Source organism: Xenorhabdus ehlersii (assembly GCF_003610465.1).
Lineage (GTDB): Bacteria > Pseudomonadota > Gammaproteobacteria > Enterobacterales > Enterobacteriaceae > Xenorhabdus > Xenorhabdus ehlersii.
In genome coordinates this window covers 285057-342727 of sequence record NZ_RAQI01000002.1, presented here as the reverse complement: position 1 = coordinate 342727, position 57671 = coordinate 285057, and the positions used below count along the sequence as shown (strand labels likewise).

Annotated in this window: 50 protein-coding genes and 1 pseudogene (2 of these 51 cut by a window edge); 31 read left to right on the top strand and 20 right to left on the bottom strand. The window is 42.0% G+C overall.

Annotated features, from left to right (window positions below; translation table 11 throughout):
- The 6 genes in view from tssJ to BDE27_RS07460 are tightly spaced (at most 56 nt apart) and all read right to left on the bottom strand, a layout consistent with a single transcriptional unit that may run on beyond the window.
- Positions 1 to 263 carry the start of a type VI secretion system lipoprotein TssJ gene (gene tssJ, locus BDE27_RS07485; protein ID WP_244208718.1) on the bottom strand. It extends 316 nt beyond the left edge of the window, so 263 of the gene's 579 nt are visible here — the first part of the coding sequence; its start codon is at positions 261 to 263; its stop codon lies off the left edge, out of view.
- Positions 264 to 296: 33 nt separating this feature from the next.
- Positions 297 to 689: a DUF4150 domain-containing protein gene (locus BDE27_RS07480; RefSeq protein WP_099132269.1), complete on the bottom strand. Its 393-nt coding sequence runs from the start codon at positions 687 to 689 to the stop codon at positions 297 to 299.
- Positions 690 to 701: 12 nt separating this feature from the next.
- Positions 702 to 1322 (bottom strand): DUF3540 domain-containing protein, encoded by a 621-nt coding sequence (locus BDE27_RS07475; RefSeq protein WP_099132268.1) that lies wholly within the window; start codon positions 1320 to 1322, stop codon positions 702 to 704.
- The gene (locus tag BDE27_RS07470; RefSeq protein ID WP_099132267.1) at positions 1319 to 2404 is read right to left on the bottom strand and encodes a pentapeptide repeat-containing protein; all 1086 of its coding nucleotides are present in this window, start codon (positions 2402 to 2404) and stop codon (positions 1319 to 1321) included. Before BDE27_RS07470 ends, BDE27_RS07475 begins: the two co-directional genes overlap by 4 nt.
- On the bottom strand, positions 2401 to 4986 hold the full coding sequence (locus BDE27_RS07465; RefSeq protein WP_099132266.1) for a DUF2169 family type VI secretion system accessory protein: 2586 nt from the start codon (positions 4984 to 4986) through the stop codon (positions 2401 to 2403). Before BDE27_RS07465 ends, BDE27_RS07470 begins: the two co-directional genes overlap by 4 nt.
- Before the next feature lie 56 nt (positions 4987 to 5042).
- On the bottom strand, positions 5043 to 7253 hold the full coding sequence (locus tag BDE27_RS07460) for a type VI secretion system Vgr family protein (protein WP_099132265.1): 2211 nt from the start codon (positions 7251 to 7253) through the stop codon (positions 5043 to 5045).
- 1271 nt (positions 7254 to 8524) lie between these two features.
- Between BDE27_RS07460 and murJ the strand changes: the two genes are divergently transcribed.
- Positions 8525 to 10063, top strand: a complete 1539-nt coding sequence (murJ, locus tag BDE27_RS07450; protein ID WP_099132264.1) for a murein biosynthesis integral membrane protein MurJ — start codon at positions 8525 to 8527, stop codon at positions 10061 to 10063.
- A gap of 152 nt (positions 10064 to 10215) precedes the next feature.
- Here the strand turns inward: murJ and argS are convergent, their stop codons facing one another.
- Positions 10216 to 11946 carry an arginine--tRNA ligase gene (gene argS / locus BDE27_RS07445; RefSeq protein ID WP_099132263.1) on the bottom strand — a complete coding sequence of 577 codons (1731 nt, stop codon included), beginning with the start codon at positions 11944 to 11946 and terminating at the stop codon, positions 10216 to 10218.
- Positions 11947 to 12137: 191 nt separating this feature from the next.
- On the opposite strand from argS, the gene BDE27_RS07440 reads away from it, so the two are divergent.
- Positions 12138 to 12692 (top strand): VOC family protein, encoded by a 555-nt coding sequence (locus tag BDE27_RS07440; protein ID WP_099132262.1) that lies wholly within the window; start codon positions 12138 to 12140, stop codon positions 12690 to 12692.
- A 110-nt stretch (positions 12693 to 12802) separates the two neighbouring features.
- On the top strand, positions 12803 to 13555 hold the full coding sequence (cutC, locus tag BDE27_RS07435) for a copper homeostasis protein CutC (protein WP_099132261.1): 753 nt from the start codon (positions 12803 to 12805) through the stop codon (positions 13553 to 13555).
- A 102-nt stretch (positions 13556 to 13657) separates the two neighbouring features.
- Here cutC and cmoB read toward each other — a convergent pair whose 3' ends face one another.
- From cmoB to BDE27_RS07420, 3 genes are all read right to left on the bottom strand, one after another.
- Entirely contained in the window at positions 13658 to 14629 is a 972-nt protein-coding gene (gene cmoB, locus BDE27_RS07430; protein WP_099132260.1) for a tRNA 5-methoxyuridine(34)/uridine 5-oxyacetic acid(34) synthase CmoB, read from the bottom strand.
- Positions 14626 to 15411: a carboxy-S-adenosyl-L-methionine synthase CmoA gene (gene cmoA, locus BDE27_RS07425; RefSeq protein WP_099132259.1), complete on the bottom strand. Its 786-nt coding sequence runs from the start codon at positions 15409 to 15411 to the stop codon at positions 14626 to 14628. The genes cmoB and cmoA overlap by 4 nt, the downstream gene beginning before the upstream one ends.
- 208 nt (positions 15412 to 15619) lie before the next feature.
- Positions 15620 to 16018, bottom strand: a complete 399-nt coding sequence (locus BDE27_RS07420) for an MAPEG family protein (RefSeq protein WP_099132258.1) — start codon at positions 16016 to 16018, stop codon at positions 15620 to 15622.
- 361 nt (positions 16019 to 16379) lie between these two features.
- Between BDE27_RS07420 and BDE27_RS20170 the strand changes: the two genes are divergently transcribed.
- The 8 genes from BDE27_RS20170 to ruvB all read left to right on the top strand — a co-directional run bounded on the left by BDE27_RS20170 (position 16380) and on the right by ruvB (position 23411).
- Positions 16380 to 16511: a hypothetical protein gene (locus tag BDE27_RS20170; protein ID WP_255430612.1), complete on the top strand. Its 132-nt coding sequence runs from the start codon at positions 16380 to 16382 to the stop codon at positions 16509 to 16511.
- Positions 16512 to 16994: 483 nt separating this feature from the next.
- Positions 16995 to 17573 (top strand): hypothetical protein, encoded by a 579-nt coding sequence (locus BDE27_RS07415; protein ID WP_099132257.1) that lies wholly within the window; start codon positions 16995 to 16997, stop codon positions 17571 to 17573.
- A gap of 499 nt (positions 17574 to 18072) precedes the next feature.
- The gene (gene aspS / locus BDE27_RS07410; RefSeq protein WP_099132256.1) at positions 18073 to 19842 is read left to right on the top strand and encodes an aspartate--tRNA ligase; all 1770 of its coding nucleotides are present in this window, start codon (positions 18073 to 18075) and stop codon (positions 19840 to 19842) included.
- Positions 19842 to 20276, top strand: a complete 435-nt coding sequence (gene nudB, locus BDE27_RS07405) for a dihydroneopterin triphosphate diphosphatase (protein WP_099132255.1) — start codon at positions 19842 to 19844, stop codon at positions 20274 to 20276. The genes aspS and nudB overlap by 1 nt, the downstream gene beginning before the upstream one ends.
- A 30-nt stretch (positions 20277 to 20306) precedes the next feature.
- Entirely contained in the window at positions 20307 to 21050 is a 744-nt protein-coding gene (locus tag BDE27_RS07400; protein WP_099132254.1) for a YebC/PmpR family DNA-binding transcriptional regulator, read from the top strand.
- Positions 21051 to 21169: 119 nt separating this feature from the next.
- On the top strand, positions 21170 to 21691 hold the full coding sequence (gene ruvC, locus BDE27_RS07395; RefSeq protein WP_099132253.1) for a crossover junction endodeoxyribonuclease RuvC: 522 nt from the start codon (positions 21170 to 21172) through the stop codon (positions 21689 to 21691).
- A gap of 78 nt (positions 21692 to 21769) precedes the next feature.
- Positions 21770 to 22387, top strand: a complete 618-nt coding sequence (ruvA, locus tag BDE27_RS07390; RefSeq protein WP_099132252.1) for a Holliday junction branch migration protein RuvA — start codon at positions 21770 to 21772, stop codon at positions 22385 to 22387.
- Positions 22388 to 22403: 16 nt separating this feature from the next.
- Positions 22404 to 23411 (top strand): Holliday junction branch migration DNA helicase RuvB, encoded by a 1008-nt coding sequence (ruvB, locus tag BDE27_RS07385; protein WP_099132251.1) that lies wholly within the window; start codon positions 22404 to 22406, stop codon positions 23409 to 23411.
- A 233-nt stretch (positions 23412 to 23644) separates the two neighbouring features.
- On the opposite strand, the gene znuB is transcribed toward ruvB, so the two are convergent.
- Together znuB and znuC are read right to left on the bottom strand one after the other, a co-directional pair.
- Positions 23645 to 24430: a zinc ABC transporter permease subunit ZnuB gene (gene znuB, locus BDE27_RS07380; protein ID WP_099132250.1), complete on the bottom strand. Its 786-nt coding sequence runs from the start codon at positions 24428 to 24430 to the stop codon at positions 23645 to 23647.
- Positions 24427 to 25209: a zinc ABC transporter ATP-binding protein ZnuC gene (znuC, locus tag BDE27_RS07375; RefSeq protein WP_099132249.1), complete on the bottom strand. Its 783-nt coding sequence runs from the start codon at positions 25207 to 25209 to the stop codon at positions 24427 to 24429. The genes znuB and znuC overlap by 4 nt, the downstream gene beginning before the upstream one ends.
- A gap of 52 nt (positions 25210 to 25261) precedes the next feature.
- Between znuC and znuA the strand changes: the two genes are divergently transcribed.
- The 3 genes from znuA (at position 25262) to lpxM (ending at position 28647) form a co-directional block, all read left to right on the top strand.
- Positions 25262 to 26221 (top strand): zinc ABC transporter substrate-binding protein ZnuA, encoded by a 960-nt coding sequence (gene znuA, locus BDE27_RS07370; protein WP_099132318.1) that lies wholly within the window; start codon positions 25262 to 25264, stop codon positions 26219 to 26221.
- Positions 26222 to 26241: 20 nt separating this feature from the next.
- Entirely contained in the window at positions 26242 to 27555 is a 1314-nt protein-coding gene (gene mepM, locus BDE27_RS07365) for a murein DD-endopeptidase MepM (RefSeq protein WP_099132248.1), read from the top strand.
- Positions 27556 to 27678: 123 nt separating this feature from the next.
- A complete protein-coding gene (gene lpxM, locus BDE27_RS07360) occupies positions 27679 to 28647 on the top strand; it encodes a lauroyl-Kdo(2)-lipid IV(A) myristoyltransferase (RefSeq protein WP_099132247.1) in 969 nt (322 codons plus the stop codon).
- A 130-nt stretch (positions 28648 to 28777) separates the two neighbouring features.
- Here lpxM and BDE27_RS20590 read toward each other — a convergent pair.
- The 3 genes and pseudogenes from BDE27_RS20590 to BDE27_RS07345 all read right to left on the bottom strand — a co-directional run.
- Positions 28778 to 28975: pseudogene (locus tag BDE27_RS20590) on the bottom strand (IS1 family transposase); the annotation flags it as partial.
- 254 nt (positions 28976 to 29229) lie between these two features.
- Positions 29230 to 30672, bottom strand: a complete 1443-nt coding sequence (gene pyk / locus BDE27_RS07350; RefSeq protein WP_099132246.1) for a pyruvate kinase — start codon at positions 30670 to 30672, stop codon at positions 29230 to 29232.
- Positions 30673 to 30902: 230 nt separating this feature from the next.
- Entirely contained in the window at positions 30903 to 31751 is an 849-nt protein-coding gene (locus tag BDE27_RS07345) for a MurR/RpiR family transcriptional regulator (RefSeq protein ID WP_047770038.1), read from the bottom strand.
- A gap of 471 nt (positions 31752 to 32222) precedes the next feature.
- Between BDE27_RS07345 and zwf the strand changes: the two genes are divergently transcribed.
- From zwf to mdtI, 3 genes are all read left to right on the top strand, one after another.
- Positions 32223 to 33698 carry a glucose-6-phosphate dehydrogenase gene (gene zwf / locus BDE27_RS07340; protein WP_099132245.1) on the top strand — a complete coding sequence of 492 codons (1476 nt, stop codon included), beginning with the start codon at positions 32223 to 32225 and terminating at the stop codon, positions 33696 to 33698.
- A 659-nt stretch (positions 33699 to 34357) separates the two neighbouring features.
- Positions 34358 to 34783, top strand: coding sequence for a multidrug/spermidine efflux SMR transporter subunit MdtJ (gene mdtJ / locus BDE27_RS07335; protein WP_099132244.1), 426 nt, complete (start codon positions 34358 to 34360; stop codon positions 34781 to 34783).
- A gap of 1 nt (position 34784) precedes the next feature.
- Entirely contained in the window at positions 34785 to 35117 is a 333-nt protein-coding gene (mdtI, locus tag BDE27_RS07330; protein ID WP_099132243.1) for a multidrug/spermidine efflux SMR transporter subunit MdtI, read from the top strand.
- Between the two features lie 93 nt (positions 35118 to 35210).
- Here the strand turns inward: mdtI and BDE27_RS07325 are convergent, their stop codons facing one another.
- Entirely contained in the window at positions 35211 to 35555 is a 345-nt protein-coding gene (locus BDE27_RS07325; RefSeq protein ID WP_099132242.1) for a RidA family protein, read from the bottom strand.
- A 102-nt stretch (positions 35556 to 35657) separates the two neighbouring features.
- Here BDE27_RS07325 and yoaA point away from each other — a divergent pair, with 102 nt between their 5' ends.
- The 5 genes from yoaA to rnd all read left to right on the top strand — a co-directional run bounded on the left by yoaA (position 35658) and on the right by rnd (position 42454).
- Complete coding sequence (yoaA, locus tag BDE27_RS07320; protein WP_099132241.1) at positions 35658 to 37574, top strand: DNA repair helicase YoaA; 1917 nt, start codon at positions 35658 to 35660, stop codon at positions 37572 to 37574.
- Positions 37575 to 37654: 80 nt separating this feature from the next.
- Positions 37655 to 38350 (top strand): tRNA (adenosine(37)-N6)-threonylcarbamoyltransferase complex dimerization subunit type 1 TsaB, encoded by a 696-nt coding sequence (gene tsaB, locus BDE27_RS07315; protein ID WP_099132240.1) that lies wholly within the window; start codon positions 37655 to 37657, stop codon positions 38348 to 38350.
- Positions 38351 to 38470: 120 nt separating this feature from the next.
- The gene (locus BDE27_RS07310) at positions 38471 to 39055 is read left to right on the top strand and encodes a Slp family lipoprotein (protein WP_099132239.1); all 585 of its coding nucleotides are present in this window, start codon (positions 38471 to 38473) and stop codon (positions 39053 to 39055) included.
- 474 nt (positions 39056 to 39529) lie between these two features.
- On the top strand, positions 39530 to 41221 hold the full coding sequence (gene fadD / locus BDE27_RS07305; RefSeq protein ID WP_099132238.1) for a long-chain-fatty-acid--CoA ligase FadD: 1692 nt from the start codon (positions 39530 to 39532) through the stop codon (positions 41219 to 41221).
- Positions 41222 to 41323: 102 nt separating this feature from the next.
- A complete protein-coding gene (gene rnd, locus BDE27_RS07300) occupies positions 41324 to 42454 on the top strand; it encodes a ribonuclease D (RefSeq protein ID WP_099132237.1) in 1131 nt (376 codons plus the stop codon).
- Positions 42455 to 42635: 181 nt separating this feature from the next.
- Here rnd and minE read toward each other — a convergent pair whose 3' ends face one another.
- Genes minE through minC form a run of 3 tightly spaced genes read right to left on the bottom strand, consistent with a single transcriptional unit; the run spans position 42636 to position 44428 of the window.
- Positions 42636 to 42905, bottom strand: a complete 270-nt coding sequence (gene minE / locus BDE27_RS07295; protein ID WP_047770052.1) for a cell division topological specificity factor MinE — start codon at positions 42903 to 42905, stop codon at positions 42636 to 42638.
- 3 nt (positions 42906 to 42908) lie between these two features.
- Complete coding sequence (gene minD, locus BDE27_RS07290) at positions 42909 to 43721, bottom strand: septum site-determining protein MinD (protein ID WP_099132236.1); 813 nt, start codon at positions 43719 to 43721, stop codon at positions 42909 to 42911.
- A 23-nt stretch (positions 43722 to 43744) separates the two neighbouring features.
- A complete protein-coding gene (gene minC, locus BDE27_RS07285) occupies positions 43745 to 44428 on the bottom strand; it encodes a septum site-determining protein MinC (RefSeq protein WP_099132235.1) in 684 nt (227 codons plus the stop codon).
- 159 nt (positions 44429 to 44587) lie between these two features.
- Here minC and BDE27_RS07280 point away from each other — a divergent pair, with 159 nt between their 5' ends.
- The 5 genes from BDE27_RS07280 to BDE27_RS07260 all read left to right on the top strand — a co-directional run bounded on the left by BDE27_RS07280 (position 44588) and on the right by BDE27_RS07260 (position 48982).
- On the top strand, positions 44588 to 44869 hold the full coding sequence (locus BDE27_RS07280; RefSeq protein ID WP_099132234.1) for a YcgL domain-containing protein: 282 nt from the start codon (positions 44588 to 44590) through the stop codon (positions 44867 to 44869).
- 46 nt (positions 44870 to 44915) lie between these two features.
- On the top strand, positions 44916 to 46001 hold the full coding sequence (locus BDE27_RS07275; RefSeq protein WP_099132233.1) for a lytic murein transglycosylase: 1086 nt from the start codon (positions 44916 to 44918) through the stop codon (positions 45999 to 46001).
- Between the two features lie 37 nt (positions 46002 to 46038).
- Positions 46039 to 46695: a fumarylacetoacetate hydrolase family protein gene (locus BDE27_RS07270; RefSeq protein ID WP_099132232.1), complete on the top strand. Its 657-nt coding sequence runs from the start codon at positions 46039 to 46041 to the stop codon at positions 46693 to 46695.
- Between the two features lie 18 nt (positions 46696 to 46713).
- A complete protein-coding gene (locus BDE27_RS07265) occupies positions 46714 to 47151 on the top strand; it encodes a YcgN family cysteine cluster protein (protein ID WP_208638583.1) in 438 nt (145 codons plus the stop codon).
- A gap of 511 nt (positions 47152 to 47662) precedes the next feature.
- Positions 47663 to 48982: a phosphatidylinositol-specific phospholipase C gene (locus BDE27_RS07260; RefSeq protein ID WP_099132230.1), complete on the top strand. Its 1320-nt coding sequence runs from the start codon at positions 47663 to 47665 to the stop codon at positions 48980 to 48982.
- A 142-nt stretch (positions 48983 to 49124) separates the two neighbouring features.
- On the opposite strand, the gene BDE27_RS07255 is transcribed toward BDE27_RS07260, so the two are convergent.
- Positions 49125 to 50120: a 2-hydroxyacid dehydrogenase gene (locus BDE27_RS07255; RefSeq protein WP_099132229.1), complete on the bottom strand. Its 996-nt coding sequence runs from the start codon at positions 50118 to 50120 to the stop codon at positions 49125 to 49127.
- A gap of 228 nt (positions 50121 to 50348) precedes the next feature.
- Here BDE27_RS07255 and BDE27_RS07250 point away from each other — a divergent pair, with 228 nt between their 5' ends.
- From BDE27_RS07250 to BDE27_RS07235, 4 genes are all read left to right on the top strand, one after another.
- On the top strand, positions 50349 to 52973 hold the full coding sequence (locus BDE27_RS07250; RefSeq protein ID WP_099132228.1) for a YdbH family protein: 2625 nt from the start codon (positions 50349 to 50351) through the stop codon (positions 52971 to 52973).
- A gap of 35 nt (positions 52974 to 53008) precedes the next feature.
- The gene (locus tag BDE27_RS07245; protein ID WP_099132317.1) at positions 53009 to 53194 is read left to right on the top strand and encodes a YnbE family lipoprotein; all 186 of its coding nucleotides are present in this window, start codon (positions 53009 to 53011) and stop codon (positions 53192 to 53194) included.
- Positions 53195 to 53204: 10 nt separating this feature from the next.
- Positions 53205 to 53525 (top strand): YdbL family probable chaperone protein, encoded by a 321-nt coding sequence (locus tag BDE27_RS07240; RefSeq protein WP_099132227.1) that lies wholly within the window; start codon positions 53205 to 53207, stop codon positions 53523 to 53525.
- Positions 53526 to 53667: 142 nt separating this feature from the next.
- Positions 53668 to 57671, top strand: partial view of an inverse autotransporter beta domain-containing protein gene (locus tag BDE27_RS07235; protein WP_099132226.1) — the 5' portion only. It continues 517 nt past the right edge of the window; the window shows 4004 of its 4521 coding nt (coding positions 1-4004); the start codon lies at positions 53668 to 53670; its stop codon lies beyond the right edge, outside the window.

Genomic DNA, 57671 nt, shown 5'->3' with positions numbered 1-57671 from the left:
TGCAGGGAAAAAAAATCGGCAGACATAAACTCTTCATTCGATTTTAGTAAAAAGACATCTACCTTCACGGGTGCGGAATCATTTACATTAGATTCTGTATTGAAGATGAGTTTATAGGGCGGCAAATTTGCTTTTGATGAGCAACCCGTTATGGCTATCAATGCGGTGGTTATCGATACTATGGATAGGAAGCCACTTTTTGCCACTTTTTTACTGGGTGAAAGAAACATGGTCATCATGTTTGTTAAAGCATATTTAGGCATAATGCACTGTTAATAAATAAAAAAGTCAAAAAGTTAAGCGGCCGTGATAAGAACTTTTGTTTGGCTGGGTACAATGCGTGAACCCATGGCATTAGTCGAATTTTGCATAGTAGAACTGGAAATCCGGGTTGCCGGAGAGCCTTTGATCAAGACGGAATTGGCCCCCATTACATGGCGGGCATTACCCATTACGGTGCCGGCAGCTACACCACCATTGACGCCGGAATTATCTCCTGTTGTCATGGGTATGGTTGTTGCCAAATTATGGGCTGGACAACCCATAAATAAGATATTGGTGGCATTGCTTATACCGGTAGTGCCTTGTGCCATATTAGGATAAGGCACAGGTACAGGTGTAAACATTGGTGTCAGGCAAACATCGGGAACGGCTATATCCATTCCACCACCTTGAGTGTTAGCAAACATAGAGTCTTATCCTTAGCCGATATGAATTTGTTCAGCGTCGATTTTGGTCATGGCTTTTGCAGAGACAATAGCCTGTTGGGCATGTAATCGGGCATAATTTTCAGCCTGCATATCTAATTGACCTGCACGAACCTGCTCTGTTTGTGTGGTATGACGAAATAGACGATGACTCAGTTGTGTGACTGTTTTCCAAAGAGATTCGAACTGATTACCAACCAGACGAGTTATTGAGATCCATGCAGACAGGGATTCCCCGCTATATTGCATTTCATTGATATGACAATTCCCATTATTGGCTGTGATAGCGAATCCGTTGCTGTGCATACTTAGGTTCCCTTGTGAGGTGATTGTGAGATCACCTGGGACGCTGATTTCAGCAATGTGCTGTTGTTCTGTCCGTTCCAATATGGCTAATATCCAGAGTTGATTGTTGGTTTTCGTAATTAATACCGTATCCCCCATGCTGGGTGTCAATAAACAGCTGACAGCTTGTCGGCAATGCCAGCCACGGTTGTCATGGCTTTCCGCCATAAAACTACCATCTGGAAGAACGTTAACAATCTGGCCGGTCATCTGCTGTAATGGCTCAGTATTAAGGGTGAATGAGGAAAGTGCATAAGCGGGCTTCGTCATTTTGATTCTCCTGATGAAATCTTGTTATGTTGTGTATTCCACTCTTCAGCGGCAAATAGTTCAGGATCATTTTCCAGAATACCTTGGCGGTCAGAAAATAGTGTTCCAATTTGTTGAGCACGATGAAAAAGTGTTCTCATAAATTGAGCAGTGCGAAAATCACTGTTGTTGACGTTTGCATAGGAAAAATCCGTGTAAGGCATATTACAACCGGTGAATTGTGCATTCATTGCCTGTACTTTGTGCATGACTGCCAATGCCAGGTTACTGTGCCGAAAATCGGCAGATTCAAGGGATGCATCAATAAAAAGGGCTTGTTCGAACAAGCTGTTTTTGCAACGGGCTCGGGTTAAATCTGCTTCGGTAAATAATGCCTGGGTTGCATTGACATTTGATAGTAAGGCATCTTTTAAAATGGCACCTTTGAAATTGCAATTAGTCAGTATGGCGTGATTGAAATTGACGGATTCAAGCTGGCTATCCATAAATTGACACATTTTAAGGGTTTGTTTATGGAAATTTTGCTTACGCAGATCGCATTCAAAAAAAACGGTTTTATTAAATTCACTGGCAGAAAAATCGCTTGTTCGTAAATCCTGCCGAAAAAAAGTGACTAAAAGAAAATGACCGTGGCTAAATCTTGTTTGATCCATTGATGACGCAAGAAATGTGATTCGTTCAAAGTCACTGTGACTGAAATCAGCATATTGCAATGAACAAGATGCAAACTGGGTATTGTTCTGTTTTGTCGCTGTAAATTGGGTTTTTTCCAAAACAGATTGATGGAATACATTGTCTGTTAATGTGCTTTTATTAAAGATTGCGAGCCTCAGATTACACTGTTCAAAAGTGCACTGCTCAAGTATAGCCGAGTCGAAAATTGCTCTTTGTGCCTGGCACTCGGTAAAACAGGTTTCTTTTATTAAAGTACGAGAAAAATCAGCACCTGCAAAATCGACTTCTCTAAAAATTCCACCGGATAAGTCACATCCGGTCAGGGAAATATTCTGCAAACTGATTTTTTCAATGACCTCACCTTGCTTGATTTTGTCTGTTAATTCATCGGCTGTCAGTGAACTCATATCACATCCTTATCTCGTTTGGGCAAGGTCTTGGTACGCTTGATATAAGCATTTGTAATTGAGGTTGAATCGCTAATGATTGATTGGGACATATCAGCACGGAATAGATTGGCGCCCTGTAAGTCTGCATTATTGAAGTTACATTTCTGCATAAATGCGCTCATCAGGTTGGCATTATTCAGTAAGGCACCCCGGAAATCTGTCCTAATAAACAGGCTTTTTTCTGCATTAAGGTACTGCATATCAACCGACTGGCAGTTGGATTCACTGAGATCGGTGTTATTCAAGGTTGTGGCATAGAATTTTGCCTTGACCAAAGGCATTTGGCGCAAGTTACATTCTGTCAATGTTGCATGGCTGAAATCGGCTTGATTAAGCTCACTGTCCATAGCAAATGCGCAGGTCAGCAACTTGGCTGAATGAAATCGGATACCGTTTGCTTCAGTTTCCACCCATGAACAACTTTCCAGTTTTGCATAATCAAAAATTGCTTGTTTTAGCTTGCACTTAATAAATGAAACTTTATTCAGGTTTGTGTGATTAAACCTAAGAGCAGGGAGTTCCAGTTCTATAAATGTACAGTTTTTCCACTGTGAATATTGGAATTGGCAATGCGTAATAAATATTTTTTGCAGGAATAGTTCTGTAAATATGGCATTGTCAAAGTGACAATGGTCAAATCGAGTTTCTTGTAGTTGGGTTTCAGTGAAACTTGCGGAAGAAAAGTCACTCTGTTCACATTTAGCCAGCGACAGGCTGGCATGATCTAATTTGGCTCCACGTAATGAAGCGTTGCAAATTTCAGTCCTCGCCAGCATGGCTTCGTTGAAATTTGCTTCGTCCAGCTGGCAATGGTTTAAACATGCGCTTTCCAATAAGGTGCGAGTGAAATTAGCCCCCCGTAGATCCATGCCTGACAAATCCGCGCCAGTAAAATCCATGCCAGTGAAATTCCCCCCTTGCAGCATGATTTTTTGGACTCTTTTGCGAATGATCTGTGACAGGCTGCCTGTTAAGCGCAGGGCAGGGCTTTGTGCCTGTACTGAAGATAAATACATCGAGTGTACTGTTTGCTCGATTTGTGCCAGTTCTTTATCATTGAAGCCTATTGGGTTCTTTTGTAGCATATCCCGTATCTGATGCAGGTTTTCTGGCCCCCTGGGTGCTGACTTTGTCGTTAGTTTTTCAATATCAATGCCTTGTTCTTTGGCTAAAGCAATGGCGTTTTCTTTCTGTAATTCAGCCTCAGCCTTTTTTTCAGTGGCATATTGTTCTATTTTTTCCATGAATTCCGGTAACTCATCCAGTTTTGGAAAAGGAGGGGGTTGTTCTGTATCAACTGGCAGTATTGTATTGATATCGTAGCCATACTCAGACAAGCGTTCTTGTTGCTGTTCACGCAGGCGTTTTTCACGATTTTGCAAATTTTGTCGCAAGGGTGAGCTATTTTCTGGTTGTTCTGTATCTAGCCACGGGCCAATCATCTCTTCGGCGATAAGATCTTTTTCCCGAAAAGTGTATAGGGCGCCTTTTTCTTTATCCAACCGTTGTTCAAGGACATGCAGGTAATGTTCCTGCGGACGAGGATTATCGCTTAATTCCAGTGCCGATATCATTTGCAAGACATCCCTGGCATCATCTTCATTAATTTGTGCGTTGCCATGCCAAACCAGAACCATTTGTTCCAGGTGGGGAAAGAACCATACAGTTGTGTTGCGCATGACGACTTCTTCAAAAATCTCCTCATCAAGACGCAATCGTTTGATAAAGCAACGTGCATTCCATGTGGGCAAGATGCCTTCCTGAACAGGTTTTTCTGGATGCATATTCCAAATGCGCCACGCTGCTTTCTCTGGCAGTGTGGTATTTTCTTCCCACCATTGATCCTCGGGGGCGGCATTAAATATCCGCCAGTCAATGTCATTGGCAAAACCGGGAAATTCATTTTCCAACCAGGCTTTGTCGTATTTTTTTCCAATACGGGTAAAACGGCGTGGCCATATAAAATCTAAAGGGCAAAAACTTGCCGGAATGGGAACTTCCTGTTGTGATGTCAATTGCCGCTGTGACATTAAGCGATGATGCAGGGCTTCAACATTGGGCAGTCGATGAATTTTTAGTCTGTTATCCAGTTCTTCTGGGGTGAAACCGATTCCGTGTGGGTTTTCGTCACAACCTTCCCCTCCAAACGCTCGACTCCAATCTAATCGCATTTGCGCAAAAGATTGGGGTTTTGAAGGAAAATCATCAATCCAATAGCGATCACCGAAAGCAACTAATGTCTTGTCCAACTGCCCAATCTGAATACGCGCAGCACAGGTGGTTTTATCAGCCTGATGGTGGGTATAGGCATATCCTGTGGCCAAAAATTCAGCACAAGGTTTCGGCATAGCGAGATCGATAACGCCATTACAGGTTTGCAACTCATTTTCTGCAAGTTGCCAAAGCTCTATTTCCGGGCGTAAGCGTGGAGTCGATCCCATATCTGCCAGTGCCATAATGGAAATTCCGAGGTGGTTTCTTTGCAACCAACGATAAGGTCGATAAAGTACACTCAGGCGCAACGGTTTGATGATTTTCATAACAACCCTGGAAGTATTGACAATTATTCATGGGGATAGTTATTAGAAGATAGTCATTAGTTAAGGATATGTAAGCTGCTATTTGAAATATTGGTATTTGAGTTTTCAATTGAAATCGTTGAGTCGTCCAATGCCAGCTCCGCTTTATCTATAGCTACACTTGTTTGGCTGTTGGAAAATATTGTCTTATTGAATTCATTGACATTAAATGATTGGTTCATCGTTTTCATACTCGCCGAAAAGAGGCCGGTACTGTATGATTGTTCGATCGCACTCAGTGAGAGCGCTGTCGTGGATATAGAGGCAATACTAGCTGAAAACACAGAGTTCGGGGAATCTATTACCACATTGGTATCGCTTTTTATCGTAATAAGGTTGGGGCTTGAGATTGCCGTCACTCCTGTAATGTTCTGCACCCAATTCCCATCAATTTTTGCGTTTAAATTCCCCTTAAGTGTGTAAGTATCGCCACCATTAATCTCGGTTTTTCGTCCATTTTTGATGGTTTCTTGCTGACCGTTGTTGATCGTTAATGTATCTTTGCCTTGAATGGATGTTTCATGGTTTGCCTTATAGGTGAAGTTAGCATTTCCAGTCACTGTGTCTTTTTGCTGTTTTTTTATTTCAGTCGTACGGCTTCCATCAATAGTGACTTTTTTATCTTTTTCCACCGAGATATTCATGTTCCGTTCTGCATGCAGATCAAATAATTCCTTATCCGGTTCATCATCTAAAAAGAGATAATTTGCCTGATCATGCTTACCTCCCTTGGTATTCGACATAATACCGACACGGGTTTCATATTTAGGTAGCTCCCATGGAGGCATATTCTCATTGTTATAAGTGCTGCCAATAACTAAAGGTTTATCAGGATCACCATTGACGAAACTGATAACCACTTCTTCGCCCACACGAGGGACACATATACTGCCATAACGCCAGCCAGCCCAATGGCTCGCAACACGTACCCAGCAAGAGCGGGTATCATCTTTTTTGCGATCCTTATCCCAACGGAATTTCACTTTTATACGGCCGTATTTGTCAGTCCATATTTGTTTATCTTTGGGGCCGGTAACGACGGCGGTTTCAAGACCAGTCACTTTTGGCCACGGCGTCATTGTCAGCGGTTTCCAATGAGTGCTGGCAGGAATTGCCTCAAATTGAATCGTGTTTTTGTTTTTATCTGCGTCTGAATTAAGAAGGTCACTAGTGAGTGCGTTAAAGATATTGTCAGTAACGATATCAGAAGCACCGTCAGGAGAACTGGCTATGTAAGGTTTTTCATAAAGAAAGTAATGTGCGCCTATAATTAAATAGTCACCATGATCATCGCCTTTGATGTCATTGGGTAGAGATAGTGTGAAAATATGTCCCGGAGCTATTCCCAGCACATTTCCTTTGCTATTAATCAGCTCACTTTTTGCTTCAGCAGCTTGCTGGCGAACTCGGGCATAAAATTGCCCTTGTTCATTTTCTACATAGCGCCCGGGCCAAATGAATATTTCTGTATTATCAATAGAGCTGATTGGGGTCTGGGTAGCTGTATATAGTTCAGCCCGTGGTTTACGGAAGTCGTAGTCATCAAGGCTGTAAGTATTTGGTATAGTGATACTGGAGACATTCCAATTGTAGATATATTCTTTGATGTGTGTTTTCGGTGAATCACCCTTGTTGATATAGTAAATATTTTTATATCCAGGCATTGGCTCATGTGATTGAGGCGCGTCAACCAGGATCATGGTATGGTTTCCCATTTCATGTTTGAAATAATAGTAAATTCCTTCATGTTCCATCAGGCGATGGATAAAATCGAAATCAGTTTCATTATGCTTGACGCAATATTCCCATGTGCGATATTTTTCAACAAGCTGATTTTCAAATAGAATATTAGTTTTATTGAGTACTTCGGCGATAATATCGGGTACAGTATTATCTTGCCATATACTATAACCAATACTTTGTTTTAATTCCCATAATTTAGGTCTGACGGTGGCCGTATATAAATAAAGCCTGTCATCATATTTATAGAATGGGGCATAGGATATTTTTTCTATATAACCACTTAAGTATCTTGTTTGTGCTGATTTATTCTTTATTTCTACAGTTAGTATCGTCTTATGTAGCGATATTGGATCTGATAACCTCTTTTCGCTCAATAATTCAATCTCAAACTGGTAGGCCTCAGATAACCTTTCTATCCCTCTAAGGGATTTGAAATATAAAGTATTATCAGATGATGAGGTATGTGCGATAAACTGTCTTTCCATAAGGATATCCTTGCTTTTGGTTAAAGCTACCGCATATTCCTTGCAGGGTTAAGGAACATACAAAAGTGGGAATGTAGGGCGATAGTTTCTCTGATATGAGTTTAAGCATAATGTTTGGTATTTGCAATCTATAGGTGCTCCCTTATTTATGAAATATATAGTTTTATTTTTTTGTTGAATTTCATTATTCTAGTTATTTATGTTTATGTTTATGTTTATGTTTATGTTTATGTTTATGTTTATGTTTATGTTTATGTTTATGTTTATGTTTGTGTTTGTGTTTATGTTTATGTTTATGTTTATGTTTATATTATATAAAAAGTTTTAAAATACACGGTTTGTTTTTTTCTATAATTACTTAAATGTTTAGACTGAGACTCATTTTTGAGATATTGAAATACATAATTTATATTCAATAGATTAAAGTGGTTATTCTAACCTTGAACATTCTTTCGGAAAGAATGTTTTTTTGAGCTGGTTAATGTAATTTCCGTCATAAAAAATTCTTTGATAATTAGATAGTAAAGTAAACATAAAGTTTAGAGTAATTAATCAATAAATTCATTTTTTATGTGGATTAGAAAGTCGTTTTATGATGATATCTATTTTCTCTACGATATATGACAGTTTGGGGATGTAGTTAATATGTTAATTATCATCATATTATACAGAGGTTTGTTTTTTAGTATGAGGCTATAATAGATGATCTATGCTAAAATTTTTCTAATAATTATTTTGGTAAGTAAAGAAAAGGCGGATAAATAATGGGATTACTATGGAGCTATAGGAAAATATAAAAATAAATCTTTTAAGCCATTACTATTCCCTGATTCTGGAAAATACCCTCATAATACAATTCATTATAATGTCCCCTTGCCTGGCTTTTTAAATACTATAACGCCTATAATTGATATAAAAACTAATCAAGATGTAATGCTGATTGAAGATGCAAGTTGGATTAATATAGGTAAAGAATATACTGGGATGGCGGTTGAGTAATTTTATATGTTAATCATGGATGAACACCAAAACATAAAATTAATTAATGGGATATAAATGAAGATTTTTGGCAACATTTAATGCGCAAAAAAGTAACACCTTGTAAAGCCATCTGGTTGTAGGTTGCATATAGGTTGAGGTTGTTTGCCATTCTCCCCAGCTTTGAAATGAATAGAAATTATTAATATTCCACAATATTAGCTTGATTTTTTTGGCCTAATTGCTTTACATCTTTTATATTCGTTTCATAAAAATCAATCTTAGAAAATACCATGAATTTACTGAAATCACTGGCCGCGGTCAGCTCAATGACGATGTTTTCCCGCGTTCTGGGCTTTATTCGTGATGCCATCATTGCTCGTATATTTGGTGCGGGTGTGGCGACAGATGCCTTTTTCGTTGCCTTCAAACTCCCTAACTTACTGCGCCGTATTTTTGCTGAGGGCGCTTTTTCACAAGCGTTTGTTCCTATACTTTCTGAGTATAAAAATCAGCAGGGGGATGAAGCGACACGCACCTTTATTACTTATATATCAGGGATGTTGACGCTGATTTTGGCGATAGTCACAGTGATAGGGGTGATGGCCGCGCCCTGGATCATCTATGTTACGGCACCGGGTTTTACAGATACACCGGATAAGTTCACTTTAACCCGTGATCTACTCAGAATTACCTTCCCTTACATTTTCTTGATATCTCTGGCTTCGTTAGCGGGAGCGGTTCTCAATACGTGGAATCGCTTTTCTGTGCCCGCTTTTACACCAACATTGCTTAATATCAGCATGATCATCTTTTCGCTGTTTGTAGCACCTTACTGTAACCCACCTGTGATGGCATTAGGTTGGGCAGTGATCGCCGGTGGTATTTTGCAATTGGCTTACCAGCTTCCGCACCTGAAAAAAATAGGTATGCTGGTGTTGCCACGAATTTCTTTTTTTGACAGTGGTGTATGGCGTGTTATTCGTCAGATGGGGCCTGCTATTTTGGGGGTTTCAGTCAGTCAAATTTCATTGATCATTAATACCATTTTTGCCTCATTTCTTGTTTCTGGCTCGGTTTCGTGGATGTATTACGCCGATCGTTTAATGGAATTACCTTCGGGAGTGCTGGGAGTGGCGTTAGGCACGATCCTTCTGCCTTCACTGGCAAAAAGTTTTTCCAATGGGGATCACCTAGAATATAGAAGGTTAATGGATTGGGGATTGCGCCTTTGCTTTTTGTTGGCTTTACCTTGCGCGGTGGCGTTGGGTATTCTGGCAGAGCCTTTAACTGTGTCACTCTTTCAATACGGCAATTTTTCTGCCTTCGATGCAGAAATGACACAACGCGCATTAATTGCGTACTGCTTTGGCTTGATGGGATTGATTGTGGTTAAAGTTCTCGCTCCTGGTTTTTACTCTCGTCAGGATATTAAAACCCCAGTTAAGATTGCGATTGCAACCCTGATTTTGACTCAGTTAATGAACCTTGCTTTTATTGGCCCATTAAAACATGCGGGATTGGCGCTTTCTATCGGTTTGGCTGCCTGTTTCAATGCCAGTATGCTTTATTGGCAATTGCGTAAGCGTGAGATTTTTAAACCGCTGGCTGGCTGGGGTCTCTTCCTATTGAAGTTGGCGATGGCAATCGTAGTCATGGTTGGGGTATTACTGACAATATTGTGGTTTATGCCTGCCTGGGATCAGGGCAATATGGCATTGCGTCTGTTACGGTTGATGGGGGTTGTGATTGCGGGTGCAGGTAGTTATTTTGCTGCTCTGGCTTTGATGGGGTTCCGATTGAAGGATTTTGCCCTGCGAGGATCGATGTAACTAACTGGTCAATTAGTTAATTACATTTTCATTAAACGACTGTTTAATGATTTATACCGCTCAATGAATGATTGGGCGGTATCATTACCGATGTTTTTTAGCCCTGATTAAAAACTGGCATGACTAAATCATGCCAGTTTGGGACAAGGTGATTACATCCGTTCTACCGTCTCGATACCTAAAGTATCAAGACCTTGCTTCAAGGTTTTTGCCGTCAGCAAAGCCAGTTTCAGGCGGCTCTGGCGCACCTCTTCGCTATCCGCATTCAGGATTGGACAATGTTCGTAAAAACCAGAGAACAGGCCAGCCAGATCATAGAGGTAAGCACACATTACGTGAGGAGTGCCTTCACGGGCAACAGTTGTGATTGTTTCTTCAAATTGCAACAGGCGTGTCGCCAGGGTTTGTTCACGTTCTTCGTTCAGAAGAATAGGGTGGGTCAGGCTGCTTTCATCGATTTCTGCGCGTTTGAAGATAGAATTTACGCGGGTATATGCATATTGCATATAAGGTGCGGTATTACCTTCAAAGGCGAGCATGTTATCCCAGTCAAATACATAGTCGGTAGTTCGGTTTTTGGAAAGATCCGCATATTTCACCGCACCAATACCTACCGCGTTGACAACTTTTTTCAGTTCGTCTTCCGGCATATCTGGATTTTTCTCGCGGATGAGAGTGTCTGCACGTTCAATGGCCTCGTCCAACAAATCAGACAGCCTTACAGTACCACCTGCACGGGTTTTGAATGGCTTACCATCTTTACCCAACATCATGCCAAACATATGGTGTTCGAGTGACATGGACTCAGGAATATAACCTGCCTTACGAACTATTGCCCAGGCCTGCATCAGATGTTGGTGTTGGCGTGAATCGATGTAATAAAGAACACGGTCAGCATGCAAGACTTCATGACGGTACTTGGCACAAGCGATATCCGTGGTGGTATAAAGATAGCCCCCATCCTTTTTCTGGATGATAACACCCATTGGCTCGCCTTCTTTGTTCTTATACTCATCAAAGTAAACCACGATAGCACCATCACTCTCAACGGCAAGCCCACGTTGTTTCAGGTCGGCAACAACGCCAGGCAGCATATCGTTATACAGGCTTTCACCCATAACATCTTTTTTTGTCAGAGTCACATTCAGGCGATTATAGGTTTCCTGATTCTGTGACATGGTGATATCAACCAGTTTGTGCCACATGGTACGACAATATTCATCACCACCTTGCAGTTTTACTACGTAACTACGGGCACGAACAGCAAACTCTTCATCTTCGTCGTAAGTTTTCTTCGCTTCACGGTAGAAGGCTTCCAAATCGGCCAATGCCATATCACTGGCATCTTCGTTCTGGATTTTTTCCAGATAGGCAATCAGCATCCCGAACTGAGTACCCCAGTCACCAACATGGTTGGCTCGGATGATTTTGTGACCTAAAAACTCAAGGGTACGTGCTGCGGCATCGCCAATAATCGTGGAACGAATGTGTCCAATGTGCATTTGTTTTGCCACATTCGGTGCAGAATAGTCGACAACGATGGTTTGCGGTGCTACCGGAGTGATACCCAGTTTTTCATCTTTCAGCGCAGTTTCGATATTGGCAGCAACCCATGTTTTATCCAGAAAGATATTGATAAAACCAGGGCCTGCAATCTCAACTTTGCTGGCAATTCCTTGCAGATCCAGCAAACTGACGACTTTTTCTGCCAATTGTCGGGGTGGCATTCCCACTTTTTTCGCTGCCGCCATGACACCATTTGCCTGGTAGTCACCAAACTGAGCTTTTGCAGATTGACGAACGTGAGCTTCACTGTCGGCTGGAGCACCAGCAGCAATCAGCGCATGGCTGATTTTTTCTGAAAGAATGGCCTGAATATTCACCGAGTTACCTTAAATTACGCACAAAAGCCCTGCATTTGAACTGTGCAAATACTTTCAAGCGTGTGGGTTAGACAAAATAACAGGTTTTATACCATATTCAGCATCCTGCATGCTACCATCAGCCGCCGCTTGCGGTATGACTTTTTGTTTTCAGCTCGCCTTTCAGGCGATAGTTTTTTGCTGGGGGAAAGATGACACACTTTTCAACAATTTCTGAATTACAGGATTTGGTGACTGATTTATATCAGTTTGAGCAAAAGTTAAAGCAGTTTGGTGAATATCTTGGCTTGGAACTTACGCAATATGCAGCGGATCATATTTCCCTGCGTTGTAATGATATTTCAATCGCTGATCGCTGGCGTCAAGGTTTTCTGCAATGTGGTCAATTGTTGTCTGAAAGCTGGATCAATGGCCGGCCAATCAGCTTATTTGAGTTAAGCCAGCCAATCACCTTACTTGGCTGGCAAATTGATTGTGTCGAGTTACCTTATCCGGGTAAAAAGCAATATTTGCACGAAGGTTGGGAGCATGTCGAATTTGTCCTGCCTGTGCCACCAGAACAACTGATACACGAAGCCTATAAATTACTGCCTTATCCGCTACCCATTGTTTTTATCACAAAAGAGAGTCATCCAAAAGGGGATAATGAAAGGTTACCAAACCCAACGTTAGCGGTGACGAAGGGTGAAATTACAATCAAATTTCACCCTTTTTCTCTCAAAGAGATCATCAAAAGTGAGTTGTAAATGAATAGTGTTCTTTTTGTGATCTTTATCGTAGTGCTGCAATTCAGTGTGGCGATAGGCTCGTTGTAGTGCGCCATATTTGAATGAACTATTTCGAGGGAGAGCTTTGAATGATAAAACTAGAAATTTGCTGTTATAGCATAAGCTGTGCTTTGGTTGCACAACAGACGGGCGCAGATCGCATTGAATTGTGTGCAAGTCCGTCGGAAGGCGGGGTAACACCGAGTTTCGGGACATTGCAGCACGCATTACAGCGTTTATCAATTCCTGTGCATCCCATTGTACGGCCAAGAGGGGGAGACTTCTGTTACAGCAATACCGATTTCGAAGTGATGAAAAATGATGTTGCTCGTATCCGTGATATGGGATTTCCTGGTATCGTTTTTGGTGTGTTAAACGAAGAAGGTCATATCGATCGGCTTCGCATGAGGCAATTGATGTCATTATCAGGGAATATGGAAGTCACTTTTCATCGTGCCTTTGATATGTGTTTCAATCCACATGTTGCGTTGGAGCAACTGACAGAGCTCGGTGTGCAGCGTATTTTAACTTCGGGCCAGCAACAAAGTGCTGAGTTAGGATTACCTTTGTTAAAAGAATTGTTACAGGCCAGCCAGGGGCCGATTATTATGCCTGGGGCGGGTGTCAGAATGAGTAATATCTGTAAATTTCTGGAAATTGGAATAACAGAAGTTCACAGTTCAGCAGGTAAGATCGTGCCTTCTGCCATGAAATATCGAAAAGCAGGCGTGACAATGAGTTCTGACGACAGTGGTGTAGATGAATATGCTTACCATTGTGTTGATGGGCAGTTAGTTGAGTCGATGAAGGGAGTGATTAGTTTGGTTCAACGGACAAACTAAAATACTCTGTATGTGTTTCATCTGAATCCCCAGTGACATCATTGACTATGTAACTGGGGTAATCAGCCAGCAAAAAGCAACCTAAAAGATAAAAAAGAAAGATTATGGTTTGCGGGCAATAAGGACAGCCCGCAGTGGTGCTGGGTAGCCTTCTATCGTTTTACTATGATCGTTTGGCTCAAGAAAATCGATCAGCGATTCAGTCTTCATCCATTCTGTCCGGCGTTGTTCATCCAGTGTTGTGACCGCCTGATCAACGATTCGGACATCAATAAAACCACATTTTTCTAACCAAACTTTTAGCATCTTGGCAGACGGAATAAAGTAGACATTCCGCATTTGTGCATAACGTTCACCTGGAATAAGGCATTGATGTTCGTCACCTTCAATAACCAAGCTCTCCAAAACTAATTCACCGCAGGAAACTAACTGGTTTTTCAGTTGCCATAGATGATCGAGAGGTGAACGGCGATGATAAAGCACGCCCATTGAAAACACTGTATCAAAGGCTTGTAGTTCTGGTAATTGTTCAATGCCTAAAGGCAGAAGATGGGCGCGTTGGTCATTGCCCAGTAATTTTCTGATAGCTTCAAATTGGCATAGGAAAAGCTGGGTTGGGTCAATACCTACAACTAAATGAGCACCTTCACCCACCATCCGCCACATGTGGTAACCACTGCCACAGCCGACATCAAGAACGGTTCTGCCTTCTAAAGAAGAAATATGGGGAAGGACGCGATCCCATTTCCAGTCAGAACGCCACTCGGTATCAATCTCCACGCCGTACAGTGAAAAAGGTCCCTTACGCCACGGCATCAATAGCTTTAGGATATTTTGAATACGGGCTTTTTCACCGTTTGCTAGCTTTGGTTCATGGTTCGCAATGACACCATTTTTCAGATCAAGCTGGGTGGGGTTAATTTCAGGCAGGTTTTCCAGAATTTTTATCCATGAACTGAACTGACCATGCAATGAGGCTTGTTGCCAATGGCTTAATTGTGCAGGCAGGCATTCCAACCAGTGACTTAAGTGGTTTTTGGCGATTAATTGATAAAAGTTACTGAAATCAATCATTGTTCAGCTCCTTTTATTGCTAATAATGAGCCAAAGTTAAAACATTGGAACCAGACTTCAACGTGCTGGAATCCTGCTTGTTTGAGACGTGATTTGTGAGTTTCAACAGGATCTGTCCGCATGACATTTTCCAGCATACTGCGTTTTTGGCTGATCTCCAGTTCGCTGTAACCATTGGCTCGCTTGAAATCATAGTGCATGTTGAATAGCAACTCGCCAATCTGCTCATCTTCAAAATTGAATTTTTCCGAGAGCACCAAAACGCCTCCAGGTTTTAAACCGGCATAGATTTTATCCAGCATTTTCTGGCGATCATCAGGATGCAGGAATTGTAATGTGAAATTCAAAATGACCATTGATGCATTTTGAATGTCGGTATCAAGAATATCCTGTTCGATGACTTCAACGGGGATGTTGGCTTTGAAAGAGTCAATATGGCGGCGGCAGCGCTCGATCATTGCCGGTGAGTTATCGACGGCAATAATATGGCAACCCTCTGTATGGGGATTGACACTATTATTTTCGGCGCTAATAGCACGGCGGATTGATAACGTGGCTGCACCAAGGGAACAACCGAGATCATAAATTTGACTATTTGGCGTTACAAAACGTTCTGCCAGCATACCTATCATGGAAATGATATTGGAATAACCGGGAATTGAGCGTTTCACCATATCAGGAAAGACTTCTGCAACCCGTTCATCGAAATTCCAGTCACCTAAATTGGCAATTGGGGCAGAGAACAGGCTATCCCGTTGATTATGAGATTCTTGATTTGACATAACAGCATTGATTTTGGAAACAATAAGAAGCGGTTATTCTAACAGAATGCAGGAAAAGGCAGAAAGGGAGATAATCAATAGATAGATCCTCAGGCGGCAACACACCGCCCCGGGATGACTCTAATCACTATGCTTACAACGTTTTTGCCATCGAGCTACAACGCAAAATATGCAGAAGATGTGGGGAACTATTCATATAGGGAATAGATTATGTATAGAGAGAAAAGATCTGTTCCCACGGTAAATAGTAGATGTTGTTGAGAATCATGATTATCATTGAGATATAGGTTGCTGCCATGCCCATACGTCGCCAGCGCATTTCTCGATGACGCAAGCCAAAGTAGTGTAGTATTCTGCCTGATAGTAATACCAATCCACAAATATGCAGCATCCAAACGGGTGCTCCATTCATCTCCATCACAATCAATAACAACATTGAAATTGGAATGTATTCAACTGCATTACCATGAACCCGAATGGCTATTTGCAATTCATAAAAACCGCCATCACCATAAGCGACCCGATATTGCGTTCTTAATTTGACTACATCCAGAGACAGCTTAATTAACAGTAGTGCGCCCAGTACGATATAAAGCGAGCTAACCATTTTTTAACTCCAATTGCCTAACCAAAAAACGGCCAAATGATAATAAACCGCAAAAAGAAAACTGTCGCTATAAATCATAGTATTTAATCATAAATTCTATGAATGTTAGTGGATAGCAAAAAATTGTCTTGTCAAGAACGGTGTTATGGCGTTATCTCCGGTCAGAATTTCCAGTATATAGTGACTCATTTTGAATGAGCAGTTACTGACGGTCATTGAACAGTGCAATCTGGATAAACGGGCGATACGGGAAATAGAAAATGACAAATTGCCATCCCAGAGCAAATGATATTGGGGGGGCAGGAATGCGCCGTCCTCCTCGATTTTAGATTTTATTATAAACAGATTGGGCTTAGTATCTGTGGGTATACTGCGCACTGACTTACACACTTTTGCCATTCTGGGCTATCTGGAGGAAACACCGAGCACATTATGGCATAAGTTTGCATTGAAGCTAAAAGAGTTGTGCTTGCCAACAGGCAAAGCAGAATGAATTTTTTCATTTTATTATTCCCCATATTTCGCTTAATTAACATTAATGCAACATTACAGCAACAATACGAAAACCTATAAACCCATTTTCGCCCAATAACAAGCGAATAATGCTTAACAATTGGTTACCATCTGAAACTAAATGAAATATTTCTGTGCCCGTTCCCTTGAGTGGTTACAGAAATAATCCATGCTGCTAGCCGTTCTCATCGCGTACCCAACGGACACGGGCTGGTGGCATTTTTGTATCTGAGTTTCACCGCGTCTCTAAACTCGCAGAAAGTTGCCGGTTGAACAACCTTAATAGTCTGTTGGATTTTGAGTTATGGTCATTAAGGCTGCTTACTTATACTAAAGCGGATAGGTGAATAACCTATATGATATTAGCGATTATCATTTCAGTACTCCATTCACGGTGAAGTAATAACGAAGCAAAAATATTGCCGAGTTATTTTGAGTGATTTCATGAGAAGGGAGGGGCGATATGAAACTTTTATTTAGTACCGTTTTAACAATTTTATCTTTAATCATACAGCCAGCGTTGGCTTGGCAGGATTATAATATAAGCTTTATGAGTCAGAAGTCATCTAAAAGCCTTAATGTACCTCTTAAACCAATTGCTGATAATGTTTATTATTTTTCCAGAATAAATGACTCGTGTATAGCTAAACCGGGTCCATTAAATTTCAAGCTTGGCCAATCCTCAAAGCTGGATATACCCGTTCAGGATATTAACTCCAGCACGACGTGTGTGGGGAGGCAGAAAAAAATAATTTGGGCGGTGAGTACGAAAAATGATCCGGCCAGCCTGGATCTTAACGCTTGTTTATTGCAATGGAGTGTCACTCTCTATTGGACAATACCTGTTGCTCCTCAATGGCATACGGCAGTTACGAGCACATGCAAAGACTTTATTATAAATGCAACGTGCCCAGATCAGAATTGTTATAATTATTGTCCAGATCTGAATAATTGTTCTATGGGGAATACACAACATGTGGGCGGTTTTGAGACTGATAGGATAAATATCGTTTTTGAAGAGAAAGAAAATACCAAACTTTGAATGTAATTATCTGTTTTTTCAGGGGAGTTGAGGCTATCTAAAGAGGAGAATCCTCCTCTTTTAACCCCTTGATTTGACTGGATTCCGTTCCTGAGCGGGAATTAAAAAATCAATAGGTTACGCTAAATTTATTGGACAGCTTAGATTCAAGCCCTCCTCTGGGGTGATTTCCCGATTTCAAATCGGAGAATTCTTTAGGTGATTCCTAGATGTTAAAGGGCAGATCTCTGCCCATAGTGACCAGCTTTCCTTCTCATCCTTATCCTCACCCTATGACCCTATACTTTCCCTATCTAACGAGCGTAAAATCCATTGCTATATGCTATAGTGAGCATGTTTTCTGTTTGTACATACTGGTGTACATTTGTTATTTTATCAAGTGTGTGTTTTATTTAATTACATGTTTTAATTGGATTATATCAAATATAACACTCTTCCTAAAAACAATGCCAAAATTTCCGCAGCAGAAAGCATAACGAGCTGAGTAAAAGGATATTGTATGCGTACTAATTATTGTGGGCAGTTGAACCTGGCCCATGAAGGCCAGAAAGTGACTCTTTGTGGGTGGGTAAATCGTCGCCGTGATTTAGGTGGCTTGATCTTTATTGATATGCGAGATCGCGAGGGTATCGTTCAGGTATTTTTTGACCCAGATCAGAAAGAGGTCTTTGCTCAGGCTTCTGAACTGCGTAATGAATTTTGTATTCAAATTACAGGGATTGTGCGTGCGCGCCCTGATAACCAAATCAATAAAGATATGGCAACCGGCGAAATTGAAGTTTTCGCAGAAAGCCTGATGGTTTTCAACCGCTCGGAGCCATTGCCTCTGGACAGCAACCAGAATAACAGCGAAGAACAGCGTCTGAAATACCGCTATCTTGATCTGCGTCGCACGGAAATGTCACAGCGCCTGAAAACCCGTGCGAAGATCACCAGTTTTGTGCGTCGTTTTATGGATACTGCGGGTTTCATTGATGTTGAAACACCAATGCTGACTAAGGCAACACCAGAAGGTGCGCGTGACTATTTAGTGCCAAGCCGTGTGCATAAAGGTGAATTTTATGCACTGCCGCAGTCTCCGCAGCTTTTCAAACAGTTGTTGATGATGTCTGGCTTCGACCGTTATTACCAGATTGTGAAGTGCTTCCGCGATGAAGATTTACGTGCCGATCGTCAGCCAGAATTTACTCAGATCGACGTTGAAACCTCGTTTATGACCGCTGAACAAGTTCGCGAGATCATGGAAAAAATGATCCGTGAACTGTGGCTGGATGTGAAAGGTGTCGATTTGGGCAGCTTCCCAATTATGACATTCGAAGAAGCCATGCGCCGCTTTGGTTCAGATAAACCAGATTTGCGTAACCCTCTGGAATTGATGGATATTGCCGATCTGGTTAAAGACGTGGAATTCTCTGTTTTTGCAGAACCAGCAAACAATCCAAAAGGCCGTGTTGCGGCTATTCGCGTTCCTGGCGGGTCAGAGCTAAGCCGCAAGCAAATTGATGAGTACGGTAAATTTGTTGGCATCTATGGTGCGAAGGGTTTGGCATGGATGAAAGTTAACAACCGTGCTGCTGGCCTGGAAGGGGTACAAAGCCCGATTGCTAAGTTCCTGTCTGCGGAGGTAGTTGAGGGCCTGTTGTCCCGTACTAATGCTCAGGATGGTGATATCCTGTTCTTTGGTGCTGATAAGAAAAACATTGTTACTGACGCGATGGGAGCACTGCGCCTGAAACTGGGTCGTGACTTGAATATCACAGATTTGGCAAGTTGGAAACCGCTGTGGGTTATTGATTTCCCTATGTTTGAAGAAAACGGAGAAGGTGGCTTGACGGCAATGCATCATCCATTTACTTCTCCGCGTGACATGTCGGCGGCTGAGTTGGAAAGTAATCCAGAATCTGCTATTGCGAACGCTTATGACATGGTTATCAATGGCTATGAAGTAGGTGGTGGTTCTGTCCGTATCCATCGCAATGAAATGCAGCAGTCTGTATTCCGCATTCTGGGTATTAACGAGGAGGAACAGCAGGAGAAATTTGGTTTCTTGCTGAACGCTCTGAAATACGGTACACCGCCACATGCAGGTTTGGCTTTCGGCTTGGATCGCCTCGTCATGTTGCTGACTGATACAGATAATATTCGTGATGTGATCGCTTTCCCGAAAACAACGGCAGCGGCATGTTTGATGACTGATGCACCAAGCCCGGCGAATTCAGCGGCGTTGGAAGAACTGGCTATTTCAGTCGTTAAAAAAGAGAACGAATAATGGCTTATAAGCGCCCTGAATCTGTACTGGTTATGATTTACGCCGTTAACAGTAAAAGGGTGCTGATGCTACAGCGACGGGACGATCCTGAATTTTGGCAATCTGTGACAGGTAGCCTTGAAAAGGACGAAAAACCGTGGGAGGCGGCGTTACGTGAAGTACAGGAAGAGGTAGGCATTGATATTATCAATGAAAATCTTGAACTGAAAGATTGTCAACGCTGTCTTTATTATGAGATTTTCTCGCACCTACGACATCGATATGCCCCGGGGATAACGCGGAATAAAGAACATTGGTTCTCTCTGGCGTTACCTGAGGAGCGAGAGATTTTGCTGACTGAACATCTGGCTTATCAATGGTTGGCTGCGGAAGAAGCGGCCAAACTGACGAAGTCGTGGAGCAATCGGCAAGCAATTGAAGAATTTGTAATTTAGTCTACAAGACGTTTTATCGGAGATATTTACATGGCAGGTCATAGTAAATGGGCCAATACGAAACACCGCAAAGCTGCACAGGATGCCAAACGCGGTAAGATTTTTACAAAAATTATCCGTGAATTGGTCACGGCTGCTCGACTGGGTGGTGGTGATCCAGATTCCAACCCACGTTTGCGCGCTGCCGTCGATAAAGCGCTGTCCAACAACATGACCCGTGATACGTTGAATCGCGCAATTGCCCGTGGTGTTGGTAACGACGAAACAGATAACATGGAAACCATTATTTATGAAGGCTACGGCCCTGGCGGTACAGCAGTAATGGTTGAATGCTTGAGTGATAATCGTAACCGTACTGTTTCTGAAGTTCGTCATGCGTTCACCAAAGCAGGTGGTAACCTGGGAACTGATGGCTCTGTTTCTTATCTGTTCACCAAGAAAGGGGTTATTTCCTACGCACCAGGCTTGGACGAAGATGCGGTGATGGAAGCAGCGTTGGAAGCGGGTGCTGACGATGTTGAAACTTATGATGATGGTGCAATTGACGTCTATACTACTCCAGAGTCTTTCGGAAATGTTAAAGATGCATTGGATGCAGCAGGTTTCAAGGCAGATTCTGCGGAAGTTTCTATGATCCCATCTACGAAAGCGGAACTGGATGCAGAAACTGCGCCTAAATTACTTCGTCTGATCGATATGCTTGAAGATTCTGATGATGTGCAAGAAGTTTATCATAATGGTGAAATCTCTGATGAGGTTGCAGCACTGCTGTAATTAGCATTAGGGTTCACAGCGTAGAGAAAGTGTTCCTTAAATCAGGGCACTTTCTCTAACGTTTCTATCCCATATCTCAGGCGAGCCGATTTAGGCGGAATTTAAGTGAATAATTCGATATGGCGATTATTCTTGGTATTGACCCTGGCTCTAGAGTCACGGGATATGGCGTTATTCGCCAGCAGGGACGGCAACTTATCTATCTCGGTAGCGGTTGTATTCGGACAAAAGTAGATGATTTACCCGGTCGTTTGCAGAAGATCTACGCCGGAATTACTGAAATCATCACCCAATTCCAGCCCAATGTTTTTGCAATAGAGCAAGTGTTCATGGCGAAAAATGCGGACTCAGCCTTGAAATTAGGGCAGGCGCGTGGTGTGGCCATTGTCGCGGCCTCTAACCAATCCATACCGGTATTTGAATATGCCGCCCGGCAGGTTAAACAGACGGTGGTCGGTACAGGTGCGGCTGAAAAAAGCCAGATTCAGCACATGGTACGTTCGATGTTGAAATTGTCTGCTAATCCGCAGGCTGACGCCGCTGATGCGTTGGCTATTGCTATTACACATTGTCATCTCAGCCAAAACTTGCTTCGGGTAGGTGATGCGCGGTTAAATTTAACGCGAGGTCGCCTGAAATAGTTGATGCTGGATATACGTCCAGTTTTTTTTGTGCTATAAGCTAGCGGAACGATTTATTTTATTTTCAGGGGGTAAACAGTGATAGGGCGTTTGAGAGGAACCGTGTTGGAAAAACAGCCACCGTTGGTTTTATTGGAAACTCATGGTGTCGGTTATGAAGTTCATATGCCAATGACCTGTTTTTATGAACTGCCTGAAATTGGTCAGGAAGCTATCTTATTTACACAATTTATTGTACGTGAAGATGCTCAGCTATTATACGGTTTTAATGATAAACAAGAGCGGGCGCTTTTCCGTGAACTGATTAAGGTCAATGGTGTTGGGCCTAAATTAGCGCTGGCAATCCTTTCGGGTATGTCTGCCCAGCAATTCGTTACCGCTATAGAACAAGAAGCTATTGCTTCATTGGTTAAATTGCCGGGTGTTGGCAAAAAAACGGCTGAAAGGTTGGTCGTAGAGATGAAAGATCGCTTTAAGGGGCTTAATGGCGATCTATTTAACCAAAGTAGTGATGTTAATTTGCCGGCTGTCAGCAAACAAGCGAATTCTGCTGCTGATATTGAGGCAGAAGCCGCAGCGGCACTGGTTTCGCTGGGATATAAACCACAGGAAGCAAGCCGAATGGTAAGCAAAGTTGCTAAGCCAGGTGCTGATTGTGAAACCCTTATTCGAGAAGCGCTTCGTGCGGCTCTGTAATCACAGGAGTTAAGTGATGATTGAAGCTGACCGTCTAGTTTCAGCAGGCGTTCTGCAAGATGATGAAGCCATTGATCGTGCTATCCGGCCGAAATTTCTGTCTGAATATGTTGGGCAACCTCATGTTTGTGAGCAGATGGAAATTTTTATCCAGGCGGCACGTCAGCGTGGTGATGCACTGGATCACTTATTGATTTTTGGTCCCCCTGGATTAGGTAAGACCACGCTGGCAAATATTGTTGCAAATGAAATGGGCGTTAATCTTCGTACCACATCGGGGCCAGTATTGGAAAAGGCAGGGGATCTTGCCGCTATGCTCACTAATCTGGAACCGCATGATGTACTGTTTATTGATGAAATCCACCGTTTATCGCCGATTGTGGAAGAGATACTTTATCCGGCAATGGAAGATTATCAACTGGATATCATGATTGGCGAAGGGCCAGCCGCCCGCTCCATCAAGATTGATCTCCCCCCATTTACTTTGATTGGTGCGACCACTCGTGCAGGTTCTTTAACTTCACCATTACGTGATCGATTTGGTATCGTACAGCGCCTTGAATTTTACAATGTTGATGATTTGCAAAGCATCGTTTCCCGTAGTGCACGTTATATGGGATTAGACATCTCGGATGATGGTGCAAGACAAATCGCGATGCGTTCCCGTGGTACTCCCCGTATTACTAATCGATTATTACGTCGTGTGCGTGATTTTGCCCAGGTGAAAGGTAATGGCACAGTTGATATCAATATTGCATCTCAAGCTCTGGATATGCTGAATGTAGATTCGGCCGGATTTGATTATCTTGATCGTAAATTGCTGATTGCCATTATTGATAAATTTATGGGCGGCCCCGTTGGCTTGGATAACTTGGCAGCGGCGATTGGTGAAGAACGAGAAACTATCGAAGATGTGCTGGAACCTTTCCTGATCCAGCAAGGATTTATTCAACGAACCCCACGCGGGCGTATTGCAACCCATCATGCTTACCGGCATTTTGGATTGAGTAAGGAAGACGAATAATAACCATCCTGACATACCAGCTCGGGTTAATTACCAGGAGCTGGGTGTATCTATTATCTTGTAAAGAAATTCAATATATTTTCCTTTTAGGCAAATACTTATGGCAGAGCACGCCTTATTATGCTTGACCTATGGATAAGTATGAAGGGTTATAACTTATTTAAATTATAACCCTTGTGTTGTATTGGAGTTGTCGCTAACAAGCAGCAGATTGACAGGTGAAGGGGAGAAAATCAGTTTCTTGCCTTGAACGTTAAACTCAATGCAAATAACACTGCCGAACAAAGCACAACGGAAGGCCCTGCCGGTGTGTTATAAAACGCCGATAATGTTAATCCTCCCGTAACAGAAAGCATACCGACAATAATTGCAAAAACGGCCATTTGTTCAGGTGTGCGGGAGAAACGACGGGAGGTAGCGGCAGGGATAATCAGCAGGGAGGTGATAATTAACGCCCCGACGAATTTCATTGCCAGCCCAATAGTTAATGCTGTCACTAACATCAGCAGGATACGCAGACGTTGAATTTTAATGCCATCAACAAAAGCCAGATCCTGGCTAACGGTCATTGATAGCAGGGTGCGCCATTGCCATGTCAGTAATCCAGTAACAATCGCGACACCGGCCGCAATCAACCAGAGATCTTCATAAGTCACAGACAATAAATCGCCGAATAAATAAGCCATTAGATCGACTCTTACACTGGTCATAAAACTAACGACGACTAAGCCCAACGACAAGGCACTGTGAGCCAGAATGCCTAATAATGTATCAACTGCCAATTGCGGGCGTTTTTCCAACCAAACTAAAATAGTGGCCAAGATAAGTGTAACCGCAATAACCGCATAAAATGGATTCACATTCAGTGAGAAACCGAATGCAACACCGAGCAGTGATGCGTGTGCCAGTGTATCGCCAAAATAGGACATTCTGCGCCAAACGACAAAAGAACCAAGAGGTCCTGCGGCAATTGCCAAAAAAATACCGGCAAGCCAGCCAGGAAGTAATAATTCAATCATCGACGTGATTCCCCAACATTTTTCAAAATAATTTTCCCTCTAAGATCATGTTGATGATTGTGGTGATGGCGGTAAACTGCCAGTTGCTCTGCGCCATGATGCCCAAACATTGCAATAAACTCTGGATGCATTGACACCACTTCCGGTGTGCCAGAACAACAAATGTGCTGATTGAGGCATAAAACTTCGTCTGTTTTCGCCATTACTAAGTGCAGGTCATGGGATACCATAAGTACAGCGCAATTAAGCTCTGTTCTGATTTGGTTGATTAAGTCATAAAGCGCCAGTTGACCATTGACATCTACGCCTTGTGTTGGTTCATCAAGAACCAAAAGCTGGGGGTGGTTCAGTAAAGCCCTGGCGAGTAGTACTCGCTGAGTTTCTCCACCAGACAGTTTTTGCATTGGTTGCTCCAATAAGTGAGCAGCCTTGACCCGATTTAATACCGGCATGATATCTGCTGGTTTCACATTGGGCCTTAGCAGCATAAAACGCTTAACAGTCAGGGGCAGAGTGGGATCAAGGTTAAGTTTTTGCGGAACATAACCAATTCTCAACGCGGAGTTCTGTTCAATAGTGCCCGAAGTAGGTTGGACTAAACCAAGAACGACGCGAACCAGAGTTGATTTTCCCGCACCGTTTGGGCCGATCAGCGTCAGAATTTTCCCTTGCTTGAGATTGAACGAAATATTGTTTAATACCTTGCGGTTACTAAATTCAACCGTAATATTTTTTAAGGTAATCATAGTTGGTGAGTCAAAAGTGTCTTGCAGAATCATTGAAATGTTATATTATAACATAATTAAATTTTCTGCATGGAATATTCATATTATGTTACACAACTCACAGAAATACGCGCATAAATTTTTTCATAAAATCGCATTAGCTACTGTGTTAGTGGCAGGAGTGAATGGCTCTGCGCAGGCAGATGTTGTCACATCCATTCGGCCATTGGGTTTTATTGCTGCTGCCATTGCTGATGGTGTAACAAAGACTCAAGTGCTTTTACCCGATGGTGCTTCTCCACATGATTATGCGTTACGGCCTCTGGATGTACAGAAAATTAATCAAGCCGATTTGGTTGTTTGGATTGGCCCAGATATGGAAACCTTTCTGGCGAAACCGATAGCTAAAATTGAACGGAATAAGCAACTGTCACTGACTGAATTATCTACTATTAAGCCACTATTATTGAAGAATAGTGAAGATGGTAATGATCCTGATGCTGAATCATATCAGCATAAACATGAGGAAGATCACGAACATCATCATCACGGTGAATATAATATGCATATTTGGCTTTCTCCAGAGATTGCGGAAAAAGTCGCTCAGGCAATATATGATCAGCTTATTGAACAATATCCTCAACAAAAACAGCAATTAGAAGTAAACCTACGTAAATTCAATGGACAGCTTGCACAAACTGATAAGAATATTACTTATGTTTTAAAGCCTGCACAAAAGCAGGGTTATTTTGTTTTTCATGACGCCTATGGTTATTTTGAAAAACACTACCAATTGGCTCCGCTAGGTGTTTTTACGGTCAATCCTGAAATACAACCTGGTGCGCAGAGGTTACACAAAATACGAACACAATTGGTTGAGCAGAAAGCAAGGTGTATTTTTGCTGAACCTCAATTTAAGCCAGCCGTTATTCATGCCGTAGCAAAAGGTACGGATGTACGTATTGGAATACTTGACCCTTTAGGGAGTGGTATCGTATTGGATAAAGATAGCTACATGAAATTTATAACTCAGCTATCAAAACAATACGCGAGCTGCCTGAATTAGTACAGTAAGGAATTTTATTAGTGCAGCAGATAGCTAAAACTATCGTTCTGGTATACAACAACCTGCCCAAACCACACAAGATCATGCTTGGATCTTTAACGCTGGTTACTTTGGCTATCGCGATATGGCGGCCTGTTGTTTACCATGAACGAGAAGAACGGACAGGTAGTATTATTAGTACCCCCAATAGCATTCCAGAAGCAACGGATGATGTCGCTGGGGATGCTAATGAACAACTCCCCAATGAGGGCATTGGGGATGATGATGGCAGTTCTGTTGATACAGCAGTAAATGTTCCGCACCAATATGTTGTCTCCAGTGGTGATACCCTGAGCTCGATTTTAACTCAGTTCGGAATTGATTCCTCTGATGTTGCTTTGTTAGCAAATCAATATAAGTCGTTGCGTAATTTAGGTATTGGTCAGTCATTATCGTGGATTACTGACGATAATGGGAATTTAAAAACACTGACTTGGGATATATCACGTCGTGAAACTCGCGTTTATACTCGCGAAGGGGATATTTTTAACGAAACGCAAGAGTTCCAGAAGGGAGAATGGAAAAATAGTGTCATTACAGGTACAGTTGATGGCAGTTTTAATAGTAGTGCCCTGATTGCTGGATTAACAAGCAGCGAAGCCAGAGAAGTGACAAAAGCGTTGCAATGGCAGATAGATTTCCGCAAATTGCGTAAAGGCGATCGTTTTTCTGTGCTGATGTCCCGTGAACTGCTTGATGGGAAAAGTGAACAGAGTCAATTGTTAGGTGTTCGCTTACAGAGTGGTGGCAACGATTATTATGCCTTCCGGGCCAATGATGGTCGTTTTTACGACAGCAATGCTTCCGGTCTTGAGCGTGGTTTCCTGCGTTTCCCCACAACTAAACAGTTTAGAGTATCTTCTTCTTTCAATCCACATCGCTTAAATCCGGTAACCGGCAGAATTACAGCACACAAAGGGGTTGATTTTGCTATGCCAGTAGGAACGCCCGTTTTGGCAGTAGGTGATGGTGAAGTTGTTGTCGCCAAATTTGATGGTGCAGCCGGTAATTTCATTGCCATTCGGCACGGTCGTCAATATACAACTCGATACATGCACTTGAGGAAAATACTGGTAAAACCGGGTCAGAAAGTGAAACGGGGTGAACGTATTGCGCTATCAGGGAATACGGGGCGTTCAACAGGCCCACACTTGCACTTTGAATTCTGGGATAACCAGAGGCCGGTTAACCCGCTCACTGCAAAATTACCGCGTTCTGGTGGGCTAGGTGGTAAAGAGCGTGCAGAATATGTAGCAATGGTTCAAGAGACTAAGCCTCAATTGTTGCTAGATTAAGTGCATCAACCTCCTATTATTGACAGAGATAAAAGCGGATGATTACTATCATCCGCTTTTATCTTATTTTTTGTTGTAAACTTTCGCCTTGAGAGCAAATATTGGGATCATCAGAGTTAGCTCATGAATAAAGAAAAAGATACAGATAGTAAATTGGGATATGTCCCTCGGTTTCATCGAGCTTATTTACATCCCCGTTATTGGGGGCTTTGGGCCGGCGTGGGTATATTGGCAGGATTGTCTTATGTCCCTGTAAAATGGCGTGATCCATTCCTAGCCAAGATAGGTATTTGGGCGGGAAGAACAGCGAAAAGTGCTCGTCGCAGGGCGAAAATCAATTTAATTTACTGCTTCCCTGAGTTAACGGAACAACAGCACGAAGAGCTGATTGATCGCATGTTTGCTACCGCTCCTCAATCGTTTGTTATGCTGGCGGAGCTTTGTCTCAGGGGAGCAAAATCGACACTTGAACGAACCCAATGGCATGGCGAAGACATTATTCAGGCTTTAAAGGCACAAGGCAAGAATGTCATTTTTATGGTTCCACATGGCTGGTCTGTTGATATTCCCGCAATGTTGTTGGCGGCACGTGGACAAAAAATGTCAGCCATGTTTCACCACCAAAGCAATCCCGTGTCTGATTACTTATGGAACAAGGCGCGCTGTCACTTTAGTGGTCGTTTGCATTCCCGTGATGCGGGAATTAAACCTTTTATCTCTACAGTGCGTGAAGGCTTTTGGGGATATTATTTGCCTGATCAGGATCATGGCGAAGAGCATAGCGAATTCGTCGATTTTTTTGCCACTTATAAGGCTACTTTGCCTGCACTTGGGCGTTTAATGAAAGTTTGCCGCGCGGCCATTGTTCCGTTATTTCCAGTTTATAATTGCCAAACCCATCAGTTGCACATTTATATCCGCCCACCAATGGAGGATATTGTAGGACAGGATGATACTTATATTGCTCGTCGGATGAATGAGGAATTGGAAGAATTGGTGAAGCCGAATCCTGAACAATACACTTGGATCTTAAAATTACTTAAGACGCGGAAAGCAGGGGATATTGAGCCTTATAAAAGAGAGGACCTATAATTGAAAAGACAACATATAACCATTGAATTCACTCTATGAATTAACTTATATCCCCCCTAATAAATAATTGCCTTCTAATTAGGGGGTAGTACTAAATTATCCGGTCATGTATTCAAAGCGTTGATCACCCTCAAACATAATATTCACGTTCAATGAAAGTGCCAATGATTTTGTTATGCATTTCAGGGGATTTTGAATAACCGAGTGTTTTACGGTTCAGGCGCTTTATTCGGTTACGCAAGGTTAAGTTTTCGCGTTCGATACGTTGAGTAAAATATTTTCCAACCAGATGGTTGGCTGAAGGCAGTAAATTATAGGCACGGTAAGAATAATCGAGCTGGAAAGTACGATGACAGGATAAACAACGATAACGTTGGTGACCACCTTTGCCAATACCGTGTTTTTTTAATGTCCTTTGTTTGGCGACAAAATCGACATACTACTTCCACTGTAGCCATGTATGTTATCTCGCAAAAAGGGCATTATAGATGAAGAACAACATATTGAATACATGACCGTAGTTCTTATAGTAAGAAGAGGGCCGTGATAGTACAGCCCTATATTTTATTATTTATATTGAGATTATTCTACTTCAAGTACGCGACAGGTATTGGTACTGCCAATAGTTCCCATTTGATCACCTTGGGTCACGAGTACCAAATCCCCAGAGATGAGATAGCCTTTATCGCGCAGGCGATTCACTGCTTCATTTGCCGCAGCGATCCCGTCAGTATGTGAGCTACAATAAACTGGCGTCACACCACGATAAAGGGCGGTACGGTTTAAGGTTGATTCATGGCGAGACATAGAGAAGATAGGCAGGCCAGAACTGATGCGGGACATCATGCGAGCCGTGCGGCCAGATTCAGTCATGGCGATAATTGCCTTGACGCCTTTCAGATGGTTGGCTGCATACATGGTAGACATTGAAATCGCTTCTTCAATGCTATCAAATGTAATATCCAGGCGATGTTTGGAAACATTGACACTTGGCATTTTTTCCGCACCAAGACAGACTTGTGCCATAGCGGCAACAGTTTCCGCAGGATACTGCCCCGCAGCTGTTTCAGCAGAGAGCATAACAGCATCAGTACCATCCAGTACCGCATTGGCGACATCCATGACTTCAGCACGTGTCGGCATTGGGTTGGTGATCATGGATTCCATCATTTGTGTGGCTGTAATCACGACACGATTCAGTTGGCGAGCGCGGCGGATCAGTTTCTTCTGTACACCAACCAGTTCAGGGTCACCAATTTCAACACCGAGATCACCACGAGCGACCATGACAACATCCGATGCCAGAATAATTTCATCAATAATTTCATCACTGCTAACAGCTTCCGCTCGCTCAACTTTTGCAACGATTTGGGTTTCACAGCCTGCATCTCGTGCGAGACGGCGAGCATAATTCAAATCTTCACCTGAACGAGGGAAAGAAACCGCAAGATAATCAACACCTATTTTGGCTGCTGTGATGATATCTTCCTTATCTTTTGCTGTCAGTGCTTCGGCTGATAACCCGCCGCCCAATTTATTGATGCCCTTATTGTTGGAAAGCGGGCCTCCCACAGTCACTTCTGTGAAGACTTTCATCCCCTGAACTTCCAGGACTTTCAATTGAACGCGTCCATCATCCAATAGCAGGATATCACCAGCCGTTACATCAGATGGCAATCCTTTATAGTCAATACCGACTTTTTCTTTATCTCCCTCTCCCTTACTTAGATTGGCATCCAGCAGGAATTTATCCCCAACATTCAGGAAAATTTTTCCTTCCTTAAAGGTGGATATGCGTATTTTGGGTCCTTGAAGATCACCGAGGATAGCAACATGACAACCTAAACGAGCAGCAATTTCGCGCACTTTATTAGCACGTTGGATATGATCTTCCGCAGTGCCATGAGAGAAATTAAGGCGGACGACGTTGGCTCCCGCTTGGATAACTTTTTCTAGATTGTCGTCACGATCTGTAGCTGGGCCAAGTGTAGTGACAATTTTTGTTCTTCTGAGCCGTCTGGACATGTATTACTCCGTTGACCTATGAAGCATACCTTTTGTTTTTCAAGTTGCCGCATCGTTGGGGGGGAACTTGAAATCCATTGGGTATATGAGTTTTCGATTACCGTAGGATAACCATTTAATTTATTGATTATTAACCCCGCACTGCGAATATGCAGTGGGGAAAAGTCTACATATGCTATCAGTCTGGAGAGTTGATAAATAGTGAACAAAAACACAGTCTATTTTCTGGTTTATTCGGGCTTATCAAACCGTGAATTACGCAACGCTTCTTTGACCCTCTTCAAATTATCCCTGAATTTTGAGCCGCGGCGCAGTGTGAAACCAGTTGCCAGCACATCAATGATGGTTAATTGAGCAATTCTTGAGACCATCGGCATATAGATATCTGTATCTTCGGGTACATCCAACAGAATGGGGAGGGTTGCTTCGTGCGCTAATGGGGAGCCTGTCGAGGTAATGGCGATCACTGTTGCATCGTTCTCGCGGGCCAGTTTAGCAATTTCTACAAGGCTTTTTGTTCTTCCGGTATGAGAAATTAATACGACAACATCTCCTTCGGTACTACTAATGCAGCTCATTCGTTGCATCACGATATCGTCAAAATAGGTCACTGGAATATTGAAGCGAAAAAATTTGTTCATGGCATCATGGGCCACAGCGGCTGATGCCCCCAAACCAAAAAAAGAGAGTTTTCTGGCTTGTGTCAGAAGGTCGACTGCTCGGTTAATTGCTGCAATATCGAGATTACTTTTAACCGTTTCCAGATTTGCCATTACTGATTCGAAAATTTTGTTTGTATAAGAGGTGACGCTGTCACTTTCTTCCACATTGCGGTTCACATAAGGTGTACCATTGGCGAGGCTCTGTGCCAGATGCAATTTAAAGTCAGGAAACCCTTTGGTGTTGAGACGACGACAAAAACGATTAACCGTCGGCTCACTCACATTTGCCATTTTAGCCAGAGTGGCAATGCTTGAATGGATGGCAGTTTGTGGTGAAGCAAGGATGACCTGAGCAACTTTTTTCTCTGACTTACTCAAAACATCAAGACTATTTTGGAGCCGTTCCAGTGTGTTCATAAAACGAAGTTTAACCTCGGTTTTAACGATTTCATTAACAGGAGAAATCTATTTCATTTTCATGAAAATATACTACTTGTTATTGAAAGCTGGCAGTGGCAATAACCGGATAATATGGGATTTTTCATGAAAATATGACAAGTGTCTAACTTTCAACTTGGTAAGATTACTTCTTAATCGTTGTAAATTTTCAGTTTATAATTACTAATCGGTATGAATTCTGACCACGTTGCTAGTGAATACAAAATTACCATGGATGTGAAAGCAGTGTACAGAAAACGGATGTTCGGTTATTTAATAGACTGCGTCCAATGGATTTCATTTTGTCGCTAATCCAGCAGTAACGTCAAATACGAAGAGCTATATGAATAACCCATGAATAATCAGTGTTTACTGCATATAACCAAAAGAGTACATTACCCACAGATTCTGTAAAAAAATTACAATATCCCGTAATTGAGGAGATGCAACATGGCGGTGACGTCTACAGCTCAGGCTTGTAATTTGGTAATTTTTGGGGCGAAAGGAGACTTAGCACGCCGGAAATTAATGCCTTCCCTTTACCAGTTGGAAAAAGCGGGTTATATCCATCCTGATACCCGAATTATCGGCGTCGGTCGAGCTGACTGGGATAAAAAAGCCTATACCAAAGTCGTTGAAGAAGCATTGGTGACATTTATGTCCGAGAAACCAGACTCAGAATTGTGGAAGAAGCTCCGTTCGCGTCTGGAATTTTGTAATTTGGACGTAAATGAGACAGGACATTTTACCGAATTGGCAAAAATAATTAATAAAGATGACTTACCCGCTATTCACTATTTTGCTATGCCTCCAAGTACATTTGGAGCAGTATGTCATGGATTGGGCGCTGCGGGGCTGAATACGGAACCCAACCGTGTGGTGATGGAAAAACCACTGGGAACAGATCTTGCCTCTTCCAGAGCGATTAATGATGAAGTTGCAAAATATTTCAATGAGAGCCAAATTTACCGTATTGACCATTATTTGGGGAAAGAAACGGTATTGAACTTGTTAGCGTTGCGTTTTGCCAACTCGCTTTTCGTCAATAATTGGGATCATCGCACGATTGATCATGTGCAAATTACTGTTGCTGAGGAAGTTGGTATCGAAGGGCGTTGGGGCTATTTTGATCAGGCAGGGCAGATGCGCGATATGATCCAAAATCATCTTCTGCAAATTCTGACTATGATAGCCATGTCACCACCGGCTGACCTGACAGCAGATCGCATTCGCGATGAGAAAGTGAAAGTGCTGCGTTCATTGCGTCGGATTGATCAGACCAATGTCAGGGAAAAAACCGTTCGCGGGCAATATACTGCAGGTTTTGTACATGGTAAGAAAGTTCCCGGTTATCTGGAAGAAGAGGGGGCGAATAAAGCCAGTAAAACGGAAACTTTTGTATCGATTCGTGTCGATATTGATGACTGGCGCTGGTCTGGAGTGCCTTTCTACCTGAGGACCGGAAAGCGGTTGCCAGCTAAATGTTCTGAAGTTGTCGTCTATTTCAAAGAGCCTTCTCTGAACCTATTTGCTGAATCCTACCAGCAATTACCTCAAAATAAATTGACAATCCGCTTGCAGCCAGATGAAGGTATTGATATTGAAGTGCTGAATAAAGCCCCAGGGTTGGAACATAAACACCGTTTGCAAACTACCAAACTGGATCTGAGTTTTTCTGAAACATTTAACCAGACGCATCTTGCTGATGCTTATGAAAGGTTATTGTTGGAAGCAATGCGCGGCATTCAGGCATTGTTTGTCCGTCGTGATGAAGTGGAAGAAGCTTGGAAATGGGTGGATTCCATTATGGATGCATGGGCGGCGGATAATGAACCACCGAAACCTTATCAGGCAGGCACGTGGGGGCCAGTGGCTTCTATCGCTATGATTACGCGTGATGGTCGTTCATGGAATGAATTTGAATAATCTGCGTGTTTTTAACTCGCATTAATTTACTTATTGATAAAATAATAGCCGGATCTAATGTCCGGCTGATGTTTGTATAAATATTTATGCTTTAGCATTTGCGGAATTTTTAAGGAAGAAAGTTAATAACTCTTATTTTGCTTAAGCGAGATACTAAATTTGATATCTGGATAAGGAAACTTTAGGATAAATAACCTGTTAATCCACTTTTTTACTGAAAGTGGAGTTTGATTTACCAAATACAAATCATTGCTTTTTATTTTGGGTTATGATAGAAATATGCCATTCATTTACTTATATGAGGGTTCGTAGTATATCACGCGATGTTTGTATAATAGCTGTATGGTTATCGTGTGATGAAAGAATAAAACATCATGAATAGCGCCAAAAGCGTCAACATTCAACATAGTAACAAAATTCAACGTTGTACCCATGTTTTTTTCCTCTCAACTATCTTATCCAGTGAGCACTACTGGTGCGGCGCCCTTTAGGGCCTTCTCCTGCTAACCGGTTCTTCATCGGCAATTGTTGTTTGCCAAAATATTTCGCTAAAAAGTCAGTTTGATTCTGATATTGCGTTATTGCATTTGTAGCCGACTTTGTTGGCCTTTATAGCTTGATATCTTGGCATGCTTATTAGTATGTTCAGGAGAGAAAAAATGATTTATTGGGTGTTTCTTGTATTGGCGATTGTGACAGAAGTGATTGGTACTCTGTCAATGAAACAAGCCAGTGTTTCGGGTGATTTTACAGGCATGGTCGTGATGTACACCATGATCACAACTTCTTATATTTTGCTGGCCGTTGCTGTGAAAAAAGTGGCATTGGGCGTGGCTTATGCACTGTGGGAAGGTATTGGGATCCTGTTTATTACCACTTTTAGTGTGATGTGGTTCAACGAGTCACTGTCATTGATGAAAATTAGTGGATTGGTATTGTTGATAGCCGGAATTGCCTTGATCAAGATGGGGGAGAAAAAGAGCCAAGGCCAAGCTTCAAACAATGCAACAAAAAGCAATGCATCCCAAAATAATCCATTAAGAGCATTAAACAATATTTCGAACAAGCAAATCAGGGAGGCATGATATGCTAACTCAATTTGAATGGTGGCATGGTGCGTTCCTGATTCTGGCTGTTGTTTTGGAAATTGTGGCAAATATTTTATTGAAATTATCCAATGGATTTCAGCGCTTCTGGATGGGTATTTTGTCTCTGGTTGCTGTTTTGGGCGCATTTAGTGCGTTGGCCCAGGCAGTGAAAGGGATAGAACTTTCCGTCGCTTATGCCTTATGGGGTGCATTTGGCATTATTGCTACAGTGGCGGCTGGCTGGATAATGTTTAATCAACGACTGAATTTTAAGGGATGGAGTGGTATTTTGTTGCTATTAATTGGCATGATTATTATTAAGATGGCTTAATTTTTACTCTCCATTCCTTAAACTTCATTTTGTAAACATGGCATTGAACGAGCAATAACTCATTCAATGCCATGTTTTTTTGATAAGTGCAGATTATAAAGCGGCGATAATTCTAATTTCTACTTTATACTTAGGGTCCATCAATGCTGCTTGAACAGTACAGCGGACTGGAGCACTTCCGGCAACAACCCATGTGTCCCAAACGGCGTTCATGCCTGCAAAATCAGCCTTATCCGCCAGAAAAATCGTAGCGTCTAAGATCTTGCTTTTATCTGAACCAAGACGGTGTAACAGGGTATCAATGGCTGCCAGAGTATCGGCGGTTTGCTCTGTAATATCACCATCCAGTTGTTCTGGCACGCTGGTATAATAGATAGTGTCATTGTGAACGACCGCTTCTGACCAACGGGTATCTGGATCAATGCGTTTAATAGTCATTAAATCTCCTGTTAATTTATCCAGTTTTTTGCTGAATTGAGTAGTTATTACAACTTAGTATTGGCATAATTCTGCCACATTTTTTATTGAAAGAGACTGTTTGTGTCAGACGATTTTGCGAAAAATGGCATACTAGCCAAAGCTATACCAGGTTTCAAGCCACGCGATGCTCAGCGGGAAATGTCTTCAGCTATTACAGTTGCGATTAAAAAACAGCAACAATTGGTCGTAGAAGCAGGAACGGGAACCGGTAAAACATTTGCTTATCTGGTACCTGCTTTGCGCTCCGGTAAAAAAGTGATTATTTCTACGGGTTCTAAGGCATTGCAGGATCAGCTCTACAATCGAGATCTACCTACTATCGTTGATGCGTTAGGTTTTACAGGCAATCTGGCGCTATTAAAAGGGCGCTCAAATTATGTATGCCTTGAACGCCTTGAGCAACAAACAATCGGCAATTCCCAGTTGGAAGCTGAAATCTTGGCGGAAGTCATCAAATTGAAGCATTGGTCAGGCCATACAAAAGATGGTGATATCAGCACCTGTCATCAAGTGGCGGAAGATAGTACCGTTTGGCCATTGGTCACGAGTACTAATGACAATTGTCTTGGCAGTGATTGCCCATGCTATCAGGAATGTTTCGTTCTGAAAGCCCGTCGAAAAGCGATGGAAGCCGATGTGGTGATTGTTAACCATCATCTGTTTATGGCAGATATGGTGGTTAAGGATACCGGATTTGGTGAGTTAATCCCGCAGGCTGATGTGGTGATTTTCGATGAGGCTCACCAGATCCCTGATATTGCCAGCCAATATTTTGGTCAGCAGTTAAGTAGCCGCCAATTGATGGATTTATCGCGTGATATCATCATGGCTTACCGTACTGAAGTGCGGGATCAGGCACAATTGCAAAAAAGCGCAGATCGTCTCAGCCAAAGTGCACAAGATTTCCGTTTGTCATTAGGTGAAAACAGCTATCGGGGTAATCTTCGTGAGGCCTTGCAACAGCAGCAAGTTCAGCGCGCATTAGTGCGGTTGGATGATGCCCTTGAGCTTTGTTATGACGTGATGAAGCTCTCTTTAGGGCGTTCAGCCATGTTGGATGCGGCTTTTGAACGGGCAACAGTTTACCGCAATCGCCTTAAGCGTCTGATTGATGTCAGTATACCTAATTACAGCTATTGGTTCGAAAGTTATGGGCGGCATTTTTTGCTGGCATTAACACCGTTATCTGTTGCCGACAAATTCAGTGAGATGATCCGTGAACAATCAGGTAGTTGGATTTTTACATCGGCAACATTGTCGGTCAATGAACAGCTAAATCATTTCACTGAACGTTTAGGGCTAAAACAAGCCCAGACATTACTCTTGTCTAGTCCATTTGATTATCAACGTCAAATGTTATTGTGTGTTCCGCGTCATTTACCATCACCTAACCAAAATGGTGGTGCAAAATGGCTGGCTCGTATGTTGAAACCATTAATTGAAAGCAATAAAGGACGCTGTTTTTTTCTCTGTACTTCTCACCAAATGATGCGCAGTTTGGCGGAAGAGTTCCGTGCTAGTATGACATTGCCAGTATTAGTACAGGGTGAAACGAGCAAAACACAACTTCTGACACAATTTATCTCTGCGGGTAATGCATTGCTGGTGGCGACCGGCAGCTTTTGGGAAGGGGTGGATGTCCGCGGTGATGCATTGTCCTGTGTTATTATTGATAAATTGCCGTTCACTGCGCCGGATGATCCTTTGCTTAAGGCCCGTATTGAGGATTGCCAACTTAAGGGCGGGGATGCTTTTCACGAGGTTCAGCTTCCCGATGCTGTGATTGATTTGAAGCAGGGCGTTGGACGCCTGATCCGTGATATTGATGATTATGGCGTTGTGGTCATTTGTGATAATCGTCTGGTGATGCGTCCATATGGTGAGGTTTTTTTAAATAGCCTGCCTCCCGCTTCCCGTACCCGTGATTTATCAAAAGCAATTGCTTTTTTGAACTCAGGCCCACTGCGGTCTGGGTAATAAAATGTCGGGGCGATGATGTTGGGGCTATGGTAGTATAGCCCCTTGTTTTGAATCCTATATCTTGCCGGAGTTAAGGCATGTCCACGCGAATTTTAGCTATTGATACTGCAACTGAAGCCTGTTCTGTTGCGCTTTGGAATGAAGGTGCTATTGAGGCACAGTTTGAAATTTCCCCACGGGAGCACACTCAACGTATTTTACCGATGGTTCAAGCGGTTTTATCAAAAGGTGGAGTGAACCTGCAACAATTGGATGCGTTAGCGTTTGGCCGTGGACCGGGTAGTTTTACCGGTGTACGGATTGGTGTTGGTATCGCCCAAGGGCTGGCACTGGGTGCTGAATTACCGATGATTGGTGTTTCCTCGCTGAAAACAATAGCGCAAGGGGCTTTTCGCTTAAAAGGAGCAACAAACGTTTTGGTTGCTATTGATGCGCGGATGGGGGAAGTTTACTGGGGACAATACATTCGTAATTCACAAGGTGAATGGCAGGGCGATGAAACGGAAGCGGTTTTGAAACCTGAACAAGTGCAAGAGATTATGAATTCCTTGTCAGGCGAATGGGGAATTGCTGGAACGGGATGGGAAGCCTATCCTCAATTATTAGACAGCCACTTAATGCTGACAGCAAGCGATGTTACTTTACCCCATGCGGAAGATATGCTGCCGTTGGCCATTCAGATGTGGGAAGCGGGGGAAGCGACAGCGGTTGAACATGCTGAACCCGTTTACTTACGTAATGAAGTGACATGGAAAAAATTGCCGGGCCGTTAAGGCGCTTATAAAATTCATGCAACTTGTGGCAGAAAGCGGTGTCCATGAGTATAAAGGGCCAGAGTATGGCTAACCAGATGGATGGTTAGTCTAATAAGATTTTTCTGCGTTGGAGGCGTTATGCTCAATGGAATATACTCTCGAAGCATACTGCAAGCGGTGGCATTATTGGGAACCCTGGTACTTGTGGGCTGTGTGTCAGTTCCTGATGTTATTAAAGGAACGACTAAAACACCAGTGGAAAATCTGCTTTCTGTCAAGAATATGCCTGAGTTATACATTGGGCATGAAGGGAGATTTGGTGGCAAAGTACTTAGTGTCTTGAATGAAAAAAGCCAGACTCGATTAGAAATATCTGCCATGCCACTAGCAGGCAATGCTTCCCCACGTTTGGATGTACCTTCTTTGGGACGAGTTTATGCCTACGTGAATACTTTTTTAGAACCCAGTGATTTTAAAGATCATTATGTGACTGTTGTAGGTTTGATTACTGGTCTTGAAAAAGGAAAAGTAGGTAATAGCCCGTATAATTACGTTGTGATGAATGCAACAGGAGTGAAACGTTGGTATGAATCTCAGAGAATGATTTTTCCTCCTGCTGTAGGAACTGATCCATGGAGCTATTATGGCAACCCTTATGATCCGTTTTGGCGCGGTTATTCACCACTCCAGCCTGTATCAGTTGAAACAATTTTAACTGAATAAACCTCTTGCCAACCAAAGGGTATTTGGTGGCAGGCATTTGTCCCCCAACAAAAACAAACCTGCCACTGGGATACTAGGGGTTATCCCGTCTGTAAAAGAGACAACTTTCCGTTATTTTGTGACATGAACACCTAAGAATTATCCTTTAACTGACATATCTTATTTATAACTATTTGGAATAATAGTAAGACTCCAGGCCAAAAATTAGTAAATCGGTGTATAATTAACTAATTATAAATCCAAGTGCTAATAATTTAACTAATTAGTTGATAAGTAATGAAAAATAATCAGGCGGCAAAAGCTGCCTTATTTTTTTGCAGTAATTGATAGTATTAAATTAGTGATGTGTATCGCCAACCTGAACATTGTTGCTTTGCAAACTGGTACGCTGAGTTAATAATTTGTTAAATATACAAGTCAGGTTTGTTTTATGGTCAGTGGTTACATCGCAATTAGATTTCAGGAGTATTCAACTTGGAAAAAGTTTGGCTAAAACATTATCCGGCAGATGTTCCGGCAGAAATCGATCCCGATCGTTATTCGTCGTTGATTGAAATGTTTGAAAATGCTGTAGCGCGTTATGCCGATCAAGTCGCATTTATCAATATGGGCGAGGTAATGACTTTCCGTAAATTGGAAGAGCGTAGCCGTGCCTTTGCTGCCTACTTACAGAATGGTCTGGGGCTGAAACGAGGGGATCGGGTGGCATTAATGATGCCCAATTTACTGCAATACCCCGTGGCACTATTTGGTATTCTGCGTGCAGGTATGATTGTTGTAAATGTGAACCCGCTCTATACCCCGCGTGAATTGGAACATCAGCTTAATGATAGTGGCACATCTGCCATTGTTATCGTTTCTAACTTTGCACATACCCTAGAAAAGATTGTCTTTAATACGCAAGTCAAGAACGTTATTTTGACGCGCATGGGTGACCAGCTTTCTCGTCCCAAAGGAACCCTTGTTGATTTTGTCGTTAAATATGTCAAACGGCTCGTGCCTAAATATCACTTACCGGATGCCATTTCGTTCCGTAGTGCGATTCATAAAGGCTACCGTATGCAGTATGTCAAACCGGATGTAAAAAGCGACGATTTGGCTTTTCTGCAATATACGGGGGGAACCACAGGTGTGGCAAAAGGTGCAATGCTGACTCATCGTAATATTCTGGCAAATCTCGAACAAGCCAGGGCTTGTTATTCTCCGTTATTGAAGCCAGGGCAAGAGTTAGTGGTAACTGCATTGCCGTTGTATCATATCTTTGCTTTAACGATAAATTGCCTGTTCTTTATTGAATTGGGTGGGCAGAATTTGTTGATTACCAACCCTCGCGATGTAAACGGTACGGTCAAGGAGCTATCGCGTTATCGCTTTACTGCATTATCGGGTGTTAACACGCTATTCAATGCCTGGCTGAATAATCCGGAATTCCAGAAGCTGAATTTCTCCTCATTACGTTTATCTGTTGGTGGCGGCATGGCTGTGCAACGAGTGGTAGCTGAAAAGTGGCAAAACCTGACAGGTCGTAATCTACTGGAAGGTTATGGATTGACGGAATGTTCTCCTTTGGTTTCAGCTAACCCGCATAACTTGACCTATTACAGTGGTAGCATTGGCTTCCCCATTGCTTCAACAGAAATGAAGCTAGTAGGGAATGATGGTAATGAAGTTTCACCGGGCGAAGTAGGTGAAATGTGGGTGCGTGGACCACAGGTAATGAAAGGTTACTGGAATCGACTTGATGCGACGGATGAGGTGTTGAAAGATGGCTGGTTGGCAACTGGGGATATTGCCAGCGTAGATGAAAAAGGTTTTTTCCGCATTGTGGATCGGAAAAAAGACATGATTCTGGTTTCCGGATTTAATGTCTATCCAAATGAAATAGAAGATATTGTTTCTTCCCATCCTAAAGTGTTAGAGTCGGCAGCATTGGGCGTTCCGAGTGAGAACTCAGGAGAAATTGTCAAAATATTTGTGGTACGCAAAGATCCCAGTTTGACTGAGGATGAACTTAAAACGCATTGCCGTCGTTACCTGACTGGATATAAGGTGCCGAAGCTCATTGAATTTCGCGATGAACTGCCAAAATCGAATGTTGGTAAAATTCTCCGCAGAGAACTTCGCAATGAAGAGTTGGCAAAAGTGGATAATGCTGCTACAAATTGAGCCTATTTATTGCCAAAATTGCCATATCCCATTGCACATCAACAGCGCCGGTTTTACCGGCGTTGTTGAGCATGTCTTATGAATGGTTAAGAGAATGATGTTTTGAATTATCAGTTGATTACTACCGATGCCCAATTACAGTCAACCTGTGAGCAGGCAAAAAAACACGCAAGAATTGCACTGGATACTGAATTTGTACGTACACGGACGTATTATCCCCAATTAGGTTTGATACAACTGTTTGATGGTGAACAGCTTTCTCTGATTGATCCCCTCGGAATTTCGCAATGGCAGCCCTTTAGGGAGCTATTGACTGATCCGAACGTATTAAAATTTATTCATGCTGGCAGTGAAGATTTAGAGGTTTTTAGTAATAGTTTCCAGTGCTTGCCAGAGCCCATGATTGATACTCAGGTACTGGCTGCATTTATTGGTCATCCTATGTCATGTGGCTTTGCGACATTGGTTGCTGAGTATTTGCATATCGAATTGGATAAGAGTGAATCCCGCACTGATTGGTTGGCTCGACCGTTGAGCGAAAAGCAATGTCAATATGCTGCGGCAGATGTTTACTATTTATTACCGCTGGCCGATATCTTGATGGAAAAAACAGGGCAGGTGGGATATTTGGATGCGGCAAGAGATGAAAGTAACTTGATAGCACAACGCCGTAAAGAAGTATTGATGCCGGAATATGCTTATAAGGATATTGGTAACGCATGGCAATTGCGCCCAAGGCAATTGGCCTGTTTGAAAAAACTGGCTGCATGGCGTTTAAATCAGGCTCGTGAGCGTGATCTGGCAGTTAATTTTGTGATCCGCGAAGAAAATTTATGGCAGGTTGCCCGTTATATGCCAACTTCTTTGGCTGAATTGGACGCTTTGGGATTGAGTGGACAAGAAATTCGTTGTCATGGTCGCCGGTTGTTGGCGATGGTCGCGGAGAGCAGGGATATTCCAGCAGAAGAGTGCCCGGCTCAAATTGTGAATTTGGTTGATTATCCTGGTTATCGTAAGGCGTTTAAAGAAATTAAATCTTTGGTCACTCAGGTGGGGGAATCCCATCATTTCAGTGCCGAACTGCTGGCTTCTCGCCGTCAAATTAATCAATTACTTTGTTGGCATTGGAAATTGAAAGCGCCGGAATATCAACCTGAGTTAATCAGGGGCTGGCGAGGCAAGTTACTGGCTGAACCTATCGCTGAAATATTGGCAAATTATTCGCAGGAATAGCGTTAATTCAATCACCATCATGGTCTTATTTATTATGAGATGTAGTACTTAAGATGTAAATTTGATTCCCTGCCTGATATATAGGCAGGGAAAATTGTTTTTATTTCCTGATCTATTATTTAAATAACAAATTGTTTTACAAAAATCACCACCTTAAATTAAATAGCGTCGTTTGATACTGCTATTTTGGCGATTCCTCAACCTCAGGTAATGTTACATTTAGTTCTAGTACAGAGATATCATCATTTTTTTGCTCAAACTGCACAGAAAGCATATCTGGATCGATTTGTACATACTTACAAATTACAGCCAGAATATCCCGTTTCATGTCGGGCAAATAGGCAGGCTCGGAGTCACCACGGCGCCGCTCTGCCACGATGATTTGTAGCCGCTCCTTGGCGATATTGGCCGTCGGTTTTTTTCTCGACAGGAAGAAATCTAACAAAGCCATGCGTTACCCCCCAAACAGGCGTTTTAAAAAGCCCTTTTTTTCTTCTTCGATGAAACGGAAAGGCCGTTCTTCACCGAGTAAACGTAAGACAGTATCTTCGTATGCTTTACCCGCGTCAGAATCTTTGTCCAAAATGACGGGTTCTCCCTGGTTGGATGAACGGAGAACAGATTGATCTTCTGGGATAACGCCAAGCAAAGGAATACACAGAATTTCCAGTACATCTTCCATACTCAGCATATCGCCGCGGTTCACACGCCCTGGATTATAGCGCGTCAGCAGAAGGTGCTCTTTGATAGGTTCGTCACTTTGTTCTGCACGGCGGGATTTGGATGCCAGTATACCTAAAATACGATCAGAGTCACGAACAGAAGAAACTTCCGGGTTTGTTGTAATAATTGCTTCATCGGCAAAGTAGAGCGCCATCAATGCGCCGCTTTCAATACCAGCAGGTGAATCACAGATAATGAACTCAAATCCTTGTTGATCCAATTCATTCAGAATCTTTTCAACACCATCTCGGGTGAGTGCTTCCTTATCACGGGTTTGGGATGCGGGCAGAATATAGAGATTATCTGTGCGTTTATCTTTGATAATTGCCTGATTCAAGCTGGCGTCACCTTGAATTACGTTCACGAAGTCAAAAACCACACGGCGTTCACAGCCCATAATTAGGTCGAGGTTCCGTAAACCGATATCAAAATCAATAACGACGGTTTTTTTTCCTCTTTGAGCGAGGCCGGTAGCAATGGCCGCGCTTGAAGTGGTTTTGCCAACGCCACCTTTACCAGATGTAACAACAATAATGCGTGCCATGAAGCGATTCCTTGTTATAAGGGCTAGACTAAAGTTTCAATAGTTAATTCATTGTTTACCAGACGTAATTTTGCTGCCTTGCCAACAAAATTTTCTGGAATTTTCTCGCTGAGCCAATATTGACCTGCAATAGAGGTGAGCTCAGCGTTTAAATGGGTGCAGAAAATCTGGCTTTCTTGATCACCAGATGCGCCTGCCAATACTCGTCCCCGCAGCACACCATATATATGAATATTTCCATCAGCGATTAATTCTGCACCAGCGCTCACATTATTTGTCACAATAAGATCACTGTTTGGTGCATAAATTCTTTGTCCTGAACGAACAGGTGTATTAATTATACGAGTTTTTTTGAAAAGAGGTTCAGCCGGTTTATTTTCTTGAGTAAGAACTTTCTGACTTTTACCTTCTTTCAATAAAGGAAGTTCACATTTTAGAGCAGTTTCTCGTTGCTTTTCGTTTTGACAACCACTGATGCCAACGATGCGCAACCCAACTGACTCAATGGCTTGGTGGAGTGCGAGGAGATCTGCATCAACAGGGAGAGCAGATATATTGATGACAACGGGCGCATTTTTTAGGAATTCGGGTGCCTGCTCCATTTTTTCCTGCATAGCTTTATGAATAACTTCCGGCTGGTCATCATATAAATGAACGACCGAAAGCGTAAAATTACTGCCTTTTAGCTCAATTGGCGACTGTGACATCGATATTCTGACTCAGTAAGGTTAAGTTTCCCAAGGTAGTTTAACAAACATTTTCCTAAAATAGCCTCTGGGAGACGATATTCTTAAATATAATAAGCATGTTATAGTTAGTGAATTATTCAAGCAAGTCACCGAGTTAATTTAAAAGAGTTTATAACAATGATTTGTGTAATCTACAGAAGCCCAAAACGTGACCAGACATATCTGTATATTGAAAGAAGAGGTGATTTTTCGCGCGTTCCTGAAGATCTGTTAAAAGCATTTGGTGAACCTCAATATTCAATGATGATCTCGTTATCTGAAAGAAAAAAACTGGCTAATGCTGATATTGAAAAAGTAAAAACCGCGTTGAGTGAACAAGGTTTTTACCTGCAAGTACCACCGCCAGTGGAAAGTTTGCTCAGTGGACATTTGGTATCAAACAAGCCACTTATACAATAAAAATCGCTGGCAACTGCCTGATCCTGAATTGAGGAGGAGCCGATTTATGAAATTAATCACTGGGCTAACTTTATTGACAGCAACTCTGTTAGCAGGGTGCAGTACATCAAGTAGTAAGCAATTGTACAATCCATCTGTGTTGACTCCTCGCTCCCAAGCTGAAGCCAGGGCACTGGAGCAAGATTTTCCATTGAGTTCCCGTGAACCCTCACAGTTTCCCGCCTATGTGGCTTTGCTGAAACAGCAAGCCAGAGAGCAGGGGATCAGTGAAAAAGCATTGGATCGGGCATTTGCAAATATCCATTTTATTCCGCGAGTTATTAAAGCTGATCGTAACCAGCCAGAAAAAAAAGTGACTCTGGATGATTACCTGAACCGCGTCTTGCCAGCCTGGAAAATTGAACAAGGCATTAAGGCATATGAAGATAATAAACCCCAGTTAGCAAGGATCAGCCGCAAATACGGTGTACCCAAAGCCTATATCGTTGCTTTGTGGGGATTAGAAAGCGGTTTTGGCAAATTTCAAGGAAATGAAGATGTCATTTCGGCGTTATCCACGCTGGCCTTTGAGGGGCGCCGAGAAGTGTTTTTTATAAAACAATTACTGGCAGCGTTAGAAATAATTGAATATCAATATATTGATGAAAATCAGACGTTAAAAGGCTCTTGGGCGGGAGCAATGGGACAAAATCAATTTATGCCAACCTCTTACTTAACGTATGGCGCTGATGGCGATGGTGATGGCCAAATTGATATTTGGCACAATAAAGCAGATATCTTTGCCTCGACTGCCAATTACTTACATAAGGAAGGATGGAAGCAGGGCTTACCTTGGGGATATGCTATTTCATTGCCTACAGGCTTTGATATCGCCTTAGAAGGCATTAAGCCCGAACAGGGAAAAACCATTGCCCAATGGCAGACATTGGGGATTTCATCTCCACATTTTGCTAACCTGTCTGCAGATACCAAAGGCTGGATAGTCATCCCTGATGATTCGGTTCAACGGGCATTTTGGGTGACACAAAATTTCCGCACTATCATGCATTGGAATCGTTCTTACTATTTTGCTCTCAGTGTTGGTATGATGGCGGACGGTATTATGCAACGTACTCATTTTCTTACTCGCTGAAAACCAGATCCTGAAAACAAGATAAAGGAACAATGTTATGTACCAGCATCAGGATTGGCAGGGTGTATTGTTGGATTTTCCTGCTAATAAGGTTGTTTGTGTCGGCAGTAATTACGACAAACATATGAAAGAGATGGGCTCCCAATCCACTGAAGAGCCGGTGATATTCATCAAGCCTGAAACAGCACTGTGTGATCTGCGTCAACCTGTTTTCATTCCACAGGAATTAGGTGCTGTGCACCATGAAATAGAATTGGCTGTTTTAATTGGTTCGACACTTAAGAATACCAATGAAGAGCGAGTTAGTCAGGCGATTGCAGGCTTCGCCGTTGCGCTGGATTTGACATTACGTGATTTGCAACGTGAATTTAAACAATCGGGGCAACCGTGGGAAAAAAGTAAGGCATTTGATAGGTCATGCCCGATATCGGGATTTATTCCTGTCAATGCTTTTGGTGATCCACAAAATGCCGAACTTTCTTTGACAGTAAATGGCGAATTGCGCCAAAACGGCAATACGAGTGACATGCGAATGCCTATCATCCCGTTGATTAGCTACATGTCGCGTTTTTTTACCTTACGTCCAGGCGATATTATCTTGACGGGAACGCCTGAAGGCGTAGGGCCATTGCAATCTGGTGATATTTTAGACGTTTCTCTCAATGAGCACGTTTTGACAACCAGAGTGATTTAACCACGAGGAATGACAGAAATTATGTCCCAACCTTTCTGGCAGGTGAAAACCTTAGAACAAATGACAGACCAAGAGTGGGAAGCACTATGTGATGGCTGCGGTCAGTGCTGCCTGCATAAGTTGATGGATGAGGATACGGATGAAATTTATTTCACCAATGTTGCCTGTAATCAACTGAATATTAAAACCTGCCAGTGCAAGAATTATGAAGATCGTTTCAGATACGAGCCTGACTGTATCAAATTGACCCGTGAAAATATGAATACCTTTGAATGGCTGCCAAAAACGTGTGCTTATCGTCTGATTGGCCAAGGGGGGAAACTCCTTCCGTGGCACCCTCTGGTCAGTGGTTCAAAATCGGCGATGCATGCAGAGCGTATTTCTGTCAGGCATATCGCTGTGCGTGAAGTGGATGTGGTGGATTGGGAAGAGCATATCCTTAATAAACCCATGTAATTATCTTTTGTTTGATATAAAAGGGATTTTATATCATGCATTGGATGTTTGGGGCATGGCATATGTGGGAAAACCTTATTAAATGCAAGGCGTTATAATATCAAGAAAAATTGTGCAGTTTTGTGAAATTGAGCACACTTATTAAAGTTGCTTTTATTATAATTACACATGTTCATTATTTATTTTTCTGGTAAGCATTCTGGGTCAGAAAACTTTTATTAACATGAACAATGACTATATAACGATTATTGTCCGAGGAAGAGATGAACCAGGTTAAGAATGAACAGGAGTAGATAAGCTATTTAATACTAACTATCATCTTGCCTTTAAGGATGGCGAAATCAGATATGATATCCGATTATCTGGACGAAATAGCCATTCTTTATTTTTTTCCTTAATCACCTATTTCTCTAAGCTTTCTCGATAATAGGGAAATAGCATCAGCCTGCTGAGTAGAACTTAGATTCTTTGATTAAAAGGTATCTCAGTATTATTTTTTGGGGAGGTAAGTATGAGATATTCGTTATTAAGCAATACTAACAACTGGATGAGTTGCGTCGATGACGGTAAAAGTTTAGCGTGCATATCTATTCCGGGAACTCACGCCAGTTGTACCAGAAAAGGAGCGTCGGGGCAAATATCTCTTATTGATAGAACGTTTGCTACACAAAATTCGGATTGCACAATAACAAAACAACTGGCAGATGGTATCCGTTATCTGGATATTAGATGTTGTGCAATTAATGACGTATTCACCATCCATCTTGATAAGTTTTATCTCAATATAAACTTTGGTGATGTTTTAAATGAATGCACTGCCTTTTTGGCGGATAATAGTTCTGAAACCATTGTTATGAGAATAAAACAAGAAAACTCATCTGTTCTTGATAGTGAATTTTTAAAAATATTTAATACACATTATTCAGGCTATCATAGCAGCATGTATCTGGAGTCTGCTATTCCAACACTTGGTGAAGTAAGGGGAAAGATTGTTATTCTTTCAGATGTACTTACATTGCCAGGAATTCCCTATAGTTCTATAAAGGTTCAGGATATTTATGCTGATGTAGAACTTAAAAAATCAGAAATAGTTAACTTTGTAAATGAGTCAACGAAATCAAATCGAAATAATGATACATCTGAAATATATTTAAATCACTGTAATAGTGCATCAGGACCATCATTCATTTCGGATCCAGAGCCGTATGCCATAAGTATTCTACGCAGTCTGATCAATGAATTTAAAGGGGGGATGGGTTGTGATTGGGTAGATAATTCAAAAAATGAGGCACCACACATTGGGATCATTGTAATGGACTTTTATACTAATGCAATGGTTGCCGAGATAATAAAGAGGAATGAAAATACAGACCTATATAATTTGTCGATATATTCTATTTTTAACGAATATTATGGGAGGCATTATTTTTATGCTTCTTTATATATGGACTCAGCAGAGGACAGGAGACAGGTTTTTGATTGGGCTCCGGGAGATAAGGTAATTAACGGTTTTTGGATGTTAATTCCTTACGATGAAGACAATGATCAGTATTATATATTCAACACCTATTATAAAGAGTTTTTGTACGCCAGTATTTTTATTGAGGATAACAGAAGAACTGTGTTTACCTGGATTAATGGTGTGCCAACGAGAGAAAGCGTCTGGACTATAAAAGATGGTAACATTTATAATGAATATTATGAATGTTATCTCTATGAAAGCAGTCTTTCATATACAGAGAACAGAAAACTTGTCCCGTGTTGGGCTCCGGGTGATCCAGTGGCACAGGATGAGTGGCAAATGACTTTTGAAAACAAAGCAGGCAATTAGTTTTATCATAAAAGACTCACGAACAGGATACATTGTGTTTTCTGTTCGTGAGATTTGTAGCGTTGTATTTTGGTTAAAAGGATTACCCAGTTAATATTGAGTAATCATAACCGTAGAAGCGGTTGTTAGTGATTATTGAAAATTATTCAACAAGATTTGGACAAACCTTTCCAGAAACTAATTGCTGAATATTTTGCAAAGTTATTTCACTGATACTGGTTAAGGCTTCTTCGGTTAAGAATGCCTGATGGCCGGTGAATAGCACATTATGGCAAGAAGATAAGCGGCGGAAGATATCGTCTTGAATAACGTCATTTGATTTATCTTCAAAGAATAAATCTCTTTCATTTTCATAAACATCCATACCCAGTGCGCCAATTTTTTGTTGTTTCAGTGCATTAATAGCAGCCACAGAATCAATTAAGGCACCTCGGCTGGTATTGACAATCATCACGCCATCTTTCATTTTGTTGAACGCTGTTTCATCCAATAAATGGTGGTTTTCCGGTGTCATGGGGCAATGCAGGGAGATCACATCCGATTCAGCATATAAAGTATCCAAATCCACATATTCCACACCCATATTCAAGGCTTCAGAATTTGGGTAAGGATCATGTGCTAGTAAACGCATACCAAAGCCTTTCAAAATCCGCAAAGTAGCAAGACCGATTTTTCCTGTTCCGATAATGCCCGCAGTGCGTTTATACATGTTAAAACCGGTTAATCCTTCAAGGGAAAAATTGGCATCGCGGGTGCGCTGGTAGGCACGGTGGATACGTCGGTTAAGACATAACATCAATCCAACAGTATGTTCAGCAACGGATTCAGGAGAATAAGCCGGCACTCTAACAATCTGGATACCTAATTCCTTCGCAGCATCCAGATCGACATTGTTAAATCCAGCACAGCGTAGTGCCAGGATTTTGATGTTCATCTCGGCCAGTTCTTGTAGTACTTCCCGTCCACCATCATCATTGACAAAAATACATATGGCATCTGCTCCAACGGCATTTTTGGCAGTTTGTAGACTCAAAGGAAAATCAAAAAACTCGATATGATAATCAAAGCCAAGTTTTTGGTTGAGCATTTCAAAATGCTTACGGTCATACTGCTTTGTACTGTAAACAACCAGTTTCATAACAACATCTCCACTATACAGTAACTATAGAATCATTCGAGCCTGCAAAAACTGCCTGCAATAATGACGTCTCCTGAAGGTTCTAAGCGTTATCTTTCGCTATACTCGAATAAATCGCCGGATAAGCTATTCATAGGGATAGCTTGTATAATAATCGGCTTAGAGCCTGATATGAGATTATCATAACAGGAAGTTGTTCTCAGGGTGATAAGAAGAGATAAGGGTTTAATGGTAAAAATACTCAAAGTGTTTGCAGTGATGGTAATACTGCTGGCGTTACTGGTGTCGATGGGATGGTATACACTTCCACGTTGGTTACCATTGATTGCCAGTTATTGGTTACCACAGGGCGTCACTTTTTCTTTGAGCCAACCTCGATGGGAAAACAGTGGATTGTGGTTAGATGAACTGTCATTGCAGGTAAAAGAGTGTGAATGGATCAAAATCTCTGGGCTATCTATGGAATATTTATCCGGGGAAAATAGTGAAAATCGCCGCTGGAATATTCATGCCGCCAATATTGACAGCCAGAGCCAATGCCTGGTGCAATTACCTGTAGCAGAAGGGCAAACAGCCCCACGATCTGTGCAAGAAATATTATCCACAATACCTTCGGTTAATCTTACCGTTGATCGGCTGGCTCTTATGCCTTGGCCAGAGTTTGCGGGTAAATTTCAATTTATTTCCTCATCTCAGAGGAAAATTTTCTCTTATCAAGGTGAAAAATTAAAACTCAATGCGCATATTGCGGATAAACAGGAACTCATTGTTCAGCGTTTTATTGTGAAGTTGCCTGAACAGGTGATTTCCTTGAATGGAAATATCGCATTACCCTTGAATACTGCAACGCTCCCAGAACAAGGCCAAATCATAGCGCACTTATCTCTGAGCCAATATCCTGAACCGTTGCAACTGGCATTGAATTGGCAGGAGCAGCGCGGGTTGTTCACCGTTATTAAAGAAAAAAATCAGCAGGTATTAGCAAAATTACCCTGGTCATTCGACGAATCGCAGTTCCAGATTGTTAATGGGAAATGGCAATGGTTGGAGAATAATCAAGCGTTGTCTGGAAGGGTGAATATTACGTTTGAACAATGGAAAAAAGGCCTGTCAGGCATGTTTGTCAGTGGGTGGATAAATATGGTTACCCAAAATGAGCAGGGTAAAGGCAATGTTGTTCTTTCCGTGAAACCAACCCCAATCAATATAACCAATGCTCATATTCCGTTTCAGTTTACCGGGCAAATGAATAGCGGCAGGATGGTTATGACGATGTCATTGCCTGCCGTTATTACAGGGCCATTGGTTAATCCTAAAATTATTTTTCGTCCAGGTGCCCTGTTTCGGGCATGGGGAAAGGTCAGTGAAACATTGACGGTCAAGGAAGCCAGATTACCTTTGGCGGGTACTTATTTGACTCGTAATGGCCTTACTGGTCGTCTTCAAGCCATTGTGACGGCACAAGACCGTTATTGGGGGAGATTTAAGCTACATCTGGAGGGTTCTGCAAAGGATTTTATACCCGATCATGGAAATTGGAATTGGCGTTATTGGGGGAATGGGCATTTACCACCGTTACAAGCCAAATGGGATATCGCGGGCAGGGGAAGTTGGAATCAATCAAAGATAACCGTAGATACATTAAATACCGGCTTTGATCTTATCCAATATGGTCTTGTGAAGATGCAGGCGCCGCGCTTAAAACTGACAAATTCGTTAATTTGGGAGAGGGCTGCAGATCGCCCTAACTTAACGGGAGATTTACAATTGTCTGCCCAGAAAACAGAATTTCGTTCTGGTGTTTTTTTGCCTGCTTTTGATTTTAAAGCCACGCTTGCAGGAAAATCCCCTGATGACTTTATGTTAAATGGTAAACTGTACTCTAATGGTATTGGCCCCATTCCCTTTTATGGTCGTTGGGATGGAGAGCGATTGAGGGGCGAAGCTCGCTGGCCCAGGCAATCTTTATTAGCTTTTCAACCTTTAATTCCGTCAGATTTGGGTATTACCGTGCTTGGTGGAACCATTTATGCCCAGGCTGCTTTTTCCGCAGCAAAGGGACAGGGATTACTTGCGGGCGGTCATTGGGTGGTCAAAAATGCGGGCATGTGGCTGAAAAATGGGGAAGTTAGTGGCCTGAATTTTGTTTTGCCATGGCGTTTACAGGAACGTACGTGGCAGTTAGGGCTGGGATCTCCCGTCCAGTTGCGAATCAAGGCAATTAAAGGGCTGTTTGATATGCAAAATGTAACAGCCGATCTGCTGGGTTACTATCCAGCAACGGACGAACAGCCATTGACGTTGAGCAATGTGAATGTGGATATGCTGGATGGTAAATTGGCCATGGACCAATTACAGATCCCCCAAAAAGACGCTGCGGTATTACGGTTTAACAAGCTGAATTTGAGTAAATTGTTTGGCGTATTGAAAGTCAAACAAATGGCGATGTCAGGAAAAATTAGCGGTGAATTGCCTGTATTATTAAATAATAAACGTTGGATTATTCAACGGGGCTGGGTATCCAATGAGGGTTATCTGACATTAAGGTTAGATAAAGATACGGTTGATTCTATAGGAAAAAATGACTTATCAGCAGGTATGGCAATGGATTGGTTGCGTTATTTAGAAATCGACCATTCAAAAGCTTATGTTACGCTCGATAATTTGGGGATCTTGAGATTGCATTCAGAGATTAGTGGAGTAAATCCCGTGGTGGATAGAAAACGTGAAGTCAGGCTTAACTATCATCACGAGGAGAATATTTTTCAATTATGGCGTAGCCTGCGTTTTGGCAGTAACTTAGAAGAATGGTTGCAGAAAAATATATCTGTAATGGGTGGGGGTGATAAATGATAACGAACGTTGAATTCAAGTTGCCAACGGTCAGAATGGGTGTAATGTTGGTCAGTATAGCCTTATTCAGTATGGCATTAGTGGGTTGTGTCAGACTGGAAGTGGCGACACCGGATAAGCCCATCAACATCAATATGAATGTCAAAATTGAGCATGAAATTCATATTAAGGTCGACAGGCAAATTGAAGATATGCTCAAAAACAATTCTAATTTATTCTAAAGGCTACGATATGAAAAAAGTAAGAATGATACTTCTGTTAAGCCTGTTATTCAGTTCTTTTGCTATGGGTATGACGTTGAATGAAGCAAAACAGCAGGGGCTGGTGGGAGAGACTTTTAGTGGCTATCTGGAACCGATAAAAAATACCCAAGATGCCCAATCAGTGGTGAAAAGAATTAACAGTGAACGGCAAAAGAAGTATGCTGAAATCGCGGCTCAAAATAATATGACGACAGATCAAGTTGCCAAAATAGCGGGAGAAAAATTGGTAAATCGTGCAGCTTCAGGAGAATATGTGTTTGGTATTAATGGTAATTGGGTGCAGAAATAGGGGTAATGACTGGCTTGGCTTGATTCTAACATTAAAATTTTTTATCAATCAGCTGTTAAAATCCTAAGTTTATGTGCTATATAATTAGTTGACATTTATTGTGCTTTTCAAATGAAAGAGAATAATATCTTAGGAACAGCATATGTTACCATATATAGTCAACATTATCCGTTTCTTTGTTTTTATGTGTTTTTCATTACTATCATTGTCATCGATGAGTGCCGGTTCTGATCACAATATAAAAACGGAAGAGAAATACTTACAAAATACAGAACAAAAAAACAACACGGATTTTAGAATTAAAAAATCAAGTAAAAAATTATTGAATTCAAATAATAAGAGAGAAGATAACTTAAATAAAAATAATGATGCTTCCATAAATAATAACTTAAATTCCATTAACCAAAGTATCCAAATCGCAGGTAACATTCTATCTTCTTCGCCTTCGGAGCTAGCTGAACAGGCCAAATCCTATGCGTTGAATAAATTTAACAGCACAGTATCTTCCGGAGCACAAAAATGGTTATCACAGTTTGGTACTGCCAGAATTAGTTTTGGACTGGATAGAAAGGGAACGCTAAAAAACAACTCATTCGATCTGTTACTGCCGCTTTATGACAATAAAGTGGATTGGTTGTCCTTTTCCCAATTGGGCTACCGTAATAAAGACAATCGAGATACGATTAACCTGGGATTAGGTGGACGTTATTTTTACCAGAACTGGATGTATGGACTGAATACCTTTTATGACTACGATCTGACAGGCAAAAATCAGCGCCTTGGACTGGGTGGAGAAATATGGGGAGATTACATTAAACTTTCCGCTAATACCTATTATCGTTTAAGTAATTGGCAAAATTCACGGAATTTTGTCGGTTATTATGAGCGCCCTGCCAACGGTTATGACATTAATGGGGAGTTTTTTTTACCCGCTTACCCTAATCTGGGCGCCAAACTAACCTATGAGCAATATTTTGGCGATAAGGTGACCTTATTTAATCGTGACACGAAACAAAAAAAACCCAACCTGGTTAAATTAGGGCTGACTTATACTCCAGTCCCGTTATTTACTCTGGGTGTGGATTATAAACAAGGAGGAAGTAGGCATAGCGAAACGCAGTTTTTGGCGAATTTTAACTATAAACTGGGTGTCCCCCTGAGCATGCAGTTATCGTCGGAAAATGTGGCTGTGGCAAGAACATTAGCAGGCAGCCGTTATGACCTGGTAGAAAGAAATAATCATATTGTGCTTGAGCACCAGAAAAAGCCGATTGCGCAATTGTCGTTACCGGAAACGATCATCGGATACAGTCAGGAGCAGCTCGATATTACCGTCAAATTATCCTCTAATGCCTTTGTTAAGCAGATTCATTGGACAACGAACAAAGATTTTGAACAGCATGGTGGAAAACTCTCTTCTCGCGTTGGTCACACAATCAAAGTCACCCTGCCAACCTATTTATCCGGCGATAGCCAAAATAACAATTATCCCATTTACGCCTTGGCTGAATTGGAAGATGGCCAAAAATCAGCGCCTGTTGCAATGCGCGTAATCGTCAGGCCCTTTATGCTGAAAAAACAGGAAGGAGCTTACTTTACCCCAGCGGGGCCATTGCCGGCAACGGGGGATAAAAAGGATGGCTATACGTTTAACCCTGTGATTACCTTTGATACGGTCAATGGTGCACCGATAAAAAATGCTACCATTAATCAAGTTCAGTGGATAACCGAGCCTAAAATCGGCTCGGATACTGGAGTGCAATTTATTGATTGGGAAACATCAGACTCTGTGACACTTGATGAAAATGGGTATTTCAAACGTAAACCTGTCTTAGTTAGCTCCCAGCCACATAAAGACGTCAAAGTGTACCTGCAACTGGACAGCCAGCCTCCACAATTAGTGGGTGAGGTCAGTTTTGATGAAAATCCGGCTAGTTTCCACGTCGATAAAGTTGAGGTTTTACCATCAGTACCGTCACTGATAGCTAATGGTTCCCAGGCTTACACCTACAGTGCTGTGGTGTTAGATGGTGATAACAATCCGGTGAGAAACCAGAAAATCGCGAATGTGAACTGGAGTAAGGACAAGAACCAGAATGGGCTTATTTGGAACCCATTAAATGGTGAAGTCAAAACGGATGAGGAAGGAAAATTAACCACAACTCTGGCTAGTATAGTGGCAATAGAGGATATCATGGTTTCACTCACCATTGGCAGCCATAAACCTGTGCCAGCAGAACAGGCCGTCTCTTTTACTACTGATACATCGAAATATCATATTCACCATAGTATCGTGAGTGTTGAACCGACAAACTCTTTGAGTGCAGATGGCCAGCAATATTATACCTATAAGGCTGTTATTGTTGATCGCCAAGAGAACCCTGTAAGGAATCAGAAAATTGCCAATGTGAAGTGGAGCATTACGCAAAATGGTCAGAGTGAAAACCATAATAACCATCTAATTTTTAAAGATAAGGAGGATACAACGAATGAAAACGGAGAATTAACTGCAAAATTGAGCAGTACTAAGGCAATACAAAATGTGCTGGTTTTACTCTCCATTGAAGATCTCAACCCTGTTCCCGCCCAACGCCCTGTAACCTTTACTGAAGATACCAAAGATTACCGGATTAACGGGGATATTCAGGTCAATCCATCAAAAATTTTAACGGCAGATGATCACCAAAAATATACCTATACGGCTACTATCGTAGGTATTGATGGAAGCCCCGTTTTCAAGAAAAGCATTCCTAATGCAATCTGGAAGATAGATTATCCAGCCAACACTGATGGACTCAAGCTAGATCAATCAGATATGACAACAAATGATAAAGGACAATTAACGGCACACTTAACCAGTACTAAGGTACTCAAGGGAGTTATCGTTTCACTCACGGTTGGCAACCAAAAACCGATTCAGGCAAAGCGGGCGGTCGATTTCAAATCGGAACAGATGTCAATAATAGTGACACCATCAAGCCCAATATTAGTGGGTAACAATTATACTCTGACAGTGAATGTTAAGGATGCTACGGGTAACAATCCGGAGACCAATAAGAAAGTTAATTGGGCTATAAAGGCGCCTGACCAGACAGCGGTAACATTTACTTCAACAACCAGTACAACTGATGGTAGTGGTAATGCCAGCATAACATTGACCAGTATTCAGGCTCAAACAGTGACGGTAGAAACTTCTGCCGAAGGCGTTGAAACCACAAAGTCTGTGGATGTGGAATTCAAAAGGCCGACAATTCAGAAGATAGAGATAAAACAACCAAACGGAACCATTCTTCCAGGTGGGGAATATGATTTTGCAGCAACAATATCAGGTACTGAGGTTGATGATATTGACAAATATAAGGGTAAATTTGAATGGATGCTTAAATCCTCAACAGGAAAAGGGCTTTCTCTTTCACCGCAAGGTGAAGTCAATATTACACCAAACAATGGTGGGATATTGACGGCGAAATTAACAAGCCAAAAGGATCAGCCCGTTGTAGCTGATGCTGTTGTCTGCCTGACGATTGTTGGCGCACCTGCCTCTGAACTTCCGAAATGTGCCGATCCTGTAAATTTTAAAATAGAGCTTGAAATCAGTTACGTTGAAATATGGGGTGTTAATCGGGCAGGGCAAAAAGAAGGATTTGATCCCAATAAACCATTATCTGGTGATGGAAAATCAGTATATCAATACAGGGCACTGATCGTTGAAAAAGGTAGTAAAAAACCAATTCTTAATTACCCATTTAGTCATATAACGTGGGTTCGGGATCATACAGATGTTACCAATGCAGAAGTACCTCCGTTGGAGTGGGATAAAGAAGGCAAAACAGATGAGAACGGCTATCTATATGCAACATTGAAAAGCAACGTGGGGGTTGATGATGTAGAAGTAATGTTAAATATGGTTGGAGCAAATGGGAGTAAGTTATCTCAGTCTGCTAATAACAAAGTGAGTTTTAAGGTTGTGCCAGAGTTAGCAGCGCTAAAGGTCTATAAATATGATACTAAAACAAAGACAGTGGATAAATCTGTTAGCAAACTTTTTACTGAACAGGAAAGGCCATATAATATCTTTAGGCAATTGGTGGCTGAATTAAAATCAGTTAAAGGTGAGGAACTCGTTGAGCCTGGGGATGCTGCTGG

Excerpts from the sequence above, each read along its gene's own strand:
- BDE27_RS07480 (WP_099132269.1), bottom strand. The coding sequence starts at position 689 with ATGTTTGCTAACACTCAAGGTGGTGGAATGGATATAGCCGTTCCCGAT.
- BDE27_RS07475 (WP_099132268.1), bottom strand. The coding sequence starts at position 1,322 with ATGACGAAGCCCGCTTATGCACTTTCCTCATTCACCCTTAATACTGAG.
- BDE27_RS07470 (WP_099132267.1), bottom strand. The coding sequence starts at position 2,404 with ATGAGTTCACTGACAGCCGATGAATTAACAGACAAAATCAAGCAAGGT.
- BDE27_RS07465 (WP_099132266.1), bottom strand. The coding sequence starts at position 4,986 with ATGAAAATCATCAAACCGTTGCGCCTGAGTGTACTTTATCGACCTTAT.
- BDE27_RS07460 (WP_099132265.1), bottom strand. The coding sequence starts at position 7,253 with ATGGAAAGACAGTTTATCGCACATACCTCATCATCTGATAATACTTTA.
- murJ (WP_099132264.1), top strand. The coding sequence starts at position 8,525 with ATGAATTTACTGAAATCACTGGCCGCGGTCAGCTCAATGACGATGTTT.
- BDE27_RS07440 (WP_099132262.1), top strand. The coding sequence starts at position 12,138 with ATGACACACTTTTCAACAATTTCTGAATTACAGGATTTGGTGACTGAT.
- cutC (WP_099132261.1), top strand. The coding sequence starts at position 12,803 with ATGATAAAACTAGAAATTTGCTGTTATAGCATAAGCTGTGCTTTGGTT.
- cmoB (WP_099132260.1), bottom strand. The coding sequence starts at position 14,629 with ATGATTGATTTCAGTAACTTTTATCAATTAATCGCCAAAAACCACTTA.
- cmoA (WP_099132259.1), bottom strand. The coding sequence starts at position 15,411 with ATGTCAAATCAAGAATCTCATAATCAACGGGATAGCCTGTTCTCTGCC.
- BDE27_RS07420 (WP_099132258.1), bottom strand. The coding sequence starts at position 16,018 with ATGGTTAGCTCGCTTTATATCGTACTGGGCGCACTACTGTTAATTAAG.
- BDE27_RS07415 (WP_099132257.1), top strand. The coding sequence starts at position 16,995 with ATGAAACTTTTATTTAGTACCGTTTTAACAATTTTATCTTTAATCATA.
- aspS (WP_099132256.1), top strand. The coding sequence starts at position 18,073 with ATGCGTACTAATTATTGTGGGCAGTTGAACCTGGCCCATGAAGGCCAG.
- nudB (WP_099132255.1), top strand. The coding sequence starts at position 19,842 with ATGGCTTATAAGCGCCCTGAATCTGTACTGGTTATGATTTACGCCGTT.
- BDE27_RS07400 (WP_099132254.1), top strand. The coding sequence starts at position 20,307 with ATGGCAGGTCATAGTAAATGGGCCAATACGAAACACCGCAAAGCTGCA.
- ruvC (WP_099132253.1), top strand. The coding sequence starts at position 21,170 with ATGGCGATTATTCTTGGTATTGACCCTGGCTCTAGAGTCACGGGATAT.
- ruvB (WP_099132251.1), top strand. The coding sequence starts at position 22,404 with ATGATTGAAGCTGACCGTCTAGTTTCAGCAGGCGTTCTGCAAGATGAT.
- znuB (WP_099132250.1), bottom strand. The coding sequence starts at position 24,430 with ATGATTGAATTATTACTTCCTGGCTGGCTTGCCGGTATTTTTTTGGCA.
- znuC (WP_099132249.1), bottom strand. The coding sequence starts at position 25,209 with ATGATTCTGCAAGACACTTTTGACTCACCAACTATGATTACCTTAAAA.
- znuA (WP_099132318.1), top strand. The coding sequence starts at position 25,262 with ATGTTACACAACTCACAGAAATACGCGCATAAATTTTTTCATAAAATC.
- lpxM (WP_099132247.1), top strand. The coding sequence starts at position 27,679 with ATGAATAAAGAAAAAGATACAGATAGTAAATTGGGATATGTCCCTCGG.
- pyk (WP_099132246.1), bottom strand. The coding sequence starts at position 30,672 with ATGTCCAGACGGCTCAGAAGAACAAAAATTGTCACTACACTTGGCCCA.
- BDE27_RS07345 (WP_047770038.1), bottom strand. The coding sequence starts at position 31,751 with ATGAACACACTGGAACGGCTCCAAAATAGTCTTGATGTTTTGAGTAAG.
- zwf (WP_099132245.1), top strand. The coding sequence starts at position 32,223 with ATGGCGGTGACGTCTACAGCTCAGGCTTGTAATTTGGTAATTTTTGGG.
- mdtJ (WP_099132244.1), top strand. The coding sequence starts at position 34,358 with ATGATTTATTGGGTGTTTCTTGTATTGGCGATTGTGACAGAAGTGATT.
- mdtI (WP_099132243.1), top strand. The coding sequence starts at position 34,785 with ATGCTAACTCAATTTGAATGGTGGCATGGTGCGTTCCTGATTCTGGCT.
- BDE27_RS07325 (WP_099132242.1), bottom strand. The coding sequence starts at position 35,555 with ATGACTATTAAACGCATTGATCCAGATACCCGTTGGTCAGAAGCGGTC.
- tsaB (WP_099132240.1), top strand. The coding sequence starts at position 37,655 with ATGTCCACGCGAATTTTAGCTATTGATACTGCAACTGAAGCCTGTTCT.
- BDE27_RS07310 (WP_099132239.1), top strand. The coding sequence starts at position 38,471 with ATGCTCAATGGAATATACTCTCGAAGCATACTGCAAGCGGTGGCATTA.
- minE (WP_047770052.1), bottom strand. The coding sequence starts at position 42,905 with ATGGCTTTGTTAGATTTCTTCCTGTCGAGAAAAAAACCGACGGCCAAT.
- minD (WP_099132236.1), bottom strand. The coding sequence starts at position 43,721 with ATGGCACGCATTATTGTTGTTACATCTGGTAAAGGTGGCGTTGGCAAA.
- minC (WP_099132235.1), bottom strand. The coding sequence starts at position 44,428 with ATGTCACAGTCGCCAATTGAGCTAAAAGGCAGTAATTTTACGCTTTCG.
- BDE27_RS07280 (WP_099132234.1), top strand. The coding sequence starts at position 44,588 with ATGATTTGTGTAATCTACAGAAGCCCAAAACGTGACCAGACATATCTG.
- BDE27_RS07275 (WP_099132233.1), top strand. The coding sequence starts at position 44,916 with ATGAAATTAATCACTGGGCTAACTTTATTGACAGCAACTCTGTTAGCA.
- BDE27_RS07270 (WP_099132232.1), top strand. The coding sequence starts at position 46,039 with ATGTACCAGCATCAGGATTGGCAGGGTGTATTGTTGGATTTTCCTGCT.
- BDE27_RS07260 (WP_099132230.1), top strand. The coding sequence starts at position 47,663 with ATGAGATATTCGTTATTAAGCAATACTAACAACTGGATGAGTTGCGTC.
- BDE27_RS07255 (WP_099132229.1), bottom strand. The coding sequence starts at position 50,120 with ATGAAACTGGTTGTTTACAGTACAAAGCAGTATGACCGTAAGCATTTT.
- BDE27_RS07250 (WP_099132228.1), top strand. The coding sequence starts at position 50,349 with ATGGTAAAAATACTCAAAGTGTTTGCAGTGATGGTAATACTGCTGGCG.
- BDE27_RS07245 (WP_099132317.1), top strand. The coding sequence starts at position 53,009 with ATGGGTGTAATGTTGGTCAGTATAGCCTTATTCAGTATGGCATTAGTG.
- BDE27_RS07240 (WP_099132227.1), top strand. The coding sequence starts at position 53,205 with ATGAAAAAAGTAAGAATGATACTTCTGTTAAGCCTGTTATTCAGTTCT.